The sequence below is a fragment of the Arthrobacter sp. SE2 genome (genome assembly GCF_058244265.1).
The window spans coordinates 1-47012 of the sequence record NZ_JBZAYA010000025.1; the positions used below are offsets into that span (position 1 = coordinate 1).

The window sequence follows — 47012 nt, forward strand, 5'->3', positions numbered from 1 at the left end:
TGCCGCGCGCGGCCTTGACCGGACGAGCTCCGGTAGTGAAATCGGCGGGTGCCATTCTTCGTACTCCTTAGTCTTGCTCGAACTAGGCCAGGTTCTTGGACTTGAGCCAGTCCTGGGCGATTTGTCCCATGTCCTCGAACTTGGCGGTCCTGCCGTTCATCTGGATCAGGTCATCGGTGGTCAACGCGGCAGACACCTTGTCCAGCACGCTCTTGACGGTGTCCGTGGACTTCTTCTGATTGATGAGCGGGACGATGTTCTCGGACAAGAACAGATTCTTGTTGTCATCCAGGGCAACCAGGTTGTTGGCGGCGATTGCCGGATCGGTGCTGAAGAGATCGGCAACCTGTACTTGACCGGAAAGGAGGGCGTTCAGCGTGAGCGGACCGCCGGCGTCGAGCGCTGAGAAGTCCTTGAAGTCGAGGTTGTAGACAGACTTCAGGCCGGCAACACCGTTGATACGGGTCTTCCACTCCGGCGGCCCGCCCAGGACGAGGTCCTTGGCAGCAGGCTGGAGGTCGCTGATGGACTTGAGGTTGTACTTGTCGGCAGTTTCCTTCTTGATGGCAAGGACGTCCTTGTCCTGTGCCTTGGATGCCGTCAGCTGGGTCAGCCCGGACGGGATCTTGGTACTCAGCTCTTTGGTGACTTCATCCGGGGTGACCGCTTTGGTGGAGGCATCAAGGTACTGCAACAGGGCTCCGCCGTATTCCGGCATGAGGTCGATGGAACCGTCCTTCAGCGCCGGGATGGTGACTTCGCGGCTGCCGATGCTGGGCTTTTCAGTAACCTTGACGCCCTTCGATTTGAGGGCCTCGGCGTAGATCTTCGCGATGAGCTGGCTTTCCGGGAAGTCCGCGGAGCCCACGATGATGCTGTCCGTCGATCCTGCGGCCTGGGAGTTGTTGTTGGTGGAACTCATGGGATCCCCACCGCCACAAGCGCTCAGGGCGAAGGCGGTGGCTGCCGCCAGGGCGAAACCAGTCAGGTACTTTTTCATGTCAATTCTCTCTGGGGAGGGCCGTTGCAGGGCATGCGGTGGCCAAGTGGGCGTCGATTGAACGGTGTTGCCGCCGTCGGGCAGGGCGCTCGACGGCGATGAAGCGAGGAGTTGCTTAGACCGTGACGGGGGTTTTCACGGAGTCGGCCGCAGCGGCCGGGGCGGCCGCCTTGACGGTGCGCCGGGTCAGTCCGGGTGAGACGACCCTGCGGGTAATGAAGGCGAGCAATTGGTCGAAGAACAGGGCCAACAACGCAACGAGTACGGCGCCGGCAACCATCTGGCTGTAGTCGTTCTGGGCTTTGCCGTCGATCAGCAGCCGTCCGAGGCCGCCCAGCGAAATGTACGCGGCGATGGTCGCCGTCGAGATGATCTGCAGCAGTGCGCTGCGGACGCCGGACAGCATAAGCGGGAGCGAGCAAGGGAGCTGGATGTCCGTGAGGATCTTCATGGTGCGGAAGCCCATGCCCTTGGCGGCGTCGACGGCGGCAGCGTCCACCGCGCGGACGCCGGCGTAGGTGTTGGTCAGGATGGGCGGGACCGCGAGGAGCACCAGGACGATGAGGCTCGGCAGGATGTAGCCCATTTTGGACGGGAACGCGGGCGAGATCAGCAGGACCAACAGAATCAGCAGGCCCACGCTGGGGAGGGCGCGGAGGGCGTTCGCGAGGCCCGCGATCATGAAGACGCCCTTGCCCGTGACTCCGATGTAGATGCCAAGCGGAACCGCGATGATGGCCGCGACGACCAAGGCGATGAGGGAGTAGAGGAGGTGCTCGCCGATCAGGGTGGGGATGCCGTCGGCGCCGCTCCAGTGCGCGGGATTGAACAAGTAGTTGATCATGATGCCACCACCTTGGGGGTCCACGGTGTCAGCCACCGGTTGAGGAGGATGATCAGTCCGTCGAGGATCATGGCCAGGACCACGCAGAGGATGATGCCGGCGATGATCGGGGTGAAGAACCGCAACTGGAAGCCTTGGGTGAAGAGCGAGCCGAGCTGCGGGATGCCTAGCAACGCTGCCACGGAAACGAGGCTCACGTTGGAGACCGCCGCGACGCGGAGCCCGGCGCTGATGACCGGCACGCCTACAGGAAGCTCCACTTTCACCAGGCTCTGGTATCCCCGGTAGCCCATGGCCTTGGCGGCTTGGACCGTGTCTTCCGGTACGGAATCGAGGGCATCAGCCACGACGCGCACCAGCAGCGCCACGGTGTAGATGGTCAGTGCTGCCACGATGTTGAGCGGGTCCAGGATCTTGGTGCCAAGGACCAACGGCAACAAGACGAACAGCGCGAGGGAAGGGACCGTGTAGAGAAGTCCCGCGACGCCCACCAGAAGGGGGTAGATCCGGCGGCTGCGGTGTGCCCACCAGCCGAGGGGAAGTGCGATCAGCAGGCCCAGGATGAGGGGAGTGACGGCGAGCAGTACGTGCCAGCCGAGGAGGAACACGATGTTGTCGGACTGGCGGCCCAGCCATTCGAAGTTCATCGGGCCGTCTCCAGGTGCGGTTCGGCCTCGATTGCCTTGACGACGTCGGTGGCCGTCACTGTGCCGATCAGCTCGCCGTGTTCATTGACGACGACGCCGCGCCGGCTGGGGGAGGAAAGCGCGGCGTCGAGCAACTGGCGCATGGTCCCGGACGATGATGCCGAGGTGCCGCTGAGGTTAAGGTGCTCCCTCTTGAGCTCTCCATCGATGAGATCGGCTTGTGCCCAGCCGAGCGGCTTCCGGCCGCCGTCGACCACCAGCACCCAGGCTCCTGTGGCCTTGCTTTGCGCCTCGGCGCCGGAGGCACCAAGGGTGACCACAGCTTCTTCCGCAACTGCTACCGTGCCGGCCGCGTTGGTGAAACCAAGGGAGCGGTAGCCACGGTCACGTCCGACGAAGTCGGCTACGAATTCGTCAGCCGGAGAGGTCAGCAGCTCCGACGGCGTGGCCATCTGGGCGAGTTTTCCGCCGACGCGCATCACGGCAACCTGGTCGCCGAGCTTGAGGGCCTCGTCGATGTCGTGGGTGACCATGATGATGGTCTTGCCGATCTCGCGCTGCAGCCGGAGGAACTCCTCCTGGAGCTGGGCCCGGACCACGGGGTCAACGGCGCTGAAGGGTTCGTCCATGAGCATGAAGGACGGATCCGAAGCCAAAGCCCGGGCCACGCCCACTCGCTGCTGCTGTCCACCGGACAGTTGCCACGGGTAGCGCTTGGCGAAGCTCGCGGGGAGTCCCACGCGCTCCATGAGCTCGAGGGCTTTCATGCGGGCCTTCTGCCTGCTCTCGCCGAGCAGCACGGGCATCGTTGCCACGTTGTCGACGATAGTGCGGTGCGGAAAGAGGCCTGCGTGCTGGATGACGTAGCCGATCCGGCGGCGCAGCAACGCTGCGTCCATGCCCGACGTCGGCTCGTCATCGAGGTAGATGGTGCCGCTGGTGGGCTCGATGAGGCGGTTGATCATCCTCAGCGATGTTGTCTTGCCACAACCGGACGGCCCCACCAGGATGGTCAACTTGCCGGTGGGCGCCTCGAGGTTCAAGCCATCGACGGCGACCGTCCCGTCCGGGTACGCCTTGGTGACATTTTCAAACTTGATCATTTCTTTTCCATGCTTTCCTGGGGCACTTCATGGTCTCCGGAGGGTTCCACGAGGATGCTGTTCGCCACCCTCGCCAGTTCCTCGCCAAATGTCTGGGCCTTCGCTTCGCCCAAGCGGTAGCTCGGTGCGACGATGCTGAGGGCCGCCACGGTGCGGCCGCCGATCACGATGGGTGCGGCGACGGCCGTAATGTCGTCTTCTACGCCGCTTCGCACGATGGCGAAGCCGCGGCCGTTCTGCCCGCCAGTCAGGACCTTCCCGGCGGCGGATCCTTCCAGCGGAATGCTCCTGCCGACCCAGCTGGTGTGCCGGACAGAGTGCGTACCTTCGACAATGGCGATGTAGATTCCGGTTTCCCCAGGACCAGGAATGCTCAAATAGCAGGACTCGCCCGTTTCGGCAACCAGCCTCTTCATATGCGGTGTGCACAGAGACACGAGGGATTCCTGTCCAAGCGCGAGTGCTCCCAACTGGATCACACTGGCACCGGGCCGGAAGTTTCCGTTCGGGTCCCGCTTCACGAAGCCGCTGCCCTCCAGCGTGCGGAGGAGGCGGAGCGCGGTGCTGGCTGACAAGTCAACAACGCGCGCGGCGTCGCTCAAACTGATGGCGCCATCCGTACAGACCGCGCTCAGGAGGGCCAACGCCCTTTCGACCGTCCGGGTGGAAGAGTCTGCTGCCACTGACTGACCTGCTTTCAAGTGGTCTGAATCACCATGTCTTGCCACTTAGTAAAAATCAACTTTCATCGAATGGCAATAGATTTCGTGAAATTACCTGAGATTCCGGGATTTGAGACGCTCGGTGGGAACAAGCCGTTTCGGGGGTGTTTCAGGCCTGTTAATTGTCGTGGTTCTGGGCTCAGGGTCTTGTCATGGGGTGACATGTGGTTTTTACTTGGTGGCAGTCTTCATTAATCGGAGGAACACGTGGAAACCGTCAATCAGCTCCTTGACTCGATCAAGGACGTGGGCCGCGATGCGGTGCGCGGAGGATACTCAAGGGCCGTCTACTCGACGCCCGAGCTCGACCTCAGGCACTGGTTCATCGAACAATCCCAACAGCGCGGCCTCGGCGTCGAGACCGACCGCAACGGCATTATCTGGGCCTGGTGGGGAAAGCCCCAGGACGGTGCGCTTGTCACTGGCAGCCACCTCGACTCCGTCCCGGGAGGAGGGGCCTTTGACGGGCCGCTCGGCGTCGCGTCCGCACTCGCCGCCGTCGATGTCCTCGTTTCCCGCGGTCTAGAGCCGGGGCGTTCCCTGGCCATCACAGTCTTCCCGGAAGAAGAAGGATCCCGCTTTGGCGTAGCCTGCCTGGGCTCGCGGCTATTGACGGGTGCCATCGACGTCGACAAGGCGCTGAACCTGCGCGACGTCGATGGCAACACTTTCGCCGACATCGCCCGGAGCAATGGCTTGGATCCCCGGCACATCGGTCCCGATCCGGAAACCATGGCGCGAATCGGCGACTTCGTTGAACTGCATGTGGAACAGGGAAAGGGGCTGGGCCAAGGCGGGCCGGCCATCGCCGTCGGAAGCTCCATTCTGGGCCACGGCCGCTGGAAGCTGAGCGTCAGCGGCCAAGGCAACCACGCCGGAACCACTCTCATGGCGGACCGTGCCGATCCGATGGTCGCGGCCGCGCAGATCGTCCTTGCAGTCCGCGATACCGCGGCCAAGCAGCCGGATGCCCGGGCCACGGTGGGCCGTTTGACGCCGGTGCCCGGCGGCACCAACGTGATTGCGTCTCGCGTCGATCTGTGGCTTGACGCCCGCCATCCCGACGACGCCGTCACGGCACAACTGATCGAATCGATCTACGGCGCGGCCCAGGAAATCGCGGCGGGCGAAGGGTGCACCGTTACCCTCACCGAGGAGTCCTACAGCGACACCGTGCATTTCGACCCCGGCCTGAGCCGACGCATCGAGGACCTCCTGCCGGGCGCGCCGGTCCTGGCAACCGGCGCAGGACACGACGCCGGAGTCTTGGCTGGACATGTCCCTTCGGCGATGATCTTCGTCCGCAACCCCAGCGGAATCTCGCATTCCCCGGAAGAATACGTGGCTGACGAGGACGCCTCGGCCGGTGCCGTTGCGCTCGCCGACGTTCTGGAGGGACTCCTGTGAGCGTGTTCTGGTGCGAGGCGGCGCTGGTAAACGTCGACGGCGGTTCTGTCGCGGGCGTTTCGACGGCGGCCGCCGGCGTGCGTCTGGAAACCCAGGACGGCCGGATCTCCAACATCACCACCGGAGTGCAGCCCGAAACCGGTGACCAGATATTGAACGGCGTCGTTTTCCCCGCAGCGGCCAACGCCCATTCGCATGCGTTCCACCGGATCTTGCGCGGACGGACGCACGACGGGCGCGGTGACTTCTGGGTATGGCGGGAGCAAATGTACCGAAGCGCCGCGGAACTGACGCCGGAAAAATACGAAAAGCTCGCCACGGCGGTCTTCACCGAAATGGTGGTCTCGGGCTTCAGTAGCGTGGCCGAGTTCCACTACGTCCACCACCAGCCGGAAGGAACGCCGTACCTGGAGCCGCACGCGATGGAATTGGCGTTGGCCAGGGCAGCCGTGGCGGCCGGGATCCGCCTGACATTGCTGGACACCCTGTACCTCGCGGGAGGGATCGGGACTCCGCTCAGCCCGGAACAGGCACGGTTTGGCGACGCCGATGCCCAAGCCTGGTTGGACCGGCTCGCGTCACTGCGGGCCGAGGTGGCGCGGAGCTTTCCGCCTGAAATGGTCGGTGTGGGGGCCGCACTGCATTCCGTCCGCGGAGTGCCCGAGGAGGCGCTCAAGACCGTCGCCCGGCAGTTGCCCACCGACATTCCGCTCCACATCCACCTCAGCGAACAGCCGGCCGAGAACGAGGCGTGCCTGCAGGCCTATGGCGTCACCCCCACCGGACTTCTTGCCCGGCACGGCCTGCTGTCCGGGCGGCTTTCCGCCGTGCACGCGACCCACCTAACGTTGGACGACGTCCAGCTTCTCGGGGATGCGGGAGCCACCGTGGTGATGTGTCCCAGCACTGAGGCCGATCTCGCCGACGGGATCGGACCGGCTCGCGCATTGTCCGACGCCGGCTCGACCATCGCGCTCGGCACCGACCAACACGCGGTGATCGATCCCTGGATTGAAATGCGCACCTTGGAAAACGGAGAACGCCTCGGCTCCGGCCAGCGGGGCAGGTTCTCACCCCAGGAACTGCTGCACGCGGCCACCATCGGCGCAACCGCATCCATGGCTACGCCCATAGCGTCTGCACTTGAGGTAGGTGCGGTGTGCGACCTCATGGCAGTGGCTCCGGACTCGGTGCGGACAGCCGGTTCCATGCCGCAGCAGTTCGCGTTCAGCGCGACGGCGAGCGACGTCACCGCCGTCGTGATCGCTGGAGAACTGGTGGCCTCAAACGGCGTCCATGTTCGGCTGGGTTCTCCGGGTGGGCTGCTCACCGAGGCGCTGAAGGAGTTCTCCTAGCGTCACGCTGAGCAGGTTTTTCTAAGACGCCCGCTCACCTTTGTGGCCCTTTTTCGAATCCCTCGCTCACCTTTAGTGAGCGAGGGATTCCGAAAATGGCCCTATATGTGAGCGGGCGTCGGCCGAAACGGCGGTATATGTGAGCGAGCGTCGGGGGGTGCGCTACTTCAACCCGGACCGCACAAAGGCGTCCACCACGTATCGCTGCAGGAAGATGTAGATCAGGAAGATCGGCAGGCAGGCGAGCGAGGATGCTGCCATGATGGCGCCCCAGTTGTTGCCTTCGGCGCCCAGGAACCCGCGGATGCCTACCTGGATGAGGGCATCGGACTTCTGCATGATCAGAGAAGGCCACAGGTATTCGTTCCAGGCACTGATGAACAGCATGATCCCAAGGGCCGCCAGTGCTGGACGCAGGTTCGGAACCACCACTTCCCACAGCGTCCTCCACGACGACCGTCCATCCATCTGGCTCGCATCCAGAAGGTCCTTCGGGAAGGCCTCGAGATGCTGGCGCAGCATCATCACCGCGAAGGCCGAGCACAGCTGCGGGATGACGACGCCGGTGATGGTGTTCAGGAGGCCCATCTGGGACACCAGCAAGTAGTTGGGAATCATGGTGACCTGGAAAGGCACCAGCCAGGACCCCACGAACAACAGATACAAGGCCTTCTTTCCGACAAAGTCCCAACGCGCGAAACCGTAGGAAGCCAGGATGGCCACGAGCAATTGGGACACGGCCAACGTGAGTGCCATGCCGAAGGTATTCGCCAGCATGCCCGCAATGGGGATGGTCTTCAGGACGTACTGGAAATTCTCCAGGCTCAGCGGTCCCGGCAACGGGTTGGTGGACAAGGCGTCCGACGGCGGCCGAAAGGCCGTCACGAACATCCAGTAGATGGGGAAGATTGAGACGACCGCCAAGGCGATCAGCAGAACGTGGCTGGGTACTAACCGCAATGATCCAAGCCGCAGGCGCCCCGCTTCGGCGGCAGGCGCCGTCGTCGGCCCTGAAACATTCGTCGGCCCTGAGAGCGGAGCATCCGAGGAACCAGGCTGGGCCGGCGGGGCGATGGTGATGAAGGCCATGGTGGTTCTTTCTAGTTGTCGTAGAAGCTGAGTCGCTCGGAGAGTTCCACGAAGACCAGGGCGATCAGCCCGAATCCGAGGAAGAAGAGCGTGCCGGCTGCGGAGGACAGGCCGGCGTCGAAGTTCCTAAAGCCAAACTGGTACAGCAGGTAGTAGATGTTGGTGGACGAATTGCCCGGACCGCCCTGCGTCGCCAGGTCGATGATGGGATATGTCCACTGCGCGGACAGCAGGATGGTCATGAGCGAGAGGAACACCAGGCTCGGCGAAAGCAACGGGATGATGATCCGCCACGTGATCTGCCTGCCGCTGGCTCCATCGATCGATGCGGCTGCGGCATAGTCCGGGCTGATGCCCGCCAGCCCGGCCGACACCACCAGCACTCCGAAGCCGAGCATCTGCCAGCCGACAATCACGATCACCGCGGTCATCGAACTGTCGGGATCGCGGAATATGTTGCCCATCGGTGCGCCAAGGGCGGCGGCGATCGCGGGAATCGTTCCGCCTTCGGGAGCGAAGAGCCACCGCCAAATCGCGCTGCTGGCCACGGGCGTGATGAGGAACGGTACGAAGATCAGAGCCTGGTACGCGGTGCGGGCCTTGCCCTGGACCTTGCGTGAGAGGAGCGCGAACACGAGCGGCAGCGCAACGGAAATACCCAGGAACGCCAGGATGTACAGGCCGGTGTTGATGAGCGCTTGGTGCAGTTCGGGCAGGCTGAGGACCTTCGCGTATTTCTGAACGTCAACGTATTGCTTGGGCTTGGTGGGGATCAGGTTCCAGTCGGTGAAGGACAGGTTGACGGTCTGTCCCAGCGGCCAGTACGTCCACACGAGAAGCAGGACCACTGCGGGCAGGATGTAGAGGTAGGGGCTCAGGGCGCGGCGCTTGGGGCGCCGGTTGGCCGGGAGCCCCGCCGGGCCGGCAGGGGCGATGCCCGTTGCCGGCCCGGCGGTCTCGATGAACATTCTTTCGGCTTCCTTCCGGTGCTGTGGCTGGTTAGCGAACGCTGCCGGCGAGCTCGCCGTCGGCCGTTTCGGCAGCGATGGAGGGCTCGACGTCGGATTCCTCGCCGGGAGCGGTCATCGCGGCGGTCGCCTCTTCGAGGGACATCTTCTCGAAGGCGGCCATCTGCTCAGCCGTGACGGAGTAAACCGTGGAGAACTCGCCGATCGGCACAACGGAACTGAGCATCTTGTCCTGGTAGAGGTGGATCAGGTTGAACGCCTGCGCACCGTTCTGCCCGCGCATCGAGTTCGGTGCCACGTTCAGGTCCTGGGTGTAGCAGGTGGCCGAAGCGACCGACACGGGAGCGCCTCCGAAGGAGCTGAAGGTGGAGTAGTGCAGGTGCCCGGCCAGGATGCCGCGGACGTCGGTGCCTTCGATGACCTTCTCGAAGCGGCTCTGCTCACGCAGTTCGAACTTGGCCATGATGGACAGCGGGCTGGGGACCGGCGGGTGGTGCAGGGCGATGAGGGTGCCGTGCGGTGCCGGGGTGGCCAGGACCTCTGAGAGCCAGGCCAGCTGCTCGTCGGAGATTTCGCCGTGGTGCAGGCCCGGAACCGTGGAGTCGAGGGCGATGATGCGCAGGCCGTTGACGTCGTGGACCATGTCTACGGATTCCTCACCGGCGTCGGAGTCCAGGAGGCCGGAGCGGAAGGCGGTGCGCGCGTCGTGGTTGCCCATGACCCAGATGATCTTGGCGCCGAGCTCCTCGGCCACCGGCTCCACGATGTTGCGCAGGCGGACGTACGCGTCCGGGCGGCCCGTGTCGGCGAGGTCGCCGGTGAACACCAGGGCTTCGGGCTTTACCTGGGCCTTGACGAAGTCGCGGAACAGCTGGCGGAGGTTCTCGTCACTGTCCACGCTGCCGTGCAGGAGGTCGTTATCTGCCACGAAGTGGGTGTCGCTGATGTGCAGGATGAAGTGCTCGGGGGCGGGGTGCTGGAGTTCGGTGTTCACGGTCTTGTCTCCTTGTAGTTTTCTGCAGTGGTTAGCGGTGGTTCTTAGCGGGTGGAGCTGATGGTCAGGACGTCCCTGAGCCGCTCGAGGTCGGCGTCGCTGAAATCGTGTGCCTGGAGCAGGCCGGCGGCGCTGCCGAACATTTCGTCTACGAGATCCAGCGTGGCCTCCAGAACGGTGGCGGGGCTCGCGGAGATGATTTCCCGGAGTTCCTCGCCCATGCCCGCAAGGCCCGGGTGGCTGGAGGCTGCGGCCATCATGGCCTCGCTCCATTCGCCGCGCAGGTTTTCCTCGCTGGCGGTGTAGTCGAGGATCACCTGCTCGCGGTCCACGCCCGCGGCCAGGAGTGCCAAGGCGATCACGACGCCGGTGCGGTCCTTGCCCGCGGTGCAGTGCACCAGGACGGGGGCCGTTCCGGAATCGGCAATGAGGCGAACGGCGTCGGCAAGGCGCTGGGCGTGGCTCTGGATCATAAGCCGGTAGATGTGCGCCAGGGTGGTGATCTCTGCGGTACCGGGGACGTTGCCCTCTTCGAAAATCGGGTTGTGCCTCATGTCGACGGCGAGTCCGTCAAGGTTGCTGGGCGACTTCGCCAGCTCAGTGCGGTCACGCAAGTCGATCACCAAGCGGATGCCGAGCTCGGAGAATTGGCCGCGTCCGGCGTCGGTCAGTCCGTGCAGTGCGTCCGAGCGGTACAGCTTCCCTTCGCGGATGGTCCGCGCCGCGGCGGTATAGCCCGCCGTGCTCCGGAAGTTGTAGGTGCCCTCCACGGGGTAGGGGCGGTTGCGGGTTCCGAAGACTGCGTCTTCGGTGGTGGTTGTCACAGCTGGTGTCCTTCCGGATAGGCCAGAGAAGTTAGGGGATCAGGTCCTGGGCGCGCTTCTGGGCGTCGGCCATGGTGGTTTTTGCGTCCTTGCCGTAGTAGACAACGTTCTCGACGGCCTTGCCGAGGATGTCGTCGATCTGCACGTAGCTGTTTCCCGGGTAGGAAACCCACGGCTGGAGGCGGTCAAGCTGGGCGAGGTTCGGCGCCAGGAGCGGGTTCTTCTGGGCCCAGTCATGGAGGGAACCACCCGGAGCGGTCAGCGAGGTGCGCAGTGGCAGGTAGCCGATCTTGGTGGAGATCTGCTCATAGGCGTGGTCGCTGGTCATGAACTTGATCAATTCCCAGCCGGCGCGCTGCTTCGCGGGATCCTGCGAGAGGACGAACAGGGCCGAGCCGGAGTTGGTGGGCACAGCTGGCTTGGACCCGAACGCGGGCATTCCGGCCGCCTTGAGTTCCCAGCCACCCTTGGTGGCAGCTGACATTAATGAGCCCTGCAGCGCCGAGGAAGTGAGGAGGAAGGCGGTGTCGCCCTTCGGGAGGCCTTCGGACTGGGCGCTGCTGTCCGCATTGCGCAGCACGCCGTCCTTCGTCAGCTGTGCGAGCTTGGTAACGGTGTCGATAGCCGAGTCCGAGCCGAAGCCGATCGTCTTGCGGTCATCGGAGAGGACCTGGGCACCGTTCGACTTGAAGATGCCCTGCATGCACCAGTTGCCGCCGATGCTCGTGCACGAGACATCCAGGGAGGGCTTTCCGGACTTCGCGGAAACGGCCTTCGCGGCTGCCTCCACCTTGTCCCAGGTGGAGAGGTCCGGGTTGGTGATGCCGGCGTCGGCGAGCTTGGTGGCGTTGTAGAAGAGGACTGGGGTGGAGAAGACGTAGGGAATGCCGTAAGTCCTGCCGTTCCAGTCGGCCAGGTGCTTCGCGTTGGGGTGGAAGGGGTGGGCGCCGCCGAGGGAGTCGTCGACGGCTTTCTGGCCGACGAGGTCGCTGATGGGCTGGGCGCCGAGCTGGGTAGCGGCGAAGTCGAGGGAATCGAACGTCAGCTGCGCGACGTCGGGTGCGTGTCCGGCAAGGAGCTGCGTCTGAACGCTGCTGACAGTGTTGGAGCCTACGTTGCCGCCGCCCTGCGGTGCTTGGGCGGTGACGTGGATGTTCGGGTGGGCCTTTTCGAAGTCGGCTACCAGGCCTTTGACGGTGTCCGTCCAGACGCCGGCTTGGGCCAGATTGTAGCTTTCGAAGGTGATGTTGACTTGCTGGTCTGCTGCGAGTTCCGGGATGACCTGGTTGCTCACGGTGCTGGCCTGGGTGGCACCGGAACAGCCGGCGAGGGCCAATGCGGCCGTGCCTGCGGCGATGGTCAGTGCAATTGAACGGAGTGGGCGCACAATATTTCCTTGATTGCTGGGTTGGGTGGGTACTGCTGGTTCCGGGTTGGGGCCGGAGTACGGGGGAAGAGCGGATGTTAGACCGAGGCCGCTGGCTGCGCCGAGCTGGCAGTGGACACGTGCTTCGCGTCTGCCTGCCATTCGAGGCGCCGGCCGCTTGCGCGGTCAAAAAGGTGGAGGTTCCTGGCGTCGGCACTCAGTACGACGGCGTTGCCCGGCTCCCAGTGCTGGCCTCGCGGGGCGCGGACAGCCACGCGGTTCTCGCCGACCCGGCAGTAAATGACTTGTTCGCTGCCGAGGTTTTCGGTCAGGTCAACGATGCCTCGAAAGGCTGCCCCGGAGCTCGGCGCGGCTGCTGAGGAACCGGGTGCGTGGATGCTCAAATGCTCGGGGCGGATGCCCAGCACAACGTCCCGCTGGGGTGTTTGCCCGTCCCACAGCACGGCTTCCACGGAGGGTGCCATGACGGTGATGGAGCCGTTGCTCGTGGATAGCTCGGCGTCGATCAGGTTGGTGGCAGGGGAACCCAGGAAGCCTGCGGCGAACACGGATGCCGGCTTGTCGTAGAGCTCTTCCGGAGTGCCGAGTTGCTCGAGCTGGCCCGCGTTGAGCAAGGCGATCTTGGTTGCCATGGTCATGGCTTCCACCTGGTCGTGCGTGACGTAGACGAACGTGGCACCGAGCCGCTTGTGCAGTCCGGCCAGCTCCTGCCGGGTCGCGGTGCGCAGCTTGGCATCGAGGTTGGACAGCGGTTCGTCCATGAGGAAGGCCTTGGGCTCGCGCACCAAGGCGCGTGCAACTGCAACACGCTGGCGCTGGCCGCCGGACAATTCCTTGGGCTTGCGGTCCAGGAGGTGGCCGATCTCCACCATTTCTGCAACGGCTTCGACGCGCTTCTTGACTTCCTGCTTGTCGGTGCGCCGCACGTGGAGCGGGAAGGCAAGGTTTTTTGCAACGCTCAGGTGCGGGTACAGGGCGTAGCTCTGGAACACCATGGCCAAGTCGCGCTTCTTGGACGGAGCTGTGGTGATGTCGGTTCCGTCCAGTTCGAGCGAGCCCGACGTCGGCTCCAACAGGCCCGCGATCATGCGGAGCAGGGTGGTCTTGCCGCAGCCGCTGGGGCCGAGCAGGACCAGGAAATCACCGTCTTCGACGGTGAGCGATACGTTCTTTACCGCCGACACGTTCTTGAATGAACGCGACAACTGGTTGAGCACAAGTCGGCCCACGAGCACCTCCGGGGAAACGATGTTTCCTAAATCGAATTATTTAGGAAACGTCTTACCCTTGAAGGGTGGGGCCCGATTATTAACAGTCGGTGCGGAGTTGATGAACTCCCCGTGCGCGGACAGGAAACAGTTGAAACCGCCCGCGTTTCGCTCCAAAAACTATTCGGGGTTTTCCACCATGTGGAGAACTTCTTCGAAGACGGCAGAGCGGGCGCGCTCAACGTCAGGAGAATCCGCAGTCACGGCGGCGTGCAGGGCGGACAGCACCAACATCTGCACGATATTGCCAATGGGCAGCTGGTCGTTCCACGAATGGAATTCCGCCCCGGCCACGAGTGTGTGCGTCGAGAGATCCGCGAGCTCGGATTTCGCATAACTGGTCACCCCGATCACCGTGGCCTGGCGTTCAGCCGCGATCCGCGCCGAGCCAATCGTGAAGGAGTTCATTCCGCTGTCGCTCACGGCGATGCAGACATCCCCCGCTGAGAGGAGCTTGGCGGAGATGTGCTGCGAAACAATGTCGGATGGCGCCTCGCATTGCACCCCGGCCGACAGGAACCGCAGGGCAAGCGATTGGGCGGGGGCGAGGGACGCCCCGTTGGCCACCACCAGCAGGCGACCGCCCTGGCGAATCGCTTTCACGGCGGCGTCGAAGGCCTCGAAGTCCAAAGACCCCAAGGCTCCGCGGATGTCTTGGGAGGCCCGGGAAAAGATCCCGGAAACCAGATGCTCCGAGGACCCGGGTTCGCCGGTTGCCCCGGATTCTTCCTGCTGGATGCTGTCCCGCGCCGCGGCGCCCAGATCGCGCAGCAGGACCTGGCGCAAGTGCTGGAATCCGTCAAAGCCCATGCTCTTGCAGGCCCGCACGATCGTCGCGGGCGACGTCCCCGTCTGGGTGACCAGATCCGCCACCGACATCCTGGCGACGGTCTCCGGGGAATCAAGGCACAACTGCGCCACGCGCTGTTCGCTGGGAGCCAGCGACGGGAAAATCGACTTGATGTGCGCGCGGGAACCGCCTAGGGGCGGTTCGGATTTGTACGGGGTCATTCGCCTTTCATACCAGATTCACTTGAATAGCGAACCAGCAGCGCCGAAACCGACGACGGGAGGTGCCTGCCGCCGTCGGGCACCCACCCGTATCAGTCGAGTGGCAGGGTGACGGTTACACAGGTTCCGTTGCCTGGACTGGAGACGACGGAGACCTCGCCGCCCACTTCGCTGACGGCGATGGACATGAGGCGGAGCCCGAATCCATGGTGTGCGCCCGCGGGCGTTGCCTTGCCGTCGAAGCCCGCGCCGTTGTCCGTGACTGTCAGCCGGATCCCGTGGTAGACGGCGGCGAGCCGGACGGTGACGTCGTGGGCATGCGCGTACTTGAACGCGTTGCTGAGGACTTCCTTGGCCGCGTGGTAGAGCAAGGAAGCGGAGCCAGCCGAGATTTCGACGCCATGGTGCGGCGTCTCCCAATGGATTTCAGTCCCCTGGCGGCGGAGCGGTGCGGCCAAGCGGTCGATGCAGCCCGCGAGCCCCAAAGCGTGGAAGTCAACGGGTTGCTGATCGGTGATCACGCCGTTGATGGCGGTGACTTCGTCCAGGGCTGTTGTTGTCTTCATGGCCGGTCCTGCTCCCCTTGCAGCTTTGGTGCTTTCGCCGGCGAATGGGCTCCGCCTGTGCTTGCATTAAGACTGGACCCGAGGAGTTAAGGTTCCCGCGATATTCAGTTAGTTTCGTCCTAATTTTTTGTCAGGAATCCCTACTTCGCGAGGAATCCGAGCAAGGCCTGGTTGACCTCAGGGCCATGGGTCCACAGCAAGCCGTGCGGGGCGCCGTCGATCTCCACGTATTCGGCGCCGGGGAGTGCTTCGGCGAACCTCCGGCCGGTGACGTCGATGGGGAGGATATTGTCCGCGGTGCCGTGCAGGATCAAGGCCGGCACGTCGATCTTCGGGATGTCGGCCCTGAAATCGGTGAGCCACGTGGGCTGCGCGGCCACCGAGGCATAGGCACCTGACTGGGCTGCCAGGTTCCAGCTGGCGGTGACTGCTTCAGGGCTCAGGCGGTGCGTTCCGAGGAAAGTGGAAGCGTTGTAGAAGTTGTTGAAGAATTCGGTGAAGAAAGCGTAGCGATCGGAAATGACGGCTTCGGAAAGTCCGTCGAACACGGACTGCGGAACGCCACCGGGGTTGTCCTCGCCCTGAAGGAGGAACGGTTCCAAGGATGAAAGGAACACGGCTTTCGCCACCCGGGCCGAGCCGTAAGTGCCAAGGTAGCGGGCCACTTCGCCGGTTCCCATCGAGAAGCCCACCAGTACGGCGTCGTTCACATCGATGGTGTTCAGGAGGGTGTTCAGGTCCGCGGCGAAGGTGTCGTAGTCGTAGCCGACGGTCGGCTTGCTGGACTTGCCGAAGCCGCGGCGGTCGTAGGTGACGACGCGGTAGCCGGCGTTGAGCAGTGCGGCAGTCTGCTTCTCCCAGGACGAACCATCCAGGGGATAGCCGTGGATGAGGACCACTGCCTGGCCGGTCCCGTGGTCCTCGTAGTAGATCTCGATCTCGGTGCTGTTTTCATTTCCGACGGTGATGTAAGCCATGACTACGGTCCTTTCGTAGCGGATCTTGCCGAGAGTTTCCAGCCTACTGTCCGGGTACGACGGCGGCACCCCCCGCGCCACGCTTCGCCCTGAGGGAAAGCTCTAGTTGCCCCCAGCAACCAGTCGTAGACTGGCCTTCGAATCACTACGTGAGTTGGAGAACGATGCTCTGGAAACTTCTCGTTCAGTACCTGCGGCCACATCGGCGGCTGCTGATCGCCGTCGTCATTTTCCAGTTGGCGCAGTCCATAGCGTCGCTGTACTTGCCCACACTGAATGCCGACATCATTGACGAAGGCGTGGCCAAGGGGGACACGGGGTACATCCTGGGCACCGGGAGCCTCATGTTGCTCATCACCCTCCTGCAGATCGCGTGTTCGATCACGGCCGTGTACTTCGGCGCGAAAGCCGCCATGGGCTTGGGACGGGACCTGCGCGGGGCCATTTTCACCAGGGTGGGGGAGTTCTCCGAGCAGGAGGTCACCCGTTTCGGGGCGCCGTCGCTGATCACGCGTTCAACCAACGACGTGCAGCAGGTCCAGCAGCTCGTCCTGATGTCCTGCACACTCATGGTGGCGGCGCCCATGCTCAGCATCGGCGGGGTGATCATGGCTGTCCGGCAGGACGCCCAGTTGTCCTGGCTGATCGCCGTGAGCGTCCCCGTGCTGCTCGTTGCGGTGGGCCTCATTGTCAGCCGGATGGTGCCGCTGTTCCGCAAGATGCAGGTCCGGATCGACACCGTGAACCGGGTGCTCCGCGAACAGCTCGCCGGCATCCGCGTGGTGCGCGCATTCGTGCGCGAGGACATGGAGACCGAACGCTTCGCCTCCGCCAACCATGACGTCACCGAGATGGCGCTGCGCGCGGGGCGGCTCATGGCCCTCATGTTCCCGGTGGTGATGCTGGTGCTCAACGTCTCCAGTGTGGCCGTGATCTGGTTCGGATCGTTCCGGATCGATGACGGATCCATGCAGGTAGGAACCTTGATCGCCTTCCTGAGCTACCTCATGCAGATTCTCATGTCCGTCATGATGGCTACGTTCATGGCCGTCATGATCCCGCGTGCGGCTGTTTCGGCGGACCGCATCGGGCAGGTGCTGGAGACTGAATCGAGCGTGCGGCCTCCCGCGAACCCGGTGACGGAGACTGCCGGCCGCGGTGAGCTGGAATTGCTCGACGTCGGATTCGCCTACCCGGGTGCCGAGCAGCCTGTCCTCAGCGGCATCAGCTTCCGGGCACGAGCAGGCCAGACGACGGCCATCATCGGCAGCACGGGCGCGGGCAAGACCACCTTGGTGAACTTGCTGCCACGGCTCTTCGACGCGAGCAGCGGCTCGGTGCGGATCGACGACGTCGACGTCCGCGAACTGCACCCGGACCTCCTGTGGGGGCACATCGGACTTGTCCCGCAAAAGCCCTATCTGTTCTCCGGCACTGTGCGCAGCAACCTCCTCTACGGCAAGCCCGACGCCACCGAGGAAGAACTCTGGCGGGCGCTTTCCATCGCCCAGGCGCAGGACTTCGTCGAAGAGATGGAGGGTGGGCTTGATGCTCCGATCTCCCAAGGCGGCACCAACGTTTCCGGCGGCCAGCGGCAGCGCCTCGCCATCGCCCGGGCACTCGTGAAGCAACCCGAGCTCTACATCTTCGACGACTCCTTCTCCTCCTTGGACACCGCCACCGACGCCAGGCTCCGCCAGGCGCTCAAGCGCCACACGTCCGGCGCCACCATGGTCATCATTGCGCAGCGGGTATCCAGCATCGCGGATGCCGAGCAGATTCTAGTGCTCGACGACGGGCGGCTCGTGGGGCGCGGAACCCACGAAGAGTTGCTGGAGACTTCAGAAACGTACCGGGAGATAGTTTCCTCGCAACTGGCAGCGGAGGAGGCGGCATGAGCAGCGCACCCAGCACCGCCAACCGCCCGCAGCGTCCCCCCATGGGACCAGGCCGCGGCGGACCCTTCGCGGGAATGAGCATCCCGGCCGAAAAGGCCATGAACTTCCTGCCCTCGGCCAAGCGGCTCCTGGGCACACTGCGGCCCGAGCGCTTGTGGCTGACCCTGGTCCTCTTCCTCGCCGTGGCCAGCGTGACCCTGTCCGTGATCGGCCCCCGGCTGCTGGGCGAGGGCACCAACCTGATCTTCTCCGGCGTCGTATCAAAGCAACTTCCCGCCGGGGTGAGCAAAGAACAGGTCATCGAGGGACTGCGCGCTTCCGGCCAGGGCTCCAAAGCGGACATGTTGAAGGGCATGGACTTGACTCCCGGCGTCGGAATCGACTTCGGCGCCCTGTCCTCGATCCTGCTGTGGGTGCTGGTCCTGTATGTCCTGGCCTCAGCGTTCGGCTGGATTCAGGCCTACGTTCTCAACGGCGTCGTGCAGCGAACCGTGTACCGGCTCCGCGAGCAGATCGAAGCGAAGATCAACCGTCTTCCGTTGCGCTATTTCGATTCAGTGCAGCGTGGCGAGCTGCTCAGTCGCGTGACCAACGACGTCGACAACATTTCGCAAAGCCTCCAGCAGTCCATCAGCCAGGCAGTCACGTCCTTGCTCACGGTCGCCGGCGTCATCTTCATGATGTTCCTGCTTTCGCCGATTCTGGCGTTTATCACCCTGGTCACCGTGCCGTTGACGCTGGTCACCACCGTGCTGATTGCCAAGCGCTCGCAGAAGCTGTTCGTGGCCCAGTGGAAGAACACCGGCGAGCTGAACGGGCAGATCGAAGAAACATACACCGGCCATGCGCTCGTGAAGGTGTTCGGACGCCAGCGCGAAGTGGAGGAGCGGTTCCGCGAGAAGAACGCAGAGCTGTTCTCGGCGAGCTTCGGCGCCCAGTTCATCAGCGGCTTGATCATGCCGGCACTGACATTCATCGGCAACCTGGTCTATGTCGGGATCGCCGTGGTGGGCGGCCTTCAAGTAGCCTCTGGCGCCATGCAGTTGGGCGATGTCCAGGCCTTCATCCAGTACTCCCGGCAGTTCACACAGCCCCTGGCCCAGCTCGGTTCAATGGCCAATCTGCTCCAGTCCGGTGTCGCATCCGCGGAACGCGTCTTCTCGCTGCTCGATACCGAAGAGCAAAGCGCTGATCCTGAGCCCTCGGCTGTTCCCGAAGTGACGCGCGGGCGCTTGGTGTTCGAGAACATTTCCTTCTCCTACTCGCCGGACAAGCCGCTGATCCAGAATCTGAGCCTGGCGGCCGAGCCCGGCCAGTCTGTGGCGATTGTCGGGCCCACCGGGGCAGGCAAGACCACCCTTGTGAACCTCATGATGCGCTTCTATGAGCTCGACGCCGGGCGGATAACCCTCGACGGCGTCGACGTCGCCTCGATGTCCCGCTACGAGCTGCGCTCGCGGATGGGCATGGTGCTCCAGGATACGTGGCTGTTCGGCGGCACCATCCGGGACAACATCGCCTACGGACGGCCCGACGCTACCGAAGCCGAGATTCTGGAGGCCGCTCAAGCAACGTACGTGGACCGTTTCGTGCACTCCCTCCCTGAGGGCTACGACACAGTGCTCGACGACGAAGGCAGCAACGTTTCCGCTGGTGAGAAGCAGCTACTCACCATCGCCCGGGCCTTCCTTGCCCGTCCCTCAGTCCTGATCCTGGACGAGGCCACGAGCTCCGTGGACACCCGGACCGAGGTCCTGGTTCAGAAGGCCATGAATGCCTTGCGGTCTGACCGGACGAGCTTCGTGATCGCGCACCGCCTCTCCACGATCCGCGACGCCAACCTCATCCTGGTGATGGAGTCCGGGCAGATCGTGGAGCAAGGCACCCATTCGGAGCTCCTGGCCGCTGGTGGCGCGTATTCGAGGCTGTACGAAGCCCAGTTCGCGGCGCCGGTGGCGGAGGTCTGAGGTTCTATCCACATAAGGCGTGCCGGGGGTGACGCAGACGTGGCTGGGCCCGGCTGATCCACGCATTGCGCTGCCTGCCCTGGCAGGAATCCCTGGTCATGGAGGAGTGTGCTGTGGCCCGTGGCGACATGACAGTGGGATTCCTGCGGGAGCGGATGCCGGCAGCGGCCAAAAACCTGCCTGGCGTGACACTCACTGCCCGCAAGAGGGCGCGGACTAGGCTTGGATCCCATGGACATCAAGCCTCCACAGCTCCTCAGCCTGCCCGGCGGGCAAATCGAACTCCGGGACGCACGCAGCGGCCGTACCAACTCAGTGGACCTTGTTGCCTTCGAGATTGGAAGGACAGCAGTTACCCGGGCCGAGTTTGCCGGGTTCAGGGGTAACCCCGCCCCTGGTCACTCTCCAAACGCGCCAGCTCACGCCGTCACCTGGTTTGATGCCGTTGACTGGTGCAATGCGGCATCTGAAGCGGAAGGCCTCGGCCCGGCATATGCCCGCACCGGACGAAACGTCGTATGGAACGTCGCGGCCAACGGCTACCGGCTGCCCACCGAGGCGGAATGGGAATACGCCTGCCGGGCAGGTTCAAGTGGCCCGCACCATGCTTCGCTTGACGATATTGCATGGACCGCGAAGGACGGGTTGTCCGCGCCCAACGACGTGGCACTAAAAGCTCCCAACGGGTTCGGCGCCTACGACACGCTCGGCAATGTCTGGGAATGGTGCTGGGACTATGCGGATCCCGCGAGATACGGCGACTACAGGGCATTCCGTGGCGGTGGTTGGGCTGACGACGCCTGGAATGTGCGTGCGTCGGTGCGGCGGGGGAGTGCTCCTGATGCTGTCTTGGAAGACGTGGGCTTCCGGGTGGCTCGGGGCGCTTGTGGTGCACCAAGGACAAAATCCGCGCAGGGTTGGTCGGACGATGCCGACAGAAGCCGGGCCAAAGTACGCGGCCCGATTCCGTTCGGTTGGACTCCGCTGAAGTTCGACTAGTGCGAGGTATCTATGCCCGTTGACTCCGTTTCGCCATTGGAATATCCTACAACCAAATGGTTGTAGATCAGCTCAGCGAAACCGAACTTGACCGCCTCTTCCAGGCGTTTTCCGATGCCACGCGTCGGGACATCGTCCGTCGGGTAACGGTCGGGGAGTATTCGGTGTCCGGTTTGGCAGCCCTCTACGCCATGAGTTTTGCCGCCGTTCAAAAGCACGTGGCGGTGTTGGAGCGCGCGTCGCTTGTAACGAAGGAGAAGCGTGGAAGGGAGCAGATCGTGCGGGGCAACCATGATGGCTTGCAGAAAGCCCGTCAGCTGCTCGATGAGTACGAGGCGATCTGGCGGCAGCGCGTCCATCGGATCGCAGACATCCTCGCCGAAAAATAGGAAGGGTTCCGCAATGACGGTTATCAGTTCCATCAAGAATCCCGAAGCGTTGAGCTTGACGCTCGTCGCCGAGTTCGATGCCAGCCCCGAACAGGTCTGGCAAATCTGGGAAGACCCACGCCAGCTTGAGCGCTGGTGGGGTCCGCCCACCTGGCCCGCGACGTTCGAACAGTTCGAGTTCGAGCCGGGCGGGAAAGCCAGCTATTACATGACCGGTCCCGACGGCGAGAAAGCCGGCGGCTGGTGGCGCATCACGGCCGTCCAAGCTCCGAACAGGCTGGAGTTCGACGATGGCTTTGCCGACGAAAACGGAGCTCCCGTCGAGGAGATAGGGGCCGGCCATGCGACCGTGACCCTCGAAGAGATCGGCGACCGCACCCGCATGACGATCCTGTCCACCTTCGAATCAGAAGAGCAGATGAAGAAGATGATTGACATGGGTATGGAAGAGGGAATGCAGGAGGCGGCCGGCCAGATCGACGCGCTCCTTTCCGAGCACTCCCGCGCCTGATTGTTCCGGACGGAGAACACCGGATACGGGAACGACGGCGGGAGGTGACTCCCGCCGTCGTCGTCGCTTTGCGCCCTGAAAGGTCGCTGTTACAGGGACTGCGCGTCGAAGGAGGTGGCCTTGGCCGCGCTGCCATTCAGGCTGACAGTGAAGGTGTTGGGCCCGCTGCAGGTGACCGCAATGCTGGCCTTGGAAGTGTTGTGGCGCACCGAGAAGTCGTGCACCAGCGCGTCCAGCGTGTGGTGGGTGGTTGAGCGGTCCCAAATCTTGAGGGTTACGGAGTCGGCAGTTTCAAACGTCATTGTTCAGTGCTTCCATTCATGAATCCGGATATCCGGCTATCGCGCCAGTGCGAAAGCCGCCGTACAAGCCTTTCCATAGTGCACAGCGAGGCACGGACTGCTCAAGCCAGAACGGCGTTTGTTGCTAGTGAGACTCATCACAGCGGTGTCTAGTGGGATGCAAGCTGCAGTGCGCCAAAGACCGGATCCTGGTTAAGGACCTGCAAATAGTCGAAGCCCCGAGCGGCAAGGGCTATGCGCATGGCTGTCTGCAAGGTGGGCTGGTTCATCCCGAGGCCTCCACCGAGGACAATTGGCCCCTCGATGTTCAGTTGCTCAGCGCATTTCGCCGCCAACGAGGCAAGATCGGCGCCTGCCTGGAGGATCATGTCCAAGGAGGCGGTATGCCCCGAGGCCGCGCACTCGAAGACAATCGGAGATTTGGAAGCCCAAAACTCGCGCCCCGCGTCTCCATGGAAGAGGGCAATCAAACCCTCCGGGCCGAGGAGTCCACACGATTTCACAAGCGCGGTCGTCAACTCGTCGGGGCGTAGCCCGTTGTTCATGCGTTCGAGGCTGTACCTCACCGCTTCACGACCGAACCAGTAACCGCTGCCTTCATCGCCAAGCAAGTAACCCCAGCCGCCCGCACGCGCTTCGTCCTCGCCGTTGGTGCCCCAGGCCGCCGATCCGGTGCCGGAGATCACTGCGATTCCAGTGCCGAATCCTGCGGCAGCCAGCAGAAGGCGCGTGTCATGGACAACGGAGACGACGGCGTCGGGAGCCAACGGCTGGATCAGTTCCTTCAGTGCGTTCGCGTCTTCGGCGGTGTCGATCCCTCCGGAACCAACCACCACCCGTGCAACGGACTCGCCCTGGAGGGTGGCGAAGACACCCTCCAGGGCGGTGCGGGCTTGGGCGCGGCTCACGTTCTGGACATTGGCGCTACCGCCGGAAGTATCGGCAACGGCGGTGCCATTCAGCCATTTGATGCCGCGCGTATTCGAACCTCCGATGTCCAAACCTACGACTGCGCCCATGGTGCCGGGATGTGTCACTGGAATGTCCCTTCTGCCGTTGAGAGCGTTGGTGCAAATTCGGCGGGCGGCATGATGCTGTTGTGCCTGATTCCAACCCCTTGCAGCACCGGATACCGCGACCATGCGTCGAGTCCCGGACCTTCAGCACCATCAACCGTGGACGCGACGCGGAAGGTATGGCTCTCGCCAGGCAGCAGCGAAATACATTGTTCGGAGACTGTCGCGTTCGGGTCTAACCGGTCCGCTTGCAGAACCACATCGCGCACGATGGTCTCCGCGGTGACAGTCACTTCAATGCCGTCGGGGATTCTTGTTGCCCAGGCGGTGATCCTCGCTGGCTCCTTGATGCGGTCCCTGTCCTCGGCGTAGAAGTGGAGGATCCGGTCCTCGTGCCCGAGTCCTTCGCCGCGCGCCACGAGGACATCGGTCAAGGGTTGCCCGGTCTCGCTCAGATCATGCGGGAGGCCGATTTCGGTCTTGCCGCGGGGTTCGACGTCGAACACGAATTGATGCGACGCCTCCAGTCGGATGACCGGCGGGACAGCCTCCGCGGACGGAACCGTGCCGAGGCGTTCCACGGTGAGGGTCCCCGTCCAGGACTCTGCGGAATCGTTGACCAGAACGACGGCGAGCCCGTCGCCGCGGCGCTGTACGGTCGCCAGTCGCGGCCGGTAGGCCTCACGGATTGCGTACCACAGCGGTTTCAGCTGACTGTATCCATCAATGGCGGCCCAGGATGTGACGGGCCAACAGTCGTTGAGCTGCCAGACAATGGAGCCGGCGCATACGGGCCAGCCGGCACGGAAGTGTTCGATGCCGAACCGGATCGCGCGGGCTTGGTTTACCTGAGTGAGAAAGTGCCACTCCTGGAAATTCGTCGGCTCAGGAAGATGCGCGGAGAGTCCTCTCTGCAGCTTCCTTGTTCCGTCTTCGGCCTTTTGGTGCTGGCGGAACGCCGAGGATTCGAGGTCCAAATCGCCTGGCTCGAGGACGCGGGTGAGGGTGGACCAGTTGGGGGGACCCTGGAATCCAAATTCGGAAACGAACCGTGCATTCCACTCCGCGTAATGCGAGTAGTCCTCTTGGTTCCAGACATCCCAGATATGCACGTTCCCGTGTCTCGGATCGTTCGGATGAAGTTCGGGATCTCCGGAATATGGGCTGCCGTTCCAGTACGGGCGGGTGGGATCCAACTCTGTTACGAGGGCAGGCAAGAGCTCCGAATAGTAGCCCCATCCCCACTTTCGGCCGTTGAGCAGGGGCTTCCAATCCCAATCCCAGAAACCCCAGACGCATTCATTGTTTCCATTCCAAAGCACCAGGCTGGGGTGGCTCATGAGCCGTGCGATGTTGTCCCGGACCTCGCCGGCGACTTCCTCGGAGAGCGGCCCGTCTTCCGGGTATCCGGCGCACGCAAAGAGGAAATCCTGCCAGACGAGAATCCCCATGCGGTCGCAAAGTTCGTAGAAAGTGTCCGACTCATACACCCCACCGCCCCACACTCGGAGCAGGTTCATGTTTGCCGCAGTGGCCTGCGAAAGTCGCTGCCGGAGCTGCTCGTGGGTGATGCGTGATGGGAAGCAATCGTCGGGGATCCAGTTGGCACCCTTGACGAAAATGTCGAGCCCATTGATGGCAAAGACAAAGCTGGTTCCGGCCTCGTCTTGTTCGGTTTTGAGCTCGAATTGCCGGAATCCGATGCTCTTCGACCATGCGTCAAGGTGGTGCCCATCCGCGTCCAGCGTCACCGTTAGCGCGGAGAGTGGCTGGGCGCCCATATCGTGGGGCCACCACAGTTCCACATTCTCAAGATCCACGACCACCCGGGCCTTGTGGGATCCCTCCGGAATGGAAATCGATTCGGTCTTGTCCAGAATCGCGACCTTGAGTCCGAGTTCGCCTGAAACGCCTGGCGCCCGCACAACCTCTACATCCACTTCCACACGAGCATGTCCACTGGTGGCGAGTTCTCCGCGGCCGGACCCGGGCGCAGGGGTAGTGGTGACGGAGGGGCGGACTGATTCCAGCCGCGCCGCCCCGTACCTTCGGATGCTCACAGGTTTCCACGGTCCGGCCGTCACCAGGTTCGGGCCCCAGTCCCATCCGAAGTTGCAGGCCGACTTCCGCACGTACTGGAATGGCTCCGGATTGCCGTTGGGTTGATCTCCCGCAGCCGCCCGGACTTGTTCGGCATAGTCGCGCACGTTCTTGAAGGTCAACGCCAAGTCATTGGCACCGGGCCTGACGACATCGGTAACGTCCACAACATAGCGGCGGTGTTGGTTGTACGTATGTGCGAGGTCTTGCCCGTTGACCCGGATCACGGCGATGGTGTCGAGGCCGTCGAAGACGAGCTCCGTCCGCCGGACTTCGTTGCCGTCGTGGTTGAAGGTTGTGGAGTATTCCCACTCGCTCCGGCCTACCCAATGTTGGGACTCCTCGTTTTGGCCCGCATAGGGATCCGGAAGGTGGCCATGATCCATAAGTACGGTGTGGACAACCGAAGGGACCGTTGCAGCAAGCCTCCAGCCCATGGCCCCGGACGGTGCGCCCGGGGCCGGAGCGGTCACTCTCAAGGCCCATCCCCTGGCGAGGTTGGTGGTTTCAATCATGGTGTGTGCCTTATCAATCGAGCATCTGCTGCCAAGGGTGGGTACGGTGTCGGGCTGGAAGTGGTTAGCCCTGGTCTGCGCGGTAGAAGTACATCTCCCGCGATCCGGAAGGGGCATCCCAGCCTTGGGCGAACATCCAGGTTCCACCGAACTTCATCAGGCCGCCCCAAGCCAGGGACCCTCCACGGTGCATCGCCTTCTGGGTGAACGGCTGGCTCACGTCATAGAGCGCCTGCGCAGCGGAGAATTGGCCGTCCGCGTCGCCGTAGAAGAAGTCCAGCACCAGCTTGCCGCCGTCGCCCCCGGTGCCGTCGCCGTCGTCGACAATCGCGCAGGCGACTTCGTGCAGCGAACCGCCCAGCGGACCAAGATCCAGGTACTCCTGCGGCTCAAACGTCCAGTTCACCATGTCGGTGGACCGTCCCACATGCGTGGTTCCGCCGCAGCCCTCGGACAGGTACATCAGGTAGTCGCCACCGATCTTGACGGCTTCGCCCCGGGCGTTTCGGGGGATGACGGCCCCCTTGGCCCAGAACCGTGAAACCTCGTAGGGGACAGCCAGCCCGAGCTTTTCCCAATGGATCAAGTCGTCGGACACCGCAACATTGATGTCGCAGCCGACGTCGCCAAGGGGATAGACATCCGGGTCCTGGCCGTCCCGCTCCTCGCTGCGGTCGATTGTCCAGATCCCGTTGTAGAACATGTAGTAGCGGCCGTTGGCCTGGTACACCTTGGGATCTTCGCAGCCAAGGATCTCATTGTCCTGCGTTGGGTAGATCACGGGATTGGACGGGCTGTCCTGCCACCCGGTTTCGGGATCGTAGACGGCGACGCCGATACGGCTGGAGACGGATTCCTTACGCGGGGATGCGCGGTAGAAAAGATAGAGCTTGCCGTCGCGCTCCATGACGGAGGGATTGAAGATTGAATCCGCGGTCCAGCCGATGCCGGTTGGATCGGCCCAGTCCTGGACCTGCCGGAACGTCAGGGAATCGTCCTTGCGGAACGGACCCACCGCCCACTTCGGGTGCTCAGGATACTCGGCGGAAAACTGATCGGTGGAAATGGTGTCGGTCAGCGGATTGCTGAATGTGAGCGCTCCCTCGTAGCTGTGGAGGAGGGCTTCCGTGGTGATTTTCTGCATGGTTCTTCCTGTGGTGACTTGCGAAGGCTGGGAGCCGGTGGGGACTAATTGCGGACCAGGGTCACCCAGGTGAACCCACCCGGGGCTACAGTGACGCGGCCGGAGTGGTCTGCGCCGTTCTGGTCTGGACCTGGTGTGACGGGCTGGCCGGAAGCGTCAAAGGCCTGCTGGCTCAAATGGAACCCTTGGGGCATGTCCACTTTTCGATCGGTGCTTCCCGACGCGGCGCTGATGTACAGAGTTGATTGGCCTCCGGGGCCGGAGACGGAAACCGAGGAAATCTGCGGCTGCAGCAGCACGCCGTCGATCGACACGTCGCTTCCGGCCTTGGCGGTCAGGCTGGCCTGCCCTGCCGGTATTGCGTGGTCAAGGGAGAACGGGAAGAGCTTGCCCGGAGCCGCCGTGATGCCTTGCTCACCGGCGCCACCGTTGGGCGTGGTGCCGAGGAAAGTGCTCCCGGATGTCCACGACGTGGTTCCGGCGGCTTCGGGGCGCTGGTTCACGATCGGGTATGCGTTCCGGGCCTGGTCCGAGACCGGGACTGTGATCTTCAGGGTGCCGCCCGCGTTGAGGGCGACGTATGCGCCGCCGGACCAGTTCGCCTCACCGGTCCATGCGGAGGCAGGCTTGACGACTGCGCCGCCGGTGATGGTCCCGGTTTCGGCTTCGGCCACCTTGAGCCCGTCCGTCCCCACGGTGCTGCTGATCCCCAGGGCCTTGGCCTTGAGTTCCGGATTGGCGTCCAAGGCGAGCATGGACAACAACGTGTGGATGGTGGATTCCGCCCCGGAGTTGGGGTTGACACGGCCGTCGGTTTCGATGCCATCGATCGCGGTGCCTGTTGCCGGGTTGTAGGCAGGCTTTCCACTGCGGTTGGCACCGAAGTACCAGCCCGCAGCAACCGCCGCGACGTCCAGCAGGCCCGGAGCATTCGCAGCCTTGGCGGTCGCCACGAGTCCTTCGACACGTGAGTCCACGCCGTAGGCTATCTGTGCCTCACCCGGGGTCGGGCTCCAGGCATTGTCCGGTCCGCCCGCGGCGAGGAGCTGTGGAGTGAATTGGGCGGAGTCCTTCACGGCGGCGGTCAGCAGGTCAGGCCGATGCAGTACCGGGGACGCATTCGCGACGGCGGCCGCGGCCATTCCGCCCCAAGCGTGCCACAGGGTTCGGGACTGGTTCCACGGAAGAATCGCGCCGAAGGGCCACTGCTGAACCGATCCCGAGGACATCCCGGCGACACCTTCGGTGAGCTGGCTCAGCGCGGTAGCGGCAGCGCCGTCGTCGGGCGCGGCTTTTGAGTAGGCGGAGAGTCCGAGCACGGCTTCCGCCGAGGCATCCGCCCCTCCGGTGATGAGCCAGGCGGGGACCTTCGCGCCGTCGGCAATGTCGTACTTCCCGTACTTGGCGAGGGACTGCTTGTTCAAGGATCCGACGGCGAGGTCCAGCCTGGACTGCAGGAACGCCGCGAACTGGGGATCGGCAGACTTGAACGCCGCATACCCTTCCCCGAGCGCCCACACGGTCCGGGCCAGCCAATAGGACTCGGCTGAATCGCTGGGGTCGGGAAGTTCCACAGGCTTGGCGCTTGGCGTCAGTGTGCCATCGGCTTGCTGCCACAAGACCACGTTGCCGGCATTGGACCCGGAAGATGTCTGCAAATACGTCAGCTCACGCAGCATGTCGAAGGCACGGGTGCGGCTCGAGACGTCACCGGTCTGCTGCCAATGGCGCAAGTAGACGACGGCGGTGCGGGCGATGTCGTCCGCGTTGAAGGCCCCCTGGCTCCAGTAACCCGTGGTTGCGTCCTTGGAACCTCCTCCTACCCGCGTGTAGCTCCCGTCCGCATTCTTGTTGGCGTACGTCCACGGTGCTTGTGCTGCGGGATGTTCACCGATCTGGTACGTCGTGTGGCCATCCACGGCGTGCAGGGGAACGGTGTCCAGCAGGAAATTCAGGTGGGACAGATTGGTCAACGGCGCCTGCGACGCCGTGCCCGGCGCCTGCGACGCCGTGCCCGGCGCCTGCGACGCAGCGGCCGGAACCGGCTGCGTCGCTGAGGCCACGCCTGCCCCGGCCAGGAGCATCGACAGCGTTGCAACAACTGCGACCGGGGCGGATTTCAGCCGTGCATAAACAAGGGGAGGTGTCATGTCTAACTCCTAGGGGCATGGAAGAAGGGTTGGACTACTGAAGCGGGGTGCCGCCTAAGGCGCAGTCCGGTCCTAGGCGCGGTACCGCTTTTAGACGCGGTCCAGGCGTGCCACGCCGATCTTCGAATCAGCCATGCCATAGAAGACGAACAGCTCCTCGCCGATCTTCTCTATTGCCGTGGGGAAAACGACGTTGGGGACGATGCCTGAGATCTCGTCTTCCGTTTCCGGTGCCAGGAGCGGCTTGTCGCTTCGGGCGATCACGATGGAGGGATCGTCACTGTCGAGGATCATCGCAGCGGCGGTGTAGTTGACGTTCTGCTGGTGGTCGAAGGCAGACTTTTCCATCGACCCGGAGACGCCGTGGTAGATCAGGAGCCAGCCCTCGTCGACCCGGATCGGTGCCGGTCCGCCGCCGATCTTGAGTTCTTCGAAAGGAAACTCGCTCAGGGCCACGAGTTTGTGCTTGCGCATGTGGACGAGGTTGCGGATGTCCTTCTCGACGTCGGCAACTGCGACGTATGAAATCCAGATACCCGGGCGGTTGTCATCGAGGCCGGCCGGCAGGTGCTCGCCTTCGCCTTCGCGGATCCAACCCAGGTCCCACATGGGGCGGTGCAGCAAAGCGTAGGAGGGAACGCCGTCGGGATCGTTGACCGGTTCCGGGAAGAACACTGCGTCCTTGTTGGCGAACAAATTCAAGTCCATGGACAAGTCGGCCTGGTACTCGAAATGGCAGGGCCCCAGTCGGTCCCACGTGCGCAGGTCTTCGGAATGGGCGAAGGCCAGGCGGGGACCCAGCGGTCCGTAGGCAACATAGGTCATCAGGTGGCGGCCGAGGGACGGTACCCAGGTGACGCGGGGATCTTCCGTTCCCGCGTTGTTGAGGCCCCGTTCCCACCCTTCGTCCGGTGCCAGGACAACGCCCTGGCGTTCGACGCCGGACGGGACGCCGTCGTCGCCGATGATCACCTTGGCGAGCCCGACGCGGGAGACATTGCCCTTAGCCACGAGGCGCGGCAGGAGGTACAGCTCGCCGTCGGGTCCGCGGCCGCTGGCCGGGTTGAGGACGCCTTCGGCTTCGAATTCGTTCCCGTCCTCCGGGGTCATGATGACGCCGGCGCGGGTGAGGGTGAACGGGACGGTGGGGAGTGCTGAAGTTGAGGAAGTCATAGAGCTTAGCCCTTTACGCTTGATCCGATATTGGTGGAAATGAATTGGCGCTGGAAGAAGATGAACAGTGCGACGGCGGGGGCCGCGAGAACGCAGGCACCGGCAAGGATGGCGCCGAACGGGTTGGATGCCGTGGCGGCGATGTTCGAGATGTAGTTCGCCAGGGAGACGGCGAGAGGCTGAATGGCTTGGTCCTTGGTGACGAGGAACGGCCACAGGAACTCATTCCACGGGCCGATGAAAGTCAGCAGGACTGCCGTGACAATCGCGGGCCGGACCAAGGGGATCGCGATCTGCCATAGGATCCTCAGTTCGCTGGCTCCGTCGATGCGGGCGGCCTCGAACAAGGTGGAGGGCAGCTGCATGAAGTACTGACGGAAGACGAACACTGCGGTGGAATTGATCGCGAACGGCAGGATCATGCCCAGGTACGTGTCCGCGAGTCCGTAGTCTCGCACGATCATGACGTACAGCGGGATGAGCAGGAGCTGGAACGGAATCATCTGCACCAGCAGCGTCATCCCGAAGACAAACCCTTTACCGCGGAATTGCATCTGGGCGAGCGCGTAGCCCACCAGGAGCCCGAACACTACTGTGAAGAAGATGACGCCGCCGGTGAAAACACCCGAGTTGACCAGGCCTTTCAGCAGGTCGATCGAGTTGTTGATGTTGCTGTAGTTCTCGCCGGTGATGTTTGCCGGGCTAGGGAACGCTCCGCCCACGGAAGTGTCCGGGGAAGTCTGCAGCGAGCCGATGAACATGTAGTAAAACGGGAAGAGGAAGACGAAGGCTCCAAGGGCCAGCAGCAAGAAGCTGCCCACGCCCAGGTTCTTGCGCTTGGCCACGGAACTGCCCTTGCGGGAGGCCGCCGATGCGGGTGCCGGGGCTTCGGAGGCCGCTCTTTCGGAAGCGCCGGCACGTGGCCGGCGGGCGTCGTCGTCGTCGTCGTTCCTGAGAGGCGCTTTATTGAAAATCGACACGTCAGTCCTCCTTCCCGCCTACGAGGCGTTTCTGGATCAGGGCGATCAGCAACACGCCGATCACTAGCACCACACCCAGCGCTGCTGCCACATCGGGATTCCCCTGCAGGATTCCCTTCTGGTACATCAGGAACACCGGCGAGGTCGAGGCGCCGTCCGGCCCGCCTCCGCCCGTGAGCAGATAGGGCTCGGTGAACAGGTTCGCTCCGGTAATGGTGGCGAGCAAGGTCACCAGCACGCTGGCCGAGCGCACTCCCGGAACGGTGATGTTCCAGAACTGGACCCATTTGTTCCCGCCGTCCACCGAGGCGGACTCGTAGAGCTCGTCCGGGATGTTCTGCAGCGCGGCCAGGTAGAGCAGGATGAAGAATCCCAATTGCTTCCAGGTCACGTACAAAGCAACCGTTGGCATTGCCAGCCAGGAGTTCGTCAACCACGAGGGGTTCGGGGCCAGCGGCCCCAGAATGGCGTTGACCAGCCCGTTCTGCTGGAACAGGAACAGCCAGACCCCGACGACGGCGACGCTCGCCGTGACGTACGGGACGTAGTAGCTGACCCGGAAGAAGGTCTTGAGCCGCGTCACGCGGTTCAAAGCGTTGGCCAGGACCAAGGACAGTCCTACGGTCAACGGCACGTTGATGATCAGGAATATGCCGATATTGGCGAAGGAACGCTGTACTTCAGGATCGGACAGGACGTTGATGTAGTTGTCCAACCCCACGAAGGGACGGTCAACCTGGACGCCCGGAGCGGTGAAGAAGAACTGGTGGAAGGAGATGTAGACGGCGTACCCCAGGGGATATGCCAACACTCCAAGGACGAAGATGACGTAGGGGGCGCTGAACAGCAGTCCCAGCGGCTGGCGGCCCAGGAAGTTCTTGCGTTTCCTGGGCGCCTGCCGCTGGTCCACGGTCCGCCCGGCAGTGTCTCCCGTAGCGGGACCCCCAGCTGAGCGAAGTGACATGGGGATTCGCCTGCTACTTCTGGGCTGCCAGTTGGTTGATCTTCTCAGATGCACCCTTGAAAGCGTCGTCGATGCTCTGGTTACCGAAGATCACGGACTTGCTCCAAGCGTCACGGAAGGTCTGCCAGATCTGGACTGAGTTGGAGACGTTGGGGACTTCCACGGTGCGTGCGGCTTCGTCGGCGAAGGTCTTGTAGGCCGGGTTCTGGCTGAAGTAGTCCGCGTACGTGGTGGCCAAGTCCTTGCGCATCGGCATCTGGCCGGTACCGGAGAGGAGCTTGCCGTCTTGTTCCTTGCTGGTGGCGAACTTCATGACCTCCCACGCGGTGCCTTGGTTCTTGCACGAGGAGTACATGGCGATGTTCTTGGCGTCAGAGAAGGTGGAGCCGTTGGTCTGGGCTTGAGTGCCCGGGACCGGGACCGTGCCCCAGTTCACCTTGCCCTTGTAAGCGGCGACGGCCCAGGGGCCCGCGAGGGACATGCCGGCCTTGCCGTCTGCGAAGGAGTCACCCTTGTACGCTTCCTTGGAAGCCAGGTTCTCCTTGTAGAGGGTCTGGAACATCGTGGCGACCTGCTTGCCTTGATCGCTGTCAAAGGTGGACTTGCCGTCCTTAAGCAAGGTGGTGCCACCCGAACTGGCTGCATAGAACGGGTAGAAGTCGAACCAGGGCTGGTAGAAGTCGCTCGTGGGCGAAGGCCACACGGCGTTGGCAACCGCGCCGGACTTCACCAGAGTGCGGGCAGTATCCAGGAACTCAGACTGCGTGGCAAGCTTGGGGTTTGCCGGGTCCAGTCCGGCCTTCGCGAAGACGTCCTTGTTGTAGAAGAGGACCACCGGGTTGGACTTCCACGGAAGCTGGTACATCTTGCCGTCGGAGGACTTGTACTGGTTGGCGAGATCGCCGGTGCGGTCCTTGATGTACTGGGCGCCGTCCGGGAAGGAGTCCAGCGGGACCAAGCCACCCTGCTTCTGGAACTGCGGAACCGCCACCGGAGCCGTGTTGAAGACCAGGCAGGGAGCGTTGCCGGCGGTAATTGCTGCCCCGATGACCTCTTCGGAGCTCTTGCCCGCCGGTATTTCCTGTGCATCGACTTGCTGGTCCGGGTGGGCAGCGTTCCATGAGGCCACCATGTCCTTGCCCCATTTCACCTCGAACTCGTTGTTGGAGTACCAGATCTTGATGGGACCCTTGGCCGTGGTGGCAGAGTTCGCTCCAGAGGCCGTGCCGCTGGAGGCGCCTCCACCGCATGCGGCCAGGCCGGCTCCGATAACGGCAATAGCGGTAAGGGAGAGGACTCTCGAACTAATTTTTCCGTGCTTCATTGCAACTCCTTTTGCGGGTGAAAACTGAATATGCGGTGGCGACATTGCCTTCAAACGGGAATGGCAAATAACCCCACCCAATTGCGGGTAAATCTGTATTCGTAAGGATTAGTTATTCGGCGTGCCGGGGGCAGGCCCGGTGGAGGCGCGGACTACCAGCTTCGGGGAGGGCAGATAGACGTCTTCCGCAGGTCCTCCGCCGAGGAGGCTCAGTAACTGCTGGGCGGCAACACGGCCCCAGAGCAACGGATCGGCCGGGACAGTGGTCAACGGAGGGTTGAGGTACCTGGCGAGCTCGGTGTCGTCGTAGCCCGTGATGGATAAATCACCCGGAACAGCCAGTCCGAGGGACTGGGCGTAGGACTGTCCGGCAGTGGCCATTAGGTCGTTCGCGTAGATGATCGCCGTGGGCCGCTGGGCCGAGCGAAGCAGTTCCGCAGTAGCCGCCAATCCGCCGGCTGCCGTGAAGTCCGCCTCAATGAAGGAACCGGCCTCGAGCCCGGCTTTCGACATGGCATTTTGCCAAGCCAAGCGCCGGCTTCGGCCGTGAATGTAACTCTGCGGTCCGCCCACGTGCCCGATTTTGGTGTGTCCCAGCGAAACGAGGTGTTCGACGGCGGCCGCGATGCCTTCGGTGTCGTCCATGCAGACAGCAGGGAACGGCGAGGGGGTTTCGGGCCGGTTAAGGGTGACGGCCGGAATCTTGAGGCTCTTCAACAAAGCGATCCGGGAGTCATCAACCCTCATGTCCGTAAGGATGACGCCGTCCACGCGGCTGTCGGCAGCCAGCTTCCGATAGCCCAGCTCCTCGGCGTCGGCGCTGGCGGCGACCGTGAGGACCAAGACGTATTCGTGCTCAACCAACGTGGTCTCGATCCCGGCGATGAACGCGGGGAAGAAGGGGTCCGTTCCCAAAAGTCGAGGGTCCCTTGCCACAACCAGCCCGACGGCGAAGGCCTTGGCCGAAGACAGGCTCTTGGCGCGAAGATTCGGCTTCCACCCCAGTTCCCTGGCTACCCTGAGAATGCGCTCCCGGGTCTCATCACTGACGCCGGGCTGCCCATTCAACGCGTACGAGACGGCACCCTTACTCACGCCGGCTGCCTGCGCAACGTCGTTGATGGTCACTGTCATGTTTGCCTCATTGCCACTTGGTGATTGGGGTCACTGAACCGGTTTTGTTATCTCTACTGAACCGGTTCAGGGGGCCATTGTCAAGAGCAAACAAGAAATTGGTGGGTTCTAGGCAGCCGCCGATACTGGCGGCAGCTCCGACGAAAATGGCGGCCGCCCCGTCATCGGGACGGCCGCCAGTATCAATAAGCTGCAGGCGCTACTGCTCTGCGTCTGCCGCAGCAGCCTTTTTGGCGTCCTTCTCTGCGCGAAGGGCCTCGGCCTCGTGTTGCTCCTCGGCCTTTTCCTGGCGGATGACCACCGCCAGGAGCTTCTCCATCTCTTTCGCAACGCCAGCGGCGGAGGCTGGGTTCTGCCCGGTCACCAACCGCTCGGAGACAGCGACCTTCTCTGCGAAGACGTCGGCGAACACGTGGATCGCGCCCTGTTCCTTGAGCCGGTCGGCAAGGAAGAACGGGATGACCTTGTCCATACCTGCGGCAACTTCTTCGTCGTTGGTGAATGCCGCCACTTCCCGGCCCCCGATGAGCCGGAACCCGTCGGCCAGGTCCACGTTCACCAAACCCGCCGGTCCGTGGCAGACAGCGCCAACCACACCACCGGCGTCGTAGACGCTCGCAACCAGGTTCTGCAGGCCTTCGCTGTCCGGGAAGTCCCACATTGTGCCGTGGCCTCCCACAAGGAAGACTGCGTCGTACTGGCCAGCATCAACGACGTCCACGCGGGCCGTGTTGTAGAGTCCGGCGCGCGTAGTCTCGTCCGTCGTGAAGGCAACCTGGATGGGATCCTGAGGGTCCACTTCATCCTGCGGAGGCTGGCCGCCCTTGATGGATGCGAAGTCGACGAAGTGTCCGGAATCCTTGAAGACCTTCCAGGGATGTGCAGCCTCGGCCACGTTGTAGCCGGTCTTCTTTCCCGTATCGCCGAGTTCGGAAACGCTGGTCAGTACCATGAGGATTTTCTTCATGAGATGCTCCTATCGTCCCCATCCACCCTACGCCTTGGCCAAATTCGGCCCCGCCCCCGGCGCTGTAGCACCCAAGGGACAGGACTCAGCAGCCCTCGAAATCCGTGAGCACCTTGACCTTGTCGGCCGACGCCGAGGCCGGGTCGAAGGCATAGCCGAGCCATTCACGTGCCAACCTGCTGGCTAGTTCCACCCCGACTACGCGCTGACCCATGGTGAGCACCTGGCAATCATTGGACAGGATGGACCGCTCCACGGAGAAGGAATCGTGGGCCGTGGTGGCGCGTATGCCGTCCACTTTGTTCGCTGCGATGGCCACGCCGATTCCAGTTCCGCAGAACAAGATGGCCCGGTCTGCATGGCCGTCCCGGATGAGTTCACCAGCCTTGATCCCGACGTAAGGGTATGGCGTGGTGAAGTCCTCCGGGGAGTCGCTGCGGTTGACGCCAATATCGATGATTTCGCTGACCCGGGGATCGTCCCGCAGGTCCGCCATGATCCGGTCTTTGTAGTCCACGCCTGCTTCATCGGCGCCCAGGATGAGTCGGAAACCCAAGGTCTGTCCTTTCGTGGTCATGCGATCGCCCCGGCGTGCTTGCCGGTAGTAGAGCCGGTGCCCGTGTTCTCAGGGCGGACAAGGTGCGGGCCCATGACTGTGAAGATCATTGCCAGCGACGTGGCTCCGGGGTCGGCTGTGCCCACGCTCTTCTCGGCGAGCGGCCGGGCCCGTCCTTTGAGCGGCCGGAGAGAAGCCGTGGCTTGCGCAGCCGAGGTGGCCGCTGCGGCAGCCTCAGCCCAGGCAACATCCGGAAGGACACCCTCGGAGGCGCGCTTGCTGAAGGTGTCGGCGAAGGGGAGTAGGGCATCGACCATGGTCTTGTCGCCGATCTCGGCCTTGCCCAGATCAGTGATCCGTGCAGCGAACGCCGTCACGGCCGCGGCAAGTTCAGCCGGTTCCGGCGCCTCGTCATTGCCAAGCGATTCGCCGAATGCCCGGAGGCCCGCGCCCCACAGGACGCCCGACGTTCCGCCGGCTTTATCCGCCCAGGCGTCGCCGGCGGCTGCCAACATATCGCCGGCTCCGGCGCCATTGGCCAGGGCCTTCGCAGCTGCGGCAGCGGCGGCGTCGATTCCGCGGACCATCCCGCGGCCGTGGTCGCCGTCGCCCGCTACCGCGTCCATGTCTCCAAGGTGGGATTCGGCGTCGTGCAGTGCTTTCCGGGCCGCCTCGAGCGCGTCTGCGCAGCTCGCGGCGTAGTTGCGCGAGTCGAGGGTCGCCGCAAACTCTACGGCGAGAGGGCCGCCGTCGAACGCTTCCTCCGCAAGCTGGCCCCCCGTCAACAGCGCCGCGTTGCCGCGCCGGTAAGCGGGCGTTTCAGCCGGCGCCGTCCACAGCGGTTCGAGTTCCTCGTCGAGCCAGGTGATGGTGAGGGAAACGCCGGACATGTCCAGGCTCGTGACCAGTTCGCCGACCTCCGGCATGACCAAGGTGTACCCGGCTGCGCGCAGCAACGGAGCCACGGTCAGCCACAGGACGAAGAGTTCTTCGTGCTTGGTGGAGCCGAGTCCGTTGAGGATGACCGCGATGCGGTTGCCCGCTCCGTGCGGGGTCTCCGCCAACAGCCGCGCAACGAGCTCCTGGCCGAGTTCCTTGGCCGGCGGAAGATCGGTGTCGAACAATCCGGGCTCGCCGTGGATGCCCAGACCGAGTCCCATCTGCTTGTCCTTGAGCGTGAACAGTGGCGCTTCGGCGCCGGGGAAGGTGCAGCCGTGGAAGGCGCTGCCAATGGTGCGGGTCAGGCTATTGGCCTTCCGGCCCAAGCGCACGACGTCGGCGAGCCCGGCCCCCGCTTCGGCGGCGGCGCCCATGACCTTGAAGACCGTGAAGTCGCCCGCGATGCCGCGGCGTTTGGCGGATTCCGACGGCGGCGCGCTCGCGATGTCGTCCGTCACCAGCACGTTTTCCACGGTGATGCCTTCCGCAGCCAAGCGCTCGCTGGCCATGCCGAAGTTCAAGACGTCCCCGGCGTAGTTGCCGTAAGTGAACACCACTCCGGCACCGCTGTCAGCAGCCTTGGCCACGGAGTAAGCCTGTTGTGCGGACGGCGAGGTGAAGATGTTGCCCACGACGGCGCCGTCGGCCAGTCCCGCGCCGATGAGTCCGGCGAAAGCCGGGTAGTGTCCGGATCCGCCGCCGGCCAGTACTGCGACCTTGGGCTGCTCGGGACGGTGACGGCGCACTGCGCCGCCGGGAACCTGGCGCACCAGGCCGGAGTGGATGTCGCAGAAACCGGCGAGGGCTTCGTCTGCGAAATCGGCGGGATCGTTGAAGATTTTGGTCATCGTGGGCTCTTTCGGCTACGGATGTGGGGACTGCTAGTGGATGTGGCTTCCACCATTGATGTCGATGCTGGTGCCAGTGAGGTAGGCGGATTCCTCGGAAGACAGGAACGTGATGACGGCGGCGATTTCCTCGGTGGTGGCATTGCGGCCCAGGGGGATGCCTGCGTTGATGGCGGCTTCCTGCTCGTCGGTGCTGCCGACGCGGATGTTAGTGTCCACAGCGCCCGGAGTAATGGCGTTCACGGTGACGCCGGTTGCGCCGATTTCGCGCGCCAGCGCCTTGGTGAAGCCGAGAATGGCTGCCTTTGCGGCGGAGTAGGGGACCTTGCCGAAGACGCCGCCGCCGCGCTGGGCGGAGACGGAGGACATGTTAACGATCCGGCCCCAGCCGCTGGCGATCATGTCAGGCAGGAAAGCCTTGGTCACCAGGTAGGTGCCGGTGGCGTTCACGTCCATGATCTTGTGCCAGAGTTCCAGCGTGGTTTCAAGGAACGGCACAGGGGAGGTGATGCCCGCGATGTTGGCGAGGGCGCCGACGGCGGGAAGGGTGCCGGCGCTGATTTCCGCGGCGACTGCGTTGTACGCCGCGTTGACGGAAGCTTCGTTGGCGACGTCGATCTCGTAACCGAACGCAGGGACGTTGAACTGGTTGCCGATTTCCGCTGCGACCTTGGCGGACTTCTCGCCGTCGAGGTCCAGGATCACCACGGCCCAACCGTTACTGGCGTAGCGGCGTGCGGTGGTGATGCCGATGCCCCGGTCCGAGGTTGCCCCGGTGAGGACGGCGGTGCGCTGGATGGTGGTGGTCATGATGCTCCTTGGGTTTGTTGTTGTGAAAGTCAGATGAGGTCTGTGATGAAGCTGGCGGCTTTGGCGGCGGCTGCCGGGCGTTCGTCGTGGGTGACGTCGCGGGTTTCGAGCTCGAGCGAGAAGTGGCCGATGTAGCCGGTGGCTGCCAGCGAGCTGAGTCCGGCTGCAAAGTCCGCGTTGCCGTTTCCGATGCTGAGGTTGATGTTGCCCGGTACCGCGTCCCGCAGGTGGACATGTGCTATCCGGCCCTGATGGCGTTCGATGTACTCGAGCGGGTCTTCGCCTGCGGCGACGATGTGGCTGAAGTCCATGACAATCCCGACGCCGGAGCCCGCCAGCCGCGCGGCGAGCTGTTCGGCGCGTTCCAGGTTCCAGCAGAAACGGAGGAAGTGCAGGGATTCGGTCCAGAGTTCGACGCCGAACTCCTCCGCGCGCTGTCCGGCACCGATGAGCTGGGCTGCGATGGTGTCAAGATCCTCGTCGAAGCTGCGGACCGGATTGTGCCCCAAGGCGCCGCAGGGAAGAACCAAGGCATTGGCGCCGGTGTTGGCGGTGAGGGTCAGGAGCTCATCGAGGTGGCTCTGGCGGGCGGTGCGCTGGCCGGGGTCGAGCACTGCATTGAGGTCGCCTATATCGCCGTTGACCGAGCGGACCCGCAACCCCGAGGCGGCGACCTCCGCAGTCACGGCGGAGACGGCGTCGGAATCAAGATCATAGGGAACGTGATCGCAGACGCCCGGCAGTGCGCCGAGGTCGATTTCCTCAAAGCCCAGGCCATTGATGGTGCGCAATGCCGTGGGTAAATCCTGGTGCCGGAAGCTGATGGACGAGCAACCGAGTCGGGAGTTGAACATCTTCGTTTCCTCCAGTCGCGCCCGAAGGCAGTAGTGATGGGAACCACAGTAGCTAAGTTAACTGTTAACAGTCAACCCTTGAAGTTGACTGTTGACAGAAGTAGATGATGCAAGTCACACTGGCATATCATGTGTTAACAGTCGACAGTGCTGAAGCACCTATGCCTCAGTCGCTCTTCGAAAGGGATTCACCAATGAGCAAAGAAGCTCTGACCATGCGCGGTCCGGTCCACGGCACCAAGGACGCCAGACGCGTCGCCATCGGCTCCGGTGTGGGCGCGGTCATCGAAACCTATGACTTCATCGGCTTCGGCACCGCGGCTGCCCTGTACTTCGGAACGGCCTTCTTCCCCACCGGCGATCCCGTAACCGGTACCCTCGCTGCTTTCGCGACCCTCGGGGTCGGCTTCGCTGCCCGTCCTATCGGCGGCATCATTGGCGGCCACCTTGGCGACAAGCTGGGACGCAAGCCGGTCCTCGTAGCCTCCCTCATCCTGATGGGCGTGGCCACGTTCCTGATCGGCCTTCTTCCCACGTACAGCCAAGTGGGCCTCTTGGCGCCGGCGCTGCTCGTGTTCGTCCGCATCGTCCAGGGCCTGGCCTTCGGAGCCGAGTGGGGCGGCGCCATCCTGATGAGCTACGAGCACGCACCCTGGAAATCCAAGGGAAAGTACACGGGCATCGTCCAGGCCGGATTCCCCGTGGGACTCCTGCTGGCCAACCTGACGTTCCTTGTCAGCGTCCAGCTTGGCGGCGAACTCGCCTGGCGCATTCCGTTCCTCGCCAGCATGGTGTTGGTTGTCGTCGGCTTGATCATCCGCTCCAAGGTCCCGGAATCCCCGGTCTTCGACGAAGTCAAGGAGAGCGGCGCAATCGTGAAGTCGCCCATCGTCGAGGTCCTGAAGACCGACTGGCGCAACATCGTCAAGGGAATCGGCCTCCGCATTGCCGAGACCGCAGGCTACGCCGTCTCCATTACGTACATGATTTCCTACCTGAACGGCCAGCACTTGGCCGATAAGACCCAGACCCTGGTGGCCCTCTGCATCGCTTCGGCCATCGGCATCTTCGCAACCCAGGCCTGGGCGCGGCTGACGGACAGGATCGGACGGCGGCCCGTCTACATTTGGTCCTGCGCCTTTGCGGTCCTCTTTGCCATCCCGATGTTCGTGCTGGTCAACACCGGTTTGTTCATCTTCATCATTGCCACGATCGCCGTCTCCTACGGCGTTTGCCAGAACTCCCTCGCCGGCGCCCAGGGCGCCTGGTTCCCCGAGCTGTTCCAGGCGAAGACCCGTGCCTCCGGTGCTTCACTGGCCTACCAGATCTCGGCCACGATCTCCGGCTTCACCCCCTTCATCACCACCCTGCTCTTCGTCGCCATGGGGTGGATGGGGCCCGCATTGCTCTTCGGCCTGTACGCCGCGATCGGCCTCTGGGCTGCATTGGCTACCCGCGAAACCTGGGGCAAGAAGGAACGCCAGTTGGCCGATGAGGCCACCAAAAGCACTCCCCAGTCGGTGAATGTCTAATGACTGTGGCGCAGGAACAAAACACGGCAGGACGAATCGGAGAAACCGCGATGGAACGCATCGAACGCGTGGGCGCAGCCGCTACCCGGATCCGGCACCACGCCCTCAACATGGGCGAAGTCCAGGGGCAGGGCTATGTCGGCCAGGCACTCGGTGCGGCGGACATGCTCGCCGCGGTGTACGCGGACCAACTCCGCTACCGTGCCAATGATCCCGAGTGGGAGGGCCGGGACCGTTTCCTCCTCTCCACGGGCCATTACGCAATCGGCCACTATGCAGCCCTGGCGGAGGCCGGAATCATTCCCGTCGAGGAACTCGAGAGCTACGGCTCGGACGATTCCCGCCTCCCCATGTCCGGGATGTCGACATACACGCCGGGCATGGAAATCTCGGGAGGGTCGCTTGGCCACGGGCTCTCCATCGCTGTCGGAATTGCCCTTGGCCTCCGGCACCGTGCTCAATCGGAAGAGGGCTCCAGAGCGAGGGTGTACAACTTCCTCTCGGACGGCGAGCTTGACGAAGGGTCCACGTGGGAAGCCGCCATGGGCGCGCACCACCACCAGCTGGGGAACCTCACCGCGATGGTGGACATCAACGCCCTGCAGGCGGATGGCAAGACGGACACCGTCCTCCGGACCGAACCCGTGACGGAGAAGTGGGAAGCCTTCGGCTGGTACACGCAGCGGGTGGACGGGAACGACGTCGGTGCGTTGCTGGCGGCGTTCGACAACGCAGCCGCCCAGGCCGCCGCCGTCGGGCGTCCTTCCGTCATCCTGTGCGACACGCAAGTGGGGCGCGGCGTGCCGCTGCTCGAGGAACGTGAAAAGGCGCACTTCATGCGCATCGAAGAACACGAATGGCAGCTATGCCGCAAGCAACTGACCGCAGGATCCAACGGGAAGGCCGGCCGATGAGCACCGTCACCGCTTCGAAGGGCGCAACCCCCAAGCTGAAAACCTCGGCCATGATCGCGTCCTTCGCGGACCCGGGCCAGAAGACTTGTTCGGCGCCTTTCGGCCACGCGTTGGTGAAGGCCGCCGAGGCTGACCCGCGAATCGTCGGGCTCACCGCCGACCTAGGCAAATACACGGACATGCATATCTTCGCGAAGGCGTTCCCGGAGCGGTTTTTCCAGATGGGCATGGCTGAGCAGTTGCTCTTCGGTGCGGCCGCAGGGTTGGCCGAGACCGGCTTGGTGCCGTTCGCCTCGACCTATTCCGTGTTCGCCGCGCGCCGGGCCTACGACTTCCTGTGCCTCGACATCGCCGAGCCGAACCTCAACGTGAACATCGTGGGCGGACTCCCGGGCCTCACCACGGGCTACGGCCCCAGCCACCAGGCCACGGAGGACATGGCGATTTTCCGCGGCATGCCGAATCTGACCATCGTCGATCCATGCGACTCCGTGGACATCGAACAAGCTGTGCCACAACTGGCCGCCAGTGACGGTCCCACCTACCTGCGCCTCCTCCGTGGCAACGTCCCCACTGTGCTGGACGAGTACGACTACACCTTCGAACTCGGCAAGGCGAAGGTGCTTCGGGGTGGCAACGACGTTGTGTTCGTCTCCAGCGGGTTGATGACCATGCGTGCGCTACAGGCAGCGGAGGCGCTCGCCGCGCACAATGTGGACGTCGCCGTCGTGCACACACCCACCATCAAACCGTTCGACGCCGCCACCGTCCTGGCGGAACTGAACACCGACCGCCTGGCCGTCACGCTGGAGAACCACAGCGTGGTGGGCGGCTTGTTCGAAACCGTGGCCTCCGCCGTGGTCACGGCCGGGCTGGGCAAGCGCGTGGTGCCCGTGGCGCTTCCGGATGAGTTCCTCGACGCCGGCGCGCTGCCTACCCTGCACGAGCGCTACGGATTGTCGGTACAACGGATCGTGGCGAAGGTCCTGGCGGAACTCGGCTGAGCCTGGTAATTCCTTGCCAGGAGCGCGGAGCAGGCGTGGGCCGGTTCCGCGCTCCTGCCGTAAGATCAACAGTTAACACACCGACTGTAAACAGTCGACCACTGACATTGAGGACGGACAAGATGGCCGGAGCAACAGCACCCCTTCTGGGACTGGAAAAGAAGAGCCTCCGCGAGCAGGCGCTCTCCGCCCTGCGTACCGCCATAACGAGCGGCGAGTTGGAACCTGGACGGCACTTGGTGGAAACCGAGCTGTCGGACATGCTCCAGATCAGCCGCGGAACGCTCCGGGAAGCCTTGCGACAACTTGAGCAGGAGGGCCTGCTGTCCGCTGGTCCGCGCGGCCGGCTCTCCGTCCGCCACCTCGATGCCAAGGAAATCCGCGATATCTACTCGGTGCGGGCCGCCTTGGAATCCCTCGCCGCGCGTACGCTCTGCGAGTTGCCGGACCGCCAACAGGTGATCACTTCTCTGCGCTCCGCCATCGACGCCATGGCCGCCGCCGCCAAGGGAAGCCTCGAGGAACGGATCGAGTCCGACCTGGAATTCCACCGCACCATGTGCCGCCTCACAGGAAACGAGACCCTGCTCCATTCCTGGGAATCTCTGGAGGGATCCATCCGGATGTCCATCATGTTCGCCGGCCTTGAAAAGGGCGTCAAGAACATGAGTGTCGAGCGGCACCACGACATCGTGGCCGCCATCGAGACCGGCGATGTTTCCCTTGCACGCAAGACCATCCTCGAGCACATGGACAGCGCTGCCGCGGAGCTGGTGGCGTAAGCGCCTGACGGCGGCGCTCAACTTTCGCGGTAACTGCAGCTCCGTTGAGGGGCATGTCCGCATCTGTCGCCTTTGTCGCGTTACATGTAACATTGATTCCATGGCAGTTCGAGATCGGGTCAGCGAGTACCGTAAGCGGATGCGCGAACACGGCTTCCGCCCAATCCAAGTGTGGGTACCGGACGTTCGGGCCGACGGTTTCGACGCCGAAGCACACCGGCAGGCCGCTGCCGCAGCAGCTGCAGATCGCCAGTCCGGTGACCAGGAGTTCATCGAGGCTGTGTCAGCGCCCTGGGACGAAGAGTGAACCGTGGCGAACTCTGGACCGTGGCCGGCGGCGTCTACGCTTCCAAGCCACGGCCTGCGCTTGTGATCCAGGATGACCGATTCGACGTCACCGATTCCGTCACGGTTCTTCCTCTGACAACAACCCTCATCGACGCACCCCTCCTTCGGGTCAGGGTCTCAGCCTCAGAGCTGTCCGGTTTGCGGCAGGAAAGCCATGTGATGATCGACAAGTTGACGACGGTCCGGCGTTCCAACGTGCAAAGCCGCGTCGGCCGTTTGACATCCGCACAGCTCGTAGAGATTGAAAGAGCTTTGCTGGTGTTCCTTGGACTTGCCGGTTAGCGCATCGTCGGGTGGCGCCGGTGTCGTTCCACATTTCCGTTGAGGGTCACTGCCAGTACCCCTCAAGACAGAGACTCCCTGATGTTCTCAACACGCTGTTTCCTTAAACCATGACTCGCCCCGAAACCACTTTGCCGGCTCCGGTTCCTCCCTCGGCTATGGCTGATGCGCCCCGGGCACGGCTCACGCTCATGATTGCGTCGCTGGGATTCTTCCTGATCACCCTCGACATCCTGATCGTCAACGTCGCGCTTACCAGCATCGGCAAGGAACTCGGGGGCGGAACAGCCGGCCTGCAATGGGTGATCGACGGCTACACGCTGATGTTCGCCGCGTTGTTGCTGTTCGCCGGGAACCTGTCGGATCGGATCGGCGCGAAAAGGGCGCTGGGATGGGGAATCGCACTATTCCTGGTGGCGTCCGTCGCGTGCGCACTCGCGCCGACGTCGGGAGTCCTCATTGCCGCCCGCTTCCTCCAGGGAGGTGCGGCATCGATCATGCTGCCGGCGTCGATGGCGCTGATCCGGCAAGCCTTTCCCGATCCCCGTCGTCGCGCACATGCCCTCGGGATCTGGGCGGTCGGCGGTGCAGTCGCCGGAGCCGTGGGACCGCTTGTCGGCGGCCTCCTCACCACGCTGGACTGGCGGCTCGTGTTCGGCATCAACCTTCCCGTCTGCATTGCGATGCTGGTGCTCCTCGCTTCCGTTGCCACATCCCCCCGACGGCAGACTCCGTTCGACTGGGCTGGCCAGGCCGCGGCGATCGTTGCCTTGACCGCGTTGATGTACGGCCTCATTACGGGAGGGACCGAGGGCTTCGGCACGGTACCCGTCATCGGCAGCCTGGTGCTCGCAGGGGTTAGCCTCGCGGCTTTCCTTTTGATCCAGGCGCGCGGCCGGCACCCGATGATGCCGCTCGAGCTGTTTCGCTCCACTGGCATGAGAATTTCGCTCTCGGTCGGTTTCGCGTTCATGGTTGGCCACTTCGGGACCGTCTTTGTGGTCAGTCTCTTTCTCCAACAGCACCTCGGGCTGACACCCCTTGAGGCCGGGTTCACTTTCCTTCCTTCGGCGGCGTTCAGCATCGTCGGCAATATCGTCAGCGGAACCCTCTCGAACCGCTTCGGGACGCGGGTGCCAGTCGTCGTCGGATTGACGTCCATGGTGGTGGGGCTCACCGCGATCCTTCTCACTGTGCCGCTGGGGTCGCCGCTACTCGTCGGTATCTTCTTGATTTTCACGGGTTCGGGGGGATCGATCGCGATGCCGCAGGTCACAGCCGTCGTGCTCGCGAGCGTCCCGAGCGAAAAGGCGGGCACGGCCAGCGCAGTCTTCAATACTTTCCGCCAAGTGGGCGGCGCCGTCGCCATCGCAGTCTTCGGCGCCCTCATCGCCGACCGCGGCAATTTCGTCCACGGAATGCAGACCAGCTTCACCATCGCGGCGTCGCTTCTCCTCCTCACCGCCCTCGCCAGCCTCTTCATCCATTCCCCGGGTGCCGCCAGAAGCTAGGAAGCCGTCCCAGTTGGGTTCGAACACCTACGACCCCGGCAAAAGTACCCGGCGGAAGGGATGACCTCCAGAGGTCGCCACGGATCGTGGGCCATCGGTGTCACGTCGACCCGATCGCCGTTCAGGTACGCCACCAACTGCACCAAAGCATCCCCCTCTCATGTTGAATAGCTCCGCATAGTAGGACGAGAGCATCCCGCGGGCTCGGAACTTTTGAATGGCGAGGAACAGTACTGTCGCTGCCAAGTATCCCGTTAGAGCGATCCGCAGGACTGTCCCTACCTGGGCGGTGTCTCCCGAAAAGGCCCGCGCTTGGCAACGACCCTGGCTTCCCAACGTGCGCGGTCCTCGGGGCCATCGTCGATTAATTCAACCCCGAGGACAATGAATGTGGTTTTGGGATTTTTGCCGCGATATTCCTCGAGCGATACCGGGATGAAGCTGCCGTCTGGTAGTTCCATGTCAAATGTATATCCGCCGTGATGTTCGAGTGCGAACTGCAGGCTGATTATTCCCGTGTTGCGATCGGGAGATTCCCCGGATGGATAGTCCCCTACATATTCAAGAATTAATTTGTTTTTCATCTCACCCCCTAATTTGGAATAGTTTCAGCGACTCTTGATGTTTTCATGCTTCCCCCAAATTTATGACAGCAATTTTGAGCTGAACGTTGACCGCTCGTCAATTGTTTACTCCGCTCCAGTACGAGGAAGCCGGGGGGCAACCCTAACGCCCGACACTTCGCTGTCACACGCGGTTCGGCACGACGAATGAGGCTGATGGTATCGACGGAGGGGCGTTGAGCGTTGCGGCGGTAAGTGTGGTGTCGGAAACGCAGACTGCACCAACGAGAATGGTTAAGTACCTTCGCCGTCCCACTAGCCTCGATCTTTCACGAGGCAGGATTTCGGCGGGGTCAGGGCTTACTGGCTGCCTG

44 protein-coding genes are annotated in these 47012 nt (G+C 63.4%); 14 read left to right on the top strand and 30 right to left on the bottom strand.

All coding sequences use genetic code 11. From position 1 onward, the window contains the following. Positions 1-82: 82 nt before the first annotated feature. From AC4CS3_RS21700 to AC4CS3_RS21720, 5 genes are all read right to left on the bottom strand, one after another. Positions 83-1000: an ABC transporter substrate-binding protein gene (locus AC4CS3_RS21700; protein WP_490785174.1), complete on the bottom strand. Its 918-nt coding sequence runs from the start codon at positions 998-1000 to the stop codon at positions 83-85. Between the two features lie 115 nt (positions 1001-1115). Beyond that, complete coding sequence (locus AC4CS3_RS21705) at positions 1116-1844, bottom strand: ABC transporter permease (protein ID WP_490785175.1); 729 nt, start codon at positions 1842-1844, stop codon at positions 1116-1118. After that, a complete protein-coding gene (locus tag AC4CS3_RS21710) occupies positions 1841-2491 on the bottom strand; it encodes an ABC transporter permease (protein WP_059389395.1) in 651 nt (216 codons plus the stop codon). The genes AC4CS3_RS21705 and AC4CS3_RS21710 overlap by 4 nt, the downstream gene beginning before the upstream one ends. Continuing rightward, entirely contained in the window at positions 2488-3594 is a 1107-nt protein-coding gene (locus AC4CS3_RS21715) for an ABC transporter ATP-binding protein (protein WP_490785176.1), read from the bottom strand. The genes AC4CS3_RS21710 and AC4CS3_RS21715 overlap by 4 nt, the downstream gene beginning before the upstream one ends. After that, the gene (locus tag AC4CS3_RS21720) at positions 3591-4322 is read right to left on the bottom strand and encodes an IclR family transcriptional regulator (protein WP_490785177.1); all 732 of its coding nucleotides are present in this window, start codon (positions 4320-4322) and stop codon (positions 3591-3593) included. The genes AC4CS3_RS21715 and AC4CS3_RS21720 overlap by 4 nt, the downstream gene beginning before the upstream one ends. Positions 4323-4523: 201 nt before the next feature. Between AC4CS3_RS21720 and AC4CS3_RS21725 the strand changes: the two genes are divergently transcribed. Together AC4CS3_RS21725 and AC4CS3_RS21730 are read left to right on the top strand one after the other, a co-directional pair. Continuing rightward, complete coding sequence (locus AC4CS3_RS21725; RefSeq protein ID WP_490785178.1) at positions 4524-5723, top strand: allantoate amidohydrolase; 1200 nt, start codon at positions 4524-4526, stop codon at positions 5721-5723. Next, positions 5720-7078, top strand: coding sequence for a formimidoylglutamate deiminase (locus AC4CS3_RS21730; RefSeq protein ID WP_490785179.1), 1359 nt, complete (start codon positions 5720-5722; stop codon positions 7076-7078). The genes AC4CS3_RS21725 and AC4CS3_RS21730 overlap by 4 nt, the downstream gene beginning before the upstream one ends. A gap of 162 nt (positions 7079-7240) precedes the next feature. Here the strand turns inward: AC4CS3_RS21730 and AC4CS3_RS21735 are convergent, their stop codons facing one another. The 9 genes from AC4CS3_RS21735 to AC4CS3_RS21775 form a co-directional block, all read right to left on the bottom strand. Beyond that, the gene (locus tag AC4CS3_RS21735) at positions 7241-8167 is read right to left on the bottom strand and encodes a carbohydrate ABC transporter permease (RefSeq protein WP_490785180.1); all 927 of its coding nucleotides are present in this window, start codon (positions 8165-8167) and stop codon (positions 7241-7243) included. Between the two features lie 11 nt (positions 8168-8178). Further along, positions 8179-9135 carry a carbohydrate ABC transporter permease gene (locus tag AC4CS3_RS21740; protein WP_345033978.1) on the bottom strand — a complete coding sequence of 319 codons (957 nt, stop codon included), beginning with the start codon at positions 9133-9135 and terminating at the stop codon, positions 8179-8181. 31 nt (positions 9136-9166) lie between these two features. Further along, positions 9167-10129: a phosphodiesterase gene (locus tag AC4CS3_RS21745; RefSeq protein WP_490785181.1), complete on the bottom strand. Its 963-nt coding sequence runs from the start codon at positions 10127-10129 to the stop codon at positions 9167-9169. Between the two features lie 44 nt (positions 10130-10173). After that, positions 10174-10953, bottom strand: a complete 780-nt coding sequence (locus AC4CS3_RS21750; RefSeq protein ID WP_490785182.1) for a tyrosine-protein phosphatase — start codon at positions 10951-10953, stop codon at positions 10174-10176. Between the two features lie 31 nt (positions 10954-10984). Further along, positions 10985-12340, bottom strand: a complete 1356-nt coding sequence (locus AC4CS3_RS21755; RefSeq protein WP_490785183.1) for an extracellular solute-binding protein — start codon at positions 12338-12340, stop codon at positions 10985-10987. 77 nt (positions 12341-12417) lie between these two features. After that, a complete protein-coding gene (locus tag AC4CS3_RS21760; protein ID WP_490785184.1) occupies positions 12418-13569 on the bottom strand; it encodes an ABC transporter ATP-binding protein in 1152 nt (383 codons plus the stop codon). 159 nt (positions 13570-13728) lie between these two features. Next, positions 13729-14619, bottom strand: coding sequence for a MurR/RpiR family transcriptional regulator (locus tag AC4CS3_RS21765; RefSeq protein ID WP_490785185.1), 891 nt, complete (start codon positions 14617-14619; stop codon positions 13729-13731). Between the two features lie 92 nt (positions 14620-14711). Beyond that, on the bottom strand, positions 14712-15185 hold the full coding sequence (locus AC4CS3_RS21770) for a sensor histidine kinase (RefSeq protein WP_490785186.1): 474 nt from the start codon (positions 15183-15185) through the stop codon (positions 14712-14714). A gap of 140 nt (positions 15186-15325) precedes the next feature. Continuing rightward, the gene (locus tag AC4CS3_RS21775) at positions 15326-16162 is read right to left on the bottom strand and encodes an alpha/beta fold hydrolase (RefSeq protein ID WP_490785187.1); all 837 of its coding nucleotides are present in this window, start codon (positions 16160-16162) and stop codon (positions 15326-15328) included. 164 nt (positions 16163-16326) lie between these two features. Here AC4CS3_RS21775 and AC4CS3_RS21780 point away from each other — a divergent pair, with 164 nt between their 5' ends. From AC4CS3_RS21780 to AC4CS3_RS21800, 5 genes are all read left to right on the top strand, one after another. Next, on the top strand, positions 16327-18060 hold the full coding sequence (locus AC4CS3_RS21780) for an ABC transporter ATP-binding protein (RefSeq protein ID WP_490785213.1): 1734 nt from the start codon (positions 16327-16329) through the stop codon (positions 18058-18060). Next, positions 18057-20027 carry an ABC transporter ATP-binding protein gene (locus AC4CS3_RS21785; protein WP_490785188.1) on the top strand — a complete coding sequence of 657 codons (1971 nt, stop codon included), beginning with the start codon at positions 18057-18059 and terminating at the stop codon, positions 20025-20027. The genes AC4CS3_RS21780 and AC4CS3_RS21785 overlap by 4 nt, the downstream gene beginning before the upstream one ends. A gap of 231 nt (positions 20028-20258) precedes the next feature. Beyond that, complete coding sequence (locus AC4CS3_RS21790; protein WP_490785189.1) at positions 20259-21026, top strand: formylglycine-generating enzyme family protein; 768 nt, start codon at positions 20259-20261, stop codon at positions 21024-21026. A gap of 56 nt (positions 21027-21082) precedes the next feature. Further along, entirely contained in the window at positions 21083-21415 is a 333-nt protein-coding gene (locus AC4CS3_RS21795) for an ArsR/SmtB family transcription factor (protein ID WP_490785190.1), read from the top strand. A gap of 13 nt (positions 21416-21428) precedes the next feature. Then, positions 21429-21926 (top strand): SRPBCC family protein, encoded by a 498-nt coding sequence (locus AC4CS3_RS21800; protein WP_490785191.1) that lies wholly within the window; start codon positions 21429-21431, stop codon positions 21924-21926. Between the two features lie 89 nt (positions 21927-22015). Here AC4CS3_RS21800 and AC4CS3_RS21805 read toward each other — a convergent pair whose 3' ends face one another. The 15 genes from AC4CS3_RS21805 to AC4CS3_RS21875 form a co-directional block, all read right to left on the bottom strand. Continuing rightward, positions 22016-22228: a hypothetical protein gene (locus tag AC4CS3_RS21805; protein WP_441413709.1), complete on the bottom strand. Its 213-nt coding sequence runs from the start codon at positions 22226-22228 to the stop codon at positions 22016-22018. A gap of 149 nt (positions 22229-22377) precedes the next feature. Further along, positions 22378-23265 carry an N-acetylglucosamine kinase gene (locus AC4CS3_RS21810; protein ID WP_490785192.1) on the bottom strand — a complete coding sequence of 296 codons (888 nt, stop codon included), beginning with the start codon at positions 23263-23265 and terminating at the stop codon, positions 22378-22380. Beyond that, positions 23262-25859 carry a glycoside hydrolase family 2 protein gene (locus AC4CS3_RS21815; RefSeq protein ID WP_490785193.1) on the bottom strand — a complete coding sequence of 866 codons (2598 nt, stop codon included), beginning with the start codon at positions 25857-25859 and terminating at the stop codon, positions 23262-23264. Before AC4CS3_RS21815 ends, AC4CS3_RS21810 begins: the two co-directional genes overlap by 4 nt. A gap of 64 nt (positions 25860-25923) precedes the next feature. Next, a complete protein-coding gene (locus AC4CS3_RS21820; RefSeq protein ID WP_490785194.1) occupies positions 25924-27003 on the bottom strand; it encodes a glycoside hydrolase family 130 protein in 1080 nt (359 codons plus the stop codon). 44 nt (positions 27004-27047) lie between these two features. Beyond that, positions 27048-29153 carry a hypothetical protein gene (locus AC4CS3_RS21825; RefSeq protein WP_490785195.1) on the bottom strand — a complete coding sequence of 702 codons (2106 nt, stop codon included), beginning with the start codon at positions 29151-29153 and terminating at the stop codon, positions 27048-27050. 90 nt (positions 29154-29243) lie between these two features. Next, on the bottom strand, positions 29244-30326 hold the full coding sequence (locus tag AC4CS3_RS21830; RefSeq protein WP_490785196.1) for a glycoside hydrolase family 130 protein: 1083 nt from the start codon (positions 30324-30326) through the stop codon (positions 29244-29246). A gap of 5 nt (positions 30327-30331) precedes the next feature. Further along, positions 30332-31087, bottom strand: a complete 756-nt coding sequence (locus AC4CS3_RS21835; RefSeq protein WP_490785214.1) for a carbohydrate ABC transporter permease — start codon at positions 31085-31087, stop codon at positions 30332-30334. A 220-nt stretch (positions 31088-31307) separates the two neighbouring features. Beyond that, positions 31308-32270: a carbohydrate ABC transporter permease gene (locus tag AC4CS3_RS21840; protein WP_490785197.1), complete on the bottom strand. Its 963-nt coding sequence runs from the start codon at positions 32268-32270 to the stop codon at positions 31308-31310. 13 nt (positions 32271-32283) lie between these two features. Next, the gene (locus AC4CS3_RS21845; protein ID WP_490785198.1) at positions 32284-33594 is read right to left on the bottom strand and encodes an extracellular solute-binding protein; all 1311 of its coding nucleotides are present in this window, start codon (positions 33592-33594) and stop codon (positions 32284-32286) included. A gap of 108 nt (positions 33595-33702) precedes the next feature. Beyond that, a complete protein-coding gene (locus AC4CS3_RS21850; RefSeq protein WP_490785199.1) occupies positions 33703-34728 on the bottom strand; it encodes a LacI family DNA-binding transcriptional regulator in 1026 nt (341 codons plus the stop codon). Positions 34729-34927: 199 nt separating this feature from the next. Next, the gene (locus tag AC4CS3_RS21855) at positions 34928-35695 is read right to left on the bottom strand and encodes a type 1 glutamine amidotransferase domain-containing protein (RefSeq protein ID WP_490785200.1); all 768 of its coding nucleotides are present in this window, start codon (positions 35693-35695) and stop codon (positions 34928-34930) included. Positions 35696-35780: 85 nt separating this feature from the next. Further along, positions 35781-36272: an RpiB/LacA/LacB family sugar-phosphate isomerase gene (locus AC4CS3_RS21860; RefSeq protein ID WP_490785201.1), complete on the bottom strand. Its 492-nt coding sequence runs from the start codon at positions 36270-36272 to the stop codon at positions 35781-35783. Further along, positions 36269-38038, bottom strand: coding sequence for a dihydroxyacetone kinase family protein (locus AC4CS3_RS21865; RefSeq protein ID WP_490785202.1), 1770 nt, complete (start codon positions 38036-38038; stop codon positions 36269-36271). The genes AC4CS3_RS21860 and AC4CS3_RS21865 overlap by 4 nt, the downstream gene beginning before the upstream one ends. A gap of 33 nt (positions 38039-38071) precedes the next feature. Beyond that, positions 38072-38848 (bottom strand): SDR family NAD(P)-dependent oxidoreductase, encoded by a 777-nt coding sequence (locus tag AC4CS3_RS21870; RefSeq protein WP_490785203.1) that lies wholly within the window; start codon positions 38846-38848, stop codon positions 38072-38074. A 29-nt stretch (positions 38849-38877) separates the two neighbouring features. Continuing rightward, the gene (locus AC4CS3_RS21875; RefSeq protein ID WP_490785204.1) at positions 38878-39702 is read right to left on the bottom strand and encodes a sugar phosphate isomerase/epimerase family protein; all 825 of its coding nucleotides are present in this window, start codon (positions 39700-39702) and stop codon (positions 38878-38880) included. A 194-nt stretch (positions 39703-39896) separates the two neighbouring features. Here AC4CS3_RS21875 and AC4CS3_RS21880 point away from each other — a divergent pair, with 194 nt between their 5' ends. The 7 genes from AC4CS3_RS21880 (at position 39897) to AC4CS3_RS21910 (ending at position 46075) form a co-directional block, all read left to right on the top strand. Next, entirely contained in the window at positions 39897-41234 is a 1338-nt protein-coding gene (locus tag AC4CS3_RS21880) for an MFS transporter (protein WP_490785205.1), read from the top strand. Further along, on the top strand, positions 41234-42148 hold the full coding sequence (locus tag AC4CS3_RS21885; RefSeq protein WP_490785206.1) for a transketolase: 915 nt from the start codon (positions 41234-41236) through the stop codon (positions 42146-42148). The genes AC4CS3_RS21880 and AC4CS3_RS21885 overlap by 1 nt, the downstream gene beginning before the upstream one ends. Then, positions 42145-43152 carry a transketolase family protein gene (locus tag AC4CS3_RS21890; RefSeq protein WP_490785207.1) on the top strand — a complete coding sequence of 336 codons (1008 nt, stop codon included), beginning with the start codon at positions 42145-42147 and terminating at the stop codon, positions 43150-43152. Before AC4CS3_RS21885 ends, AC4CS3_RS21890 begins: the two co-directional genes overlap by 4 nt. A 122-nt stretch (positions 43153-43274) precedes the next feature. After that, positions 43275-43934, top strand: a complete 660-nt coding sequence (locus AC4CS3_RS21895) for a GntR family transcriptional regulator (protein WP_490785208.1) — start codon at positions 43275-43277, stop codon at positions 43932-43934. Between the two features lie 100 nt (positions 43935-44034). Then, positions 44035-44241 (top strand): antitoxin MazE-like protein, encoded by a 207-nt coding sequence (locus tag AC4CS3_RS21900; RefSeq protein ID WP_490785209.1) that lies wholly within the window; start codon positions 44035-44037, stop codon positions 44239-44241. Further along, entirely contained in the window at positions 44238-44564 is a 327-nt protein-coding gene (locus tag AC4CS3_RS21905) for a type II toxin-antitoxin system PemK/MazF family toxin (protein ID WP_490785210.1), read from the top strand. Before AC4CS3_RS21900 ends, AC4CS3_RS21905 begins: the two co-directional genes overlap by 4 nt. A 110-nt stretch (positions 44565-44674) precedes the next feature. Continuing rightward, positions 44675-46075 carry an MFS transporter gene (locus AC4CS3_RS21910; RefSeq protein ID WP_490785211.1) on the top strand — a complete coding sequence of 467 codons (1401 nt, stop codon included), beginning with the start codon at positions 44675-44677 and terminating at the stop codon, positions 46073-46075. 278 nt (positions 46076-46353) lie between these two features. Here AC4CS3_RS21910 and AC4CS3_RS21915 read toward each other — a convergent pair whose 3' ends face one another. Beyond that, the gene (locus tag AC4CS3_RS21915; RefSeq protein WP_490785212.1) at positions 46354-46659 is read right to left on the bottom strand and encodes a hypothetical protein; all 306 of its coding nucleotides are present in this window, start codon (positions 46657-46659) and stop codon (positions 46354-46356) included. Positions 46660-47012 lie beyond the last annotated feature (353 nt).

What these genes read in the sequence shown, in the direction of transcription:
- AC4CS3_RS21700 (WP_490785174.1), bottom strand. Translation starts at nt 1,000, where the DNA reads ATGAAAAAGTACCTGACTGGTTTCGCCCTGGCGGCAGCCACCGCCTTC.
- AC4CS3_RS21705 (WP_490785175.1), bottom strand. Translation starts at nt 1,844, where the DNA reads ATGATCAACTACTTGTTCAATCCCGCGCACTGGAGCGGCGCCGACGGC.
- AC4CS3_RS21710 (WP_059389395.1), bottom strand. Translation starts at nt 2,491, where the DNA reads ATGAACTTCGAATGGCTGGGCCGCCAGTCCGACAACATCGTGTTCCTC.
- AC4CS3_RS21715 (WP_490785176.1), bottom strand. Translation starts at nt 3,594, where the DNA reads ATGATCAAGTTTGAAAATGTCACCAAGGCGTACCCGGACGGGACGGTC.
- AC4CS3_RS21735 (WP_490785180.1), bottom strand. Translation starts at nt 8,167, where the DNA reads ATGGCCTTCATCACCATCGCCCCGCCGGCCCAGCCTGGTTCCTCGGAT.
- AC4CS3_RS21740 (WP_345033978.1), bottom strand. Translation starts at nt 9,135, where the DNA reads ATGTTCATCGAGACCGCCGGGCCGGCAACGGGCATCGCCCCTGCCGGC.
- AC4CS3_RS21765 (WP_490785185.1), bottom strand. Translation starts at nt 14,619, where the DNA reads ATGACCCCGTACAAATCCGAACCGCCCCTAGGCGGTTCCCGCGCGCAC.
- AC4CS3_RS21770 (WP_490785186.1), bottom strand. Translation starts at nt 15,185, where the DNA reads ATGAAGACAACAACAGCCCTGGACGAAGTCACCGCCATCAACGGCGTG.
- AC4CS3_RS21775 (WP_490785187.1), bottom strand. Translation starts at nt 16,162, where the DNA reads ATGGCTTACATCACCGTCGGAAATGAAAACAGCACCGAGATCGAGATC.
- AC4CS3_RS21780 (WP_490785213.1), top strand. Translation starts at nt 16,327, where the DNA reads ATGCTCTGGAAACTTCTCGTTCAGTACCTGCGGCCACATCGGCGGCTG.
- AC4CS3_RS21785 (WP_490785188.1), top strand. Translation starts at nt 18,057, where the DNA reads ATGAGCAGCGCACCCAGCACCGCCAACCGCCCGCAGCGTCCCCCCATG.
- AC4CS3_RS21790 (WP_490785189.1), top strand. Translation starts at nt 20,259, where the DNA reads ATGGACATCAAGCCTCCACAGCTCCTCAGCCTGCCCGGCGGGCAAATC.
- AC4CS3_RS21795 (WP_490785190.1), top strand. Translation starts at nt 21,083, where the DNA reads ATGGTTGTAGATCAGCTCAGCGAAACCGAACTTGACCGCCTCTTCCAG.
- AC4CS3_RS21800 (WP_490785191.1), top strand. Translation starts at nt 21,429, where the DNA reads ATGACGGTTATCAGTTCCATCAAGAATCCCGAAGCGTTGAGCTTGACG.
- AC4CS3_RS21805 (WP_441413709.1), bottom strand. Translation starts at nt 22,228, where the DNA reads ATGACGTTTGAAACTGCCGACTCCGTAACCCTCAAGATTTGGGACCGC.
- AC4CS3_RS21815 (WP_490785193.1), bottom strand. Translation starts at nt 25,859, where the DNA reads ATGATTGAAACCACCAACCTCGCCAGGGGATGGGCCTTGAGAGTGACC.
- AC4CS3_RS21820 (WP_490785194.1), bottom strand. Translation starts at nt 27,003, where the DNA reads ATGCAGAAAATCACCACGGAAGCCCTCCTCCACAGCTACGAGGGAGCG.
- AC4CS3_RS21825 (WP_490785195.1), bottom strand. Translation starts at nt 29,153, where the DNA reads ATGACACCTCCCCTTGTTTATGCACGGCTGAAATCCGCCCCGGTCGCA.
- AC4CS3_RS21830 (WP_490785196.1), bottom strand. Translation starts at nt 30,326, where the DNA reads ATGACTTCCTCAACTTCAGCACTCCCCACCGTCCCGTTCACCCTCACC.
- AC4CS3_RS21835 (WP_490785214.1), bottom strand. Translation starts at nt 31,087, where the DNA reads ATGTTCATCGGCTCGCTGCAGACTTCCCCGGACACTTCCGTGGGCGGA.
- AC4CS3_RS21840 (WP_490785197.1), bottom strand. Translation starts at nt 32,270, where the DNA reads ATGTCACTTCGCTCAGCTGGGGGTCCCGCTACGGGAGACACTGCCGGG.
- AC4CS3_RS21845 (WP_490785198.1), bottom strand. Translation starts at nt 33,594, where the DNA reads ATGAAGCACGGAAAAATTAGTTCGAGAGTCCTCTCCCTTACCGCTATT.
- AC4CS3_RS21850 (WP_490785199.1), bottom strand. Translation starts at nt 34,728, where the DNA reads ATGACAGTGACCATCAACGACGTTGCGCAGGCAGCCGGCGTGAGTAAG.
- AC4CS3_RS21855 (WP_490785200.1), bottom strand. Translation starts at nt 35,695, where the DNA reads ATGAAGAAAATCCTCATGGTACTGACCAGCGTTTCCGAACTCGGCGAT.
- AC4CS3_RS21860 (WP_490785201.1), bottom strand. Translation starts at nt 36,272, where the DNA reads ATGACCACGAAAGGACAGACCTTGGGTTTCCGACTCATCCTGGGCGCC.
- AC4CS3_RS21865 (WP_490785202.1), bottom strand. Translation starts at nt 38,038, where the DNA reads ATGACCAAAATCTTCAACGATCCCGCCGATTTCGCAGACGAAGCCCTC.
- AC4CS3_RS21870 (WP_490785203.1), bottom strand. Translation starts at nt 38,848, where the DNA reads ATGACCACCACCATCCAGCGCACCGCCGTCCTCACCGGGGCAACCTCG.
- AC4CS3_RS21875 (WP_490785204.1), bottom strand. Translation starts at nt 39,702, where the DNA reads ATGTTCAACTCCCGACTCGGTTGCTCGTCCATCAGCTTCCGGCACCAG.
- AC4CS3_RS21880 (WP_490785205.1), top strand. Translation starts at nt 39,897, where the DNA reads ATGAGCAAAGAAGCTCTGACCATGCGCGGTCCGGTCCACGGCACCAAG.
- AC4CS3_RS21885 (WP_490785206.1), top strand. Translation starts at nt 41,234, where the DNA reads ATGACTGTGGCGCAGGAACAAAACACGGCAGGACGAATCGGAGAAACC.
- AC4CS3_RS21890 (WP_490785207.1), top strand. Translation starts at nt 42,145, where the DNA reads ATGAGCACCGTCACCGCTTCGAAGGGCGCAACCCCCAAGCTGAAAACC.
- AC4CS3_RS21895 (WP_490785208.1), top strand. Translation starts at nt 43,275, where the DNA reads ATGGCCGGAGCAACAGCACCCCTTCTGGGACTGGAAAAGAAGAGCCTC.
- AC4CS3_RS21900 (WP_490785209.1), top strand. Translation starts at nt 44,035, where the DNA reads ATGGCAGTTCGAGATCGGGTCAGCGAGTACCGTAAGCGGATGCGCGAA.
- AC4CS3_RS21910 (WP_490785211.1), top strand. Translation starts at nt 44,675, where the DNA reads ATGACTCGCCCCGAAACCACTTTGCCGGCTCCGGTTCCTCCCTCGGCT.
- AC4CS3_RS21915 (WP_490785212.1), bottom strand. Translation starts at nt 46,659, where the DNA reads ATGAAAAACAAATTAATTCTTGAATATGTAGGGGACTATCCATCCGGG.